General features: G+C 74.5%; 51 protein-coding genes, 1 tRNA gene and 1 pseudogene (1 of these 53 only partly in view). 29 read left to right on the top strand and 24 right to left on the bottom strand.

Features of this window, described 5'->3' with window-relative positions; translation table 11 throughout:
* Positions 1-1,107, top strand: partial view of a S8 family serine peptidase gene (locus tag IE321_RS14040; RefSeq protein ID WP_190223112.1) — the 3' portion only. The gene continues 693 nt to the left of window position 1, outside the view; 1,107 of the gene's 1,800 nt are visible here — the last part of the coding sequence; its start codon lies beyond the left edge, outside the window; it ends in the stop codon at positions 1,105-1,107.
* A 210-nt stretch (positions 1,108-1,317) separates the two neighbouring features.
* Positions 1,318-4,317 (top strand): helix-turn-helix domain-containing protein, encoded by a 3,000-nt coding sequence (locus tag IE321_RS14035; RefSeq protein WP_190223111.1) that lies wholly within the window; start codon positions 1,318-1,320, stop codon positions 4,315-4,317.
* 21 nt (positions 4,318-4,338) lie between these two features.
* Here IE321_RS14035 and IE321_RS14030 read toward each other — a convergent pair whose 3' ends face one another.
* Positions 4,339-4,995, bottom strand: coding sequence for a maltokinase N-terminal cap-like domain-containing protein (locus IE321_RS14030; protein WP_190223110.1), 657 nt, complete (start codon positions 4,993-4,995; stop codon positions 4,339-4,341).
* Positions 4,996-5,160: 165 nt separating this feature from the next.
* Here IE321_RS14030 and IE321_RS14025 point away from each other — a divergent pair, with 165 nt between their 5' ends.
* Together IE321_RS14025 and IE321_RS14020 are read left to right on the top strand one after the other, a co-directional pair.
* Positions 5,161-6,483, top strand: coding sequence for a hypothetical protein (locus IE321_RS14025; RefSeq protein ID WP_190223109.1), 1,323 nt, complete (start codon positions 5,161-5,163; stop codon positions 6,481-6,483).
* Between the two features lie 50 nt (positions 6,484-6,533).
* A complete protein-coding gene (locus IE321_RS14020) occupies positions 6,534-7,013 on the top strand; it encodes a hypothetical protein (RefSeq protein WP_190223108.1) in 480 nt (159 codons plus the stop codon).
* 86 nt (positions 7,014-7,099) lie between these two features.
* On the opposite strand, the gene IE321_RS14015 is transcribed toward IE321_RS14020, so the two are convergent.
* From IE321_RS14015 to IE321_RS13985, 7 genes are all read right to left on the bottom strand, one after another.
* Positions 7,100-8,134 (bottom strand): M48 family metalloprotease, encoded by a 1,035-nt coding sequence (locus IE321_RS14015; RefSeq protein WP_190223107.1) that lies wholly within the window; start codon positions 8,132-8,134, stop codon positions 7,100-7,102.
* Positions 8,135-8,757: 623 nt separating this feature from the next.
* Entirely contained in the window at positions 8,758-9,333 is a 576-nt protein-coding gene (locus IE321_RS14010; protein WP_190223106.1) for a Pycsar system effector family protein, read from the bottom strand.
* Positions 9,330-10,568 carry a PE-PGRS family protein gene (locus tag IE321_RS42830; RefSeq protein ID WP_190223105.1) on the bottom strand — a complete coding sequence of 413 codons (1,239 nt, stop codon included), beginning with the start codon at positions 10,566-10,568 and terminating at the stop codon, positions 9,330-9,332. Before IE321_RS42830 ends, IE321_RS14010 begins: the two co-directional genes overlap by 4 nt.
* 82 nt (positions 10,569-10,650) lie before the next feature.
* The gene (locus IE321_RS14000; protein WP_190223104.1) at positions 10,651-12,960 is read right to left on the bottom strand and encodes a hypothetical protein; all 2,310 of its coding nucleotides are present in this window, start codon (positions 12,958-12,960) and stop codon (positions 10,651-10,653) included.
* A complete protein-coding gene (locus IE321_RS13995; protein ID WP_190223103.1) occupies positions 12,957-13,802 on the bottom strand; it encodes a hypothetical protein in 846 nt (281 codons plus the stop codon). Before IE321_RS13995 ends, IE321_RS14000 begins: the two co-directional genes overlap by 4 nt.
* Before the next feature lie 162 nt (positions 13,803-13,964).
* Complete coding sequence (locus IE321_RS13990; RefSeq protein ID WP_200426623.1) at positions 13,965-14,651, bottom strand: Crp/Fnr family transcriptional regulator; 687 nt, start codon at positions 14,649-14,651, stop codon at positions 13,965-13,967.
* A gap of 57 nt (positions 14,652-14,708) precedes the next feature.
* Positions 14,709-16,067: a cytochrome P450 gene (locus IE321_RS13985; protein WP_190223101.1), complete on the bottom strand. Its 1,359-nt coding sequence runs from the start codon at positions 16,065-16,067 to the stop codon at positions 14,709-14,711.
* A gap of 272 nt (positions 16,068-16,339) precedes the next feature.
* Between IE321_RS13985 and IE321_RS13980 the strand changes: the two genes are divergently transcribed.
* Positions 16,340-17,818 (top strand): cellulose binding domain-containing protein, encoded by a 1,479-nt coding sequence (locus IE321_RS13980; RefSeq protein ID WP_190223100.1) that lies wholly within the window; start codon positions 16,340-16,342, stop codon positions 17,816-17,818.
* On the opposite strand, the gene IE321_RS13975 is transcribed toward IE321_RS13980, so the two are convergent.
* Complete coding sequence (locus tag IE321_RS13975) at positions 17,808-18,470, bottom strand: SMI1/KNR4 family protein (protein WP_190223099.1); 663 nt, start codon at positions 18,468-18,470, stop codon at positions 17,808-17,810. The two genes, IE321_RS13980 and IE321_RS13975, sit on opposite strands and share 11 nt — an antisense overlap.
* Before the next feature lie 462 nt (positions 18,471-18,932).
* Here IE321_RS13975 and IE321_RS13970 point away from each other — a divergent pair, with 462 nt between their 5' ends.
* Positions 18,933-20,180: a serine hydrolase domain-containing protein gene (locus tag IE321_RS13970; RefSeq protein ID WP_190223098.1), complete on the top strand. Its 1,248-nt coding sequence runs from the start codon at positions 18,933-18,935 to the stop codon at positions 20,178-20,180.
* 35 nt (positions 20,181-20,215) lie between these two features.
* On the opposite strand, the gene IE321_RS13965 is transcribed toward IE321_RS13970, so the two are convergent.
* Positions 20,216-20,599, bottom strand: a complete 384-nt coding sequence (locus IE321_RS13965) for a hypothetical protein (RefSeq protein ID WP_190223097.1) — start codon at positions 20,597-20,599, stop codon at positions 20,216-20,218.
* 194 nt (positions 20,600-20,793) lie between these two features.
* Between IE321_RS13965 and IE321_RS13960 the strand changes: the two genes are divergently transcribed.
* Together IE321_RS13960 and IE321_RS13955 are read left to right on the top strand one after the other, a co-directional pair.
* Positions 20,794-21,402 carry a TetR/AcrR family transcriptional regulator gene (locus IE321_RS13960; RefSeq protein ID WP_043227183.1) on the top strand — a complete coding sequence of 203 codons (609 nt, stop codon included), beginning with the start codon at positions 20,794-20,796 and terminating at the stop codon, positions 21,400-21,402.
* Positions 21,403-21,667: 265 nt separating this feature from the next.
* Positions 21,668-23,287, top strand: a complete 1,620-nt coding sequence (locus IE321_RS13955; RefSeq protein ID WP_190223131.1) for an acyl-CoA dehydrogenase family protein — start codon at positions 21,668-21,670, stop codon at positions 23,285-23,287.
* On the opposite strand, the gene IE321_RS13950 is transcribed toward IE321_RS13955, so the two are convergent.
* Positions 23,256-24,224: a LysR substrate-binding domain-containing protein gene (locus IE321_RS13950; RefSeq protein ID WP_043227184.1), complete on the bottom strand. Its 969-nt coding sequence runs from the start codon at positions 24,222-24,224 to the stop codon at positions 23,256-23,258. The two genes, IE321_RS13955 and IE321_RS13950, sit on opposite strands and share 32 nt — an antisense overlap.
* 265 nt (positions 24,225-24,489) lie before the next feature.
* Here IE321_RS13950 and IE321_RS13945 point away from each other — a divergent pair, with 265 nt between their 5' ends.
* The 15 genes from IE321_RS13945 (at position 24,490) to IE321_RS13875 (ending at position 41,245) form a co-directional block, all read left to right on the top strand.
* Complete coding sequence (locus IE321_RS13945) at positions 24,490-25,905, top strand: 2-hydroxymuconic semialdehyde dehydrogenase (protein ID WP_226652754.1); 1,416 nt, start codon at positions 24,490-24,492, stop codon at positions 25,903-25,905.
* Complete coding sequence (locus tag IE321_RS13940) at positions 25,902-26,783, top strand: 2-keto-4-pentenoate hydratase (protein ID WP_190223095.1); 882 nt, start codon at positions 25,902-25,904, stop codon at positions 26,781-26,783. The genes IE321_RS13945 and IE321_RS13940 overlap by 4 nt, the downstream gene beginning before the upstream one ends.
* Positions 26,780-27,568 carry a 2-keto-4-pentenoate hydratase gene (locus IE321_RS13935; protein WP_190223094.1) on the top strand — a complete coding sequence of 263 codons (789 nt, stop codon included), beginning with the start codon at positions 26,780-26,782 and terminating at the stop codon, positions 27,566-27,568. Before IE321_RS13940 ends, IE321_RS13935 begins: the two co-directional genes overlap by 4 nt.
* Complete coding sequence (locus IE321_RS13930) at positions 27,565-27,984, top strand: RidA family protein (RefSeq protein ID WP_043227187.1); 420 nt, start codon at positions 27,565-27,567, stop codon at positions 27,982-27,984. Before IE321_RS13935 ends, IE321_RS13930 begins: the two co-directional genes overlap by 4 nt.
* Positions 27,981-28,553 (top strand): 3-hydroxyanthranilate 3,4-dioxygenase, encoded by a 573-nt coding sequence (locus IE321_RS13925; RefSeq protein ID WP_043227189.1) that lies wholly within the window; start codon positions 27,981-27,983, stop codon positions 28,551-28,553. The genes IE321_RS13930 and IE321_RS13925 overlap by 4 nt, the downstream gene beginning before the upstream one ends.
* Complete coding sequence (locus IE321_RS13920) at positions 28,550-29,575, top strand: amidohydrolase family protein (protein ID WP_043227190.1); 1,026 nt, start codon at positions 28,550-28,552, stop codon at positions 29,573-29,575. The genes IE321_RS13925 and IE321_RS13920 overlap by 4 nt, the downstream gene beginning before the upstream one ends.
* On the top strand, positions 29,569-30,804 hold the full coding sequence (gene kynU, locus IE321_RS13915) for a kynureninase (protein ID WP_190223093.1): 1,236 nt from the start codon (positions 29,569-29,571) through the stop codon (positions 30,802-30,804). The genes IE321_RS13920 and kynU overlap by 7 nt, the downstream gene beginning before the upstream one ends.
* A gap of 58 nt (positions 30,805-30,862) precedes the next feature.
* The gene (locus tag IE321_RS13910) at positions 30,863-32,635 is read left to right on the top strand and encodes an LVIVD repeat-containing protein (protein WP_190223092.1); all 1,773 of its coding nucleotides are present in this window, start codon (positions 30,863-30,865) and stop codon (positions 32,633-32,635) included.
* Positions 32,636-32,706: 71 nt separating this feature from the next.
* Entirely contained in the window at positions 32,707-34,146 is a 1,440-nt protein-coding gene (locus tag IE321_RS13905) for an amino acid permease (protein ID WP_226652755.1), read from the top strand.
* Between the two features lie 226 nt (positions 34,147-34,372).
* Positions 34,373-34,990, top strand: coding sequence for an RNA polymerase sigma factor (locus tag IE321_RS13900; protein WP_226652756.1), 618 nt, complete (start codon positions 34,373-34,375; stop codon positions 34,988-34,990).
* Entirely contained in the window at positions 34,987-35,352 is a 366-nt protein-coding gene (locus tag IE321_RS13895) for a hypothetical protein (protein WP_190223091.1), read from the top strand. Before IE321_RS13900 ends, IE321_RS13895 begins: the two co-directional genes overlap by 4 nt.
* A gap of 312 nt (positions 35,353-35,664) precedes the next feature.
* Positions 35,665-37,299, top strand: a complete 1,635-nt coding sequence (locus IE321_RS13890; RefSeq protein WP_190223090.1) for an ABC-F family ATP-binding cassette domain-containing protein — start codon at positions 35,665-35,667, stop codon at positions 37,297-37,299.
* A gap of 315 nt (positions 37,300-37,614) precedes the next feature.
* Positions 37,615-38,955, top strand: a complete 1,341-nt coding sequence (locus IE321_RS13885; protein WP_190223089.1) for a discoidin domain-containing protein — start codon at positions 37,615-37,617, stop codon at positions 38,953-38,955.
* Complete coding sequence (locus IE321_RS13880; RefSeq protein WP_190223088.1) at positions 38,955-40,250, top strand: MFS transporter; 1,296 nt, start codon at positions 38,955-38,957, stop codon at positions 40,248-40,250. The genes IE321_RS13885 and IE321_RS13880 overlap by 1 nt, the downstream gene beginning before the upstream one ends.
* Before the next feature lie 2 nt (positions 40,251-40,252).
* A complete protein-coding gene (locus IE321_RS13875) occupies positions 40,253-41,245 on the top strand; it encodes a TolB-like translocation protein (RefSeq protein ID WP_190223087.1) in 993 nt (330 codons plus the stop codon).
* Between the two features lie 19 nt (positions 41,246-41,264).
* On the opposite strand, the gene IE321_RS13870 is transcribed toward IE321_RS13875, so the two are convergent.
* Complete coding sequence (locus IE321_RS13870; protein WP_043227198.1) at positions 41,265-41,888, bottom strand: LysE/ArgO family amino acid transporter; 624 nt, start codon at positions 41,886-41,888, stop codon at positions 41,265-41,267.
* A gap of 81 nt (positions 41,889-41,969) precedes the next feature.
* Here IE321_RS13870 and IE321_RS13865 point away from each other — a divergent pair, with 81 nt between their 5' ends.
* Positions 41,970-42,920: a LysR family transcriptional regulator ArgP gene (locus IE321_RS13865; protein ID WP_190223086.1), complete on the top strand. Its 951-nt coding sequence runs from the start codon at positions 41,970-41,972 to the stop codon at positions 42,918-42,920.
* A gap of 19 nt (positions 42,921-42,939) precedes the next feature.
* Here IE321_RS13865 and IE321_RS13860 read toward each other — a convergent pair whose 3' ends face one another.
* The 3 genes from IE321_RS13860 to IE321_RS13850 form a co-directional block, all read right to left on the bottom strand.
* Positions 42,940-44,205: an acyltransferase family protein gene (locus IE321_RS13860; protein ID WP_190223085.1), complete on the bottom strand. Its 1,266-nt coding sequence runs from the start codon at positions 44,203-44,205 to the stop codon at positions 42,940-42,942.
* Entirely contained in the window at positions 44,202-46,283 is a 2,082-nt protein-coding gene (locus tag IE321_RS13855) for a bifunctional polysaccharide deacetylase/glycosyltransferase family 2 protein (RefSeq protein WP_190223129.1), read from the bottom strand. The genes IE321_RS13860 and IE321_RS13855 overlap by 4 nt, the downstream gene beginning before the upstream one ends.
* Before the next feature lie 235 nt (positions 46,284-46,518).
* On the bottom strand, positions 46,519-46,755 hold the full coding sequence (locus IE321_RS13850; RefSeq protein WP_190223084.1) for a hypothetical protein: 237 nt from the start codon (positions 46,753-46,755) through the stop codon (positions 46,519-46,521).
* Between the two features lie 349 nt (positions 46,756-47,104).
* On the opposite strand from IE321_RS13850, the gene IE321_RS13845 reads away from it, so the two are divergent.
* A complete protein-coding gene (locus IE321_RS13845) occupies positions 47,105-48,064 on the top strand; it encodes a glycoside hydrolase family 16 protein (RefSeq protein WP_190223083.1) in 960 nt (319 codons plus the stop codon).
* A 96-nt stretch (positions 48,065-48,160) separates the two neighbouring features.
* Here IE321_RS13845 and IE321_RS13840 read toward each other — a convergent pair whose 3' ends face one another.
* On the bottom strand, positions 48,161-48,934 hold the full coding sequence (locus IE321_RS13840) for a glycosyltransferase family 2 protein (RefSeq protein ID WP_190223082.1): 774 nt from the start codon (positions 48,932-48,934) through the stop codon (positions 48,161-48,163).
* A 155-nt stretch (positions 48,935-49,089) separates the two neighbouring features.
* Entirely contained in the window at positions 49,090-49,719 is a 630-nt protein-coding gene (locus IE321_RS13835) for a flavodoxin family protein (RefSeq protein WP_190223081.1), read from the bottom strand.
* A gap of 809 nt (positions 49,720-50,528) precedes the next feature.
* Between IE321_RS13835 and IE321_RS13830 the strand changes: the two genes are divergently transcribed.
* The 3 genes from IE321_RS13830 to IE321_RS13820 all read left to right on the top strand — a co-directional run bounded on the left by IE321_RS13830 (position 50,529) and on the right by IE321_RS13820 (position 52,209).
* Positions 50,529-51,005, top strand: coding sequence for a hemerythrin domain-containing protein (locus IE321_RS13830; protein WP_190223080.1), 477 nt, complete (start codon positions 50,529-50,531; stop codon positions 51,003-51,005).
* The gene (locus tag IE321_RS13825; RefSeq protein ID WP_226652757.1) at positions 51,002-51,430 is read left to right on the top strand and encodes a hypothetical protein; all 429 of its coding nucleotides are present in this window, start codon (positions 51,002-51,004) and stop codon (positions 51,428-51,430) included. The genes IE321_RS13830 and IE321_RS13825 overlap by 4 nt, the downstream gene beginning before the upstream one ends.
* A gap of 83 nt (positions 51,431-51,513) precedes the next feature.
* Positions 51,514-52,209, top strand: a complete 696-nt coding sequence (locus tag IE321_RS13820; protein WP_190223079.1) for a DUF6766 family protein — start codon at positions 51,514-51,516, stop codon at positions 52,207-52,209.
* Here IE321_RS13820 and IE321_RS13815 read toward each other — a convergent pair.
* Together IE321_RS13815 and IE321_RS13810 are read right to left on the bottom strand one after the other, a co-directional pair.
* A complete protein-coding gene (locus IE321_RS13815) occupies positions 52,134-52,517 on the bottom strand; it encodes an FAD-dependent oxidoreductase (RefSeq protein WP_226652808.1) in 384 nt (127 codons plus the stop codon). The genes IE321_RS13820 and IE321_RS13815 overlap by 76 nt on opposite strands.
* Positions 52,518-52,640: 123 nt before the next feature.
* Positions 52,641-52,714: transfer RNA gene (locus IE321_RS13810), tRNA-Pro, on the bottom strand.
* Positions 52,715-53,088: 374 nt separating this feature from the next.
* Here IE321_RS13810 and IE321_RS13805 point away from each other — a divergent pair.
* Positions 53,089-54,297, top strand: a complete 1,209-nt coding sequence (locus tag IE321_RS13805; RefSeq protein WP_043227203.1) for an acyl-CoA dehydrogenase family protein — start codon at positions 53,089-53,091, stop codon at positions 54,295-54,297.
* Positions 54,298-54,356: 59 nt separating this feature from the next.
* Here the strand turns inward: IE321_RS13805 and IE321_RS13800 are convergent, their stop codons facing one another.
* The 5 genes and pseudogenes from IE321_RS13800 to IE321_RS41940 form a co-directional block, all read right to left on the bottom strand.
* The gene (locus tag IE321_RS13800) at positions 54,357-54,929 is read right to left on the bottom strand and encodes a GAF domain-containing protein (protein ID WP_043227204.1); all 573 of its coding nucleotides are present in this window, start codon (positions 54,927-54,929) and stop codon (positions 54,357-54,359) included.
* Positions 54,926-55,549, bottom strand: coding sequence for a GTP-binding protein (locus tag IE321_RS13795; RefSeq protein ID WP_043227205.1), 624 nt, complete (start codon positions 55,547-55,549; stop codon positions 54,926-54,928). Before IE321_RS13795 ends, IE321_RS13800 begins: the two co-directional genes overlap by 4 nt.
* Positions 55,527-55,904 (bottom strand): DUF742 domain-containing protein, encoded by a 378-nt coding sequence (locus IE321_RS13790; RefSeq protein WP_043227206.1) that lies wholly within the window; start codon positions 55,902-55,904, stop codon positions 55,527-55,529. The genes IE321_RS13795 and IE321_RS13790 overlap by 23 nt, the downstream gene beginning before the upstream one ends.
* The gene (locus IE321_RS13785) at positions 55,901-56,335 is read right to left on the bottom strand and encodes a roadblock/LC7 domain-containing protein (RefSeq protein WP_043227207.1); all 435 of its coding nucleotides are present in this window, start codon (positions 56,333-56,335) and stop codon (positions 55,901-55,903) included. Before IE321_RS13785 ends, IE321_RS13790 begins: the two co-directional genes overlap by 4 nt.
* 7 nt (positions 56,336-56,342) lie before the next feature.
* Positions 56,343-56,706, bottom strand: a pseudogene (locus tag IE321_RS41940) (ATP-binding protein); the annotation flags it as partial.

Genomic DNA, 56,706 nt, shown 5'->3' with positions numbered 1-56,706 from the left:
GGCACCCACGTGGCGGGCACCATCGCCGCGGTCACCCACAACTCCAAGGGCATCGCGGGCATCGCGTACAACGCGAAGATCCAGCCCGTGCGGGTGCTCGGCAAGTGCGGCGGCTCGTCCTCCGACATCGCCGACGCCATCACCTGGGCCTCCGGCGGCACCGTGTCGGGCGTCCCGGCCAACCCCACCCCGGCCAAGGTCATCAACCTGAGCCTGGGCGGCGCCAGCTCCACCTGCCCGAGCGTCTACCAGACCGCGATCAACGGCGCCGTCTCGCGCGGTACCACCGTCGTCGTCGCCGCGGGCAACAGCAACGCCAACACCTCCGGCTTCACGCCCGCGAACTGCTCGAACGTCATCACCGTGGCGTCGACCAACCGCGCCGGCGCCCGGTCGTACTACTCCAACTACGGCACCCTCGTGGACGTGTCCGCCCCCGGCGGCGAGACCCGCAACGCCACGGACACGCCCGGCACCGTCACCACGCCCGAGAACGCGATCTACTCCACGCTGAACTCGGGTGCGACGACCCAGTCGACCGAGAACTACAAGCCCTACCAGGGCACCTCCATGGCCGCGCCGCACATCGCCGGTCTCGCCGCCCTCATGAAGTCGGCCAAGAGCACCCTCACCCCGGCCGAGATCGAGTCGGCGATCAAGAGCAACGCCCGCCCGCTGCCCGGTGCCTGCACCGGCGGCTGCGGCTCCGGCATCGCCGACGCGGCCAAGACCGTGAACTCGGTCACCGGCACCACCCAGCCGGGCACCGTCTTCACCAACGCCAACGACGTCACGATCTCCGACAACACCACCGTGTCGTCCTCGATCGCCGTCACCGGCCGCACCGGCAACGCCCCCGCCGCCCTCAAGGTCGGCGTGGACATCAAGCACACCTGGCGCGGGGACCTGGTCGTCGACCTGGTCGCCCCCGACGGCACGGTGCGCAACCTGAAGGCGTCCTCCTCCTCGGACAGCGCCGACAACGTCCTCGCGACGTACACCGTCGACGCCTCCAGCGAGGTCGCCAACGGCACCTGGAAGCTCCAGGTGCGCGATGTGGCCACGGGTGACACCGGCTACATCGACTCGTGGAGCCTCACCTTCTGATCCACCGCTCAACCACCCCCCACATCAGCATCATTGCTGGTCAGCGACGCGCTCGTGGTCTACACCACGGGCGCGTCCTGGCGCGTGGGAGCGCGACCGCGCGGTGCGGCGTGTCCGCATGCCGGACAAGGGGCCTGGACGGAGCGCCCCGGCTCCGTATCCTCTGCGCAGGGCTCATGGGCGGGGCCCACGGGCGGAGGTGGCGACCAGGTGACGACGGTTCCGCACGGCCCCCTGCCCGCACGCGCTCCCGGAGCGGCCGGGCCGCCGGCCCCGGTGGGCCGCGAGGAGCTGCTCGCCCGACTCGAATCCGTTCTCCACGCCCGCGGCCGCGCCCTCCTCACGGGCCCCGCCGGCGTCGGCAAGACCGAGGTCGCCCTCGCCGCCGGCGCCCGCGCCGCGGCCCGCGGCGAGACCGTGCTGTGGCTCGCCGCCCTCCTCGCCGACCGCGCGATACCGGGCGCCGCAGCGGCCGCGCTGGTCGCCTCCGTGGCGACCACCGTCACCCGGCCCGGACCGCGCGCCGAACCGGCCCCCGCCGTCGAGGACGGCCCGGCCGGCATCCCCGCGACCGTCGCCCCCGGCGGCCCCGGCACGCTGCCGTCCGGGGTCTTCGCCTCCGGCGTCTTCGACGACCTGCCGGGACCGCAGCGCACCGCCGTCGCCATGCTCTGCCGCGAGGCGCCCATCCAGCAGGGCGGCTGGGACCCGATCGCCCTGCGCCTGGGCATCGCCCGCATCCTGCGCACGCTCACCTCCCGCGGACCGGTGCTCCTCGTCGTCGACGGCGCCGAGTTCCTCGACCACGACAGCACCGACCTGCTCCGCTTCGCCCTCCACCTCGCCCCGCCGTCGCTGCGGGTGATCGCGGTCGAGACGCCGGAGCCGTACGGGGACACCCACGGCACCGACGCCCCGGAACCCGGCGGCGGCGCGCCCGGGCACCCGGGCCGGGCGGGCGCCGGGCACACCGCCCACCTGTGGGTCCCGTCCGAGGCCGATCTGCTCCTGGTGCCACCGCTCCAGGCCGACGAGATCGCCGCGCTCCTCATCCACCACCGGCTGCCGTCCCGGATGGCCGGCCGCATCCACCGCGCCAGCGGCGGCAACCCCCGGCTCGCGCTCGCCGTCGGCCGCTCGCTCGCCGACGCCCGCACGCCCGTGCACCACGCGGAGGCCCTGACGCTCTCCGGCCGCGCCCGGGACCTGGCCCGCCAGCTCCTGGGGGCCGCTCCCCCACCGGTCCGGGCCACCGCGCTGCTCGCCGCGCTCGCGCTGCGCCCCTCGGCGACGCTGGTGCGGCGGGCCCGGCGGCCCAGGGTGGAGGCCGACCTCGCGGCCGCCGAGCGGGCCGGCCTGGTGTCGCTCGCCGAGGACGGGTCGCTCGCCTTCACCGCGGGCCTCCTGCCCTCCACGCTGGTGCACGACGCCTGCTGGGCGGAGCGCAGCGCCGGGCACGCGGCGCTGGCCGAGGTCGTGGACGATCCGGTGGAGGCGGTACGGCACCGGGCGCTGGCCTCCGACCGGCCGGACGAGGAGCTGGCCGCCGAGGTGACGGCCGCGACGGAGGTCGCCCGGCGACGCGGGAACAACGCGCTCGCCGCCGAACTCGCCCTGCTGGCCGCCGAGTCCACGCCGGGCCGGGACGGGGCGCGGCGCATCGCCCGACTGGTGGACGCGGCCGAGGAGGCCGCCCGGGCCGCCCGGGCCGACCTGGCGATGCGGGCCGCCACGGATCTGCTCGCCCGCGACGCCTCCCCCACCGACCGGGTGCGGGCCCGCCTCGCGGTCCTCGACACCGCGGGACAGGGCCTCACCGACCTGGACGACATGTACGTCCACGCCATGGAGGACTCGGAGGGCGCGACCGCGCTCCGGGCCGCCGTGCAGCTGCGGCTGGCCGTCAAGTACGTGCTGGCCGACGGCGATCCGGAGCGCTCCCGGACGGCGGCGATGGAGTCCGCCGCGCTCGCCGCTTCGGTGGGCGACGTCCGCACCGCCGCGCAGGCGCTGACCGTGCAGGCGCGGATGGAACGGGCCCTGGGCACCGCCGACTCGGAGCCGGTTCTGGCGCGCGCCCGCGAACTGGAGCTGACCGAACGGCCGTTGGGCATCCGCAACGCCGCCCAGATCCTGACGATCCGGCACGCCCTCTTCGACGACCGGCTCACGGACGCCCGGGACGAGCTGAACGCACTGCTGCCGCTGGTGCAGCGACGCGGCTCGGTCGAGGACGCCATCGAGCTGTTCCGGACGCTCGCCGAGATCGAGTCGCGGATCGGCGCGTGCGCGGCGGCGCTCGCGCACGCCGGCCAGTCGCTGGCGCTCACCCTGGAGGCCGGCCTCTCCCCCGGCCCCGCCTGGTACGCGCTGGCGCTCGCCGAGACCGCCGGCGGCAGCCTGGGCCGGGCGGCGAGCTACGCGCGGCGGAGCGTGCAGGCGTCCGAGGAGGAGGGCGACCGGGTCTTCCTCTCCCGCAGCCGGTACGCCCTGGGCCGCGTCCAGCTGGTCAACGGCGACGTGGCGGCGGCCCTGGAGACCCTGCGCCGGGTGCAGACCGACGAGCGGGCTCAGTCCACGGTCGACCCTTCGATGCTGCGCTGGCACGAGGAGCTGGCGGAGGCACTGCTCGCGCACGACGCCGTCGAGGACGCGCTGGCGCTGCTCGCGGAGGTCCGTCCGGTGGCCCGGCGGCTCGGCCGGTCCACGGTGCTGCTCGGCTGCGACCGGGCACAGGCGCTGTGCCTGGCGGCGGAGGGCCGGACGGACGAGGCGGCGGAGCTGCTGACCGGCACGGCCTCCCGGTTCGCGGAGGCGGGGCTGCCGCTGGAGCAGGGGCGGGCGCTGATGGCGCTGGCCCGGGTGGAGCGCAAGCGGCGGCGCCGGTCGGCCGCGCAGACGGCGCTGCACGCGGCGGCCACGATCTTCGAGCGGGCCGGGGCGGTGCCGTGGTTGGCGCTGGCCACCGAGGCCCCGGCCGGTGAGCTGCCGGGGACGGCGACGGGCGGCGACGAGGCCCCGACGGCGCTGGCGTCGCTGACCGAGGCGGAGCTGCGGCTGGCCCGGCTGGTGGGGCAGGGCGCCTCGAACCAGGAGGCGGCGGCGAAGCTGTTCCTGAGCGTGAAGACGGTGGAGGCGCGGCTGACCCGCATCTACCAGAAGCTGGACGTGCGCTCCCGCTCCCAGCTGGCGACGGCGCTCCGCCCCTGAGGACGGAGCGCGCCGCCCGCGTCAGGCCCGGTGGACGGAGACGTACGTACCGCGCGCGACGGCGCCCTCGGGTCCCGCCGGGGTGAACTCGGCCGTGACGCCGCCGAGTTCGCCGTCCGCCGCGTCGCCCGGCCGCAGGACCCGGTGCACGCGCAGGGTGAGGGCCCCGGTGTCGCCCTCGGTCCGGACGCGGATCTCGGTGTACTCGGTCCCGTCGACGGCCTCCGCCGGCTCGACGGCCCGCAGGCCGGGGACCGCGGCGACCAGGACGGTCTCGTCGACGGCGTCGCTGACGGACTGCCGCTGCGGCACGGCCCGCCCGTCGAGCAGCGCCGCCAGCTCCCGCACGAGCACCGGGTCGTGGGCGCCGTCGTAGATCCACCGGGTGCCGAGCACCCCGTGCTCGGAGGTGCCGATGAGCGCGTGCTCCGCGCCGTCGAGCGGCTTGCCCCGGTACGTCATCGGCACGAGGTGCGCGACCGCCTCCGGCCCCTCGCCGTCGGCGACGACCATGAACTCGACGCCCACCTCGCCCTCGGGGTCGTCGAGCCGGAACCCGCCGGCCCTCACCGGCCGCGGCCCGGCCGCCCCGCCGGTGTACCAGGCCCGCGTCGGCAGCCAGTCGGCGATGAGCTCCAGCTTGGTCGGCGTCATCGTGGTGTGGTGGATCTGGGCCATGAGCAGGCCTCTTCCTCTCCTCGGGACGGGAGCCGCCAACGTAACAGAGCGGTCCGCCGGGCCAAGTCCGGTGCTTCCGAACCCCGTTGCCGGGCGACCGGCCGCCGTCCCGTGTGATGATCACAACGAGGTGGATCCGGAGGTGATCCACGGGGGAGAGAGACCATGGGATTCACGGACGCCAACGGCGTCGACCTGTCCGGCGTCACCGGCAGGCTCGTCCAGACGGTCGACCTGGTGCAGAACCCCGCCCCGCAGGCGATCGCCACGGACACCGTCAACGGACACGTCTTCGTGCTCCAGTTGGAGTCCTCGGCCACCGCGCCGGGCGACTCGGGCAACATGTACCTGAACCGCGTCCACCGCACGACGGGCGCCGTCACCGGCTCCATGCGCCTCAAGGGCTTCGGCCACGGAATCTCGATGGGCTGTCAGCCGGTGGGCGGTGAGAGCCACTTGTGGACCGAGTGCGGTCCGCTCCACGTCACCGGCAGCGGATCCGCCTTCGGGAAGAGCGTCACGCGCTTCGCCTTCGTCGACGGCGGCGAGCTCGACGCCACCACGATCCCGCAGGCCCGGAGGTTCACCCCGCCCGGGTCCACGGCGGGCACCGGCCCGTCGTTCGACCCCACCACCGGGCTGCTCACCGTGGTGTACCACAAGGACGGCAAGCGGCACTTCACCCGTTACGACGCCGACCTCGCCGCCGCTGGCACCTGGACGCCCGTCGGCACGACCTTCGTCATGCCCGCCGGCGAGGACGTCACCCCGGCCGTGCCGTCGCCGTACCCGCTGGAGCCGACCCTCACCTCGCAGGGCCACCAGACCCTGGGGGACGTGCTGTACGCGTACCACTGGGCGCCGTACGACGCGGAGACCCACCCGGACACGGTGCCGAGCGCGTTCCCCGGCATCGCCTTCATGACCTCGTACGACTGGACGACCGGGCAGCGCCTCGACCGCCAGGTCGTCACCGGCGCGGACGGGCTGGAGCGGCGCGAGCCGGAGGGCGTCGCCGTCGAGGTCGACCCCGCCACCCAGGAGACGCGGCTGCTCTTCGGGTTCAGCAACACCGTGCCCGGCACGACCGGTTCGCGGGACGTCACCGTCTGCTGGTACCCGACCCGGCCCGCCGTCGACGGCGTCAAGGTGCTCCAGGACTGGGAGGACCTCGCCCTCGCCGCCGGGATCACCGCCGGGGCCGAGCGTCCGCGCGGCCGGCTCGTCGCCCTCGCCGGCACGACCTACCTCCAGCTGCGCGGCACCCTCACCTGCTCCCTCACCGTGGACGGCCCGATCGCGACCCTGCCGCACCGGCTCCGCCCCACCCGGCAGACCCGGCAGAACGTGCCCCGGAACAACGACACCGGGCGGTGCGTCTGCCGCGTCGAGGCCGGCGTCCGCGGCGAACTGTGGGCCTACGGCGCCTACGCCGACAACCCGATCACCTGGATCGACCTGGACGGCGTCTCCGTCGCCTGGCGCTGACCGGCCGCGCCCCCACCCCCTCGTCCCACCTCACTCCGGAGGATCCCCTCATGTCCGAGCAGTCGTCCTCGCCGTCGACCAGCCGCCGCTCCCTGCTCACCGCCGCGCTCGCCGCGCCCGCCGCGGCCGTCGGCGTCCCGCTCGTCACGGCCGCCCCGGCCGCCGCGGCCCCGGTCGACGGGTGCCAGACCGTCGTCGACTGGACCGCCGTCACCCCCGCGGCCGGGATCACGCCCGACGCCGCCGCCCCGCTCCAGGCCCGGGTCATCCGCCTCGCCGGCACCGAGTTCCTCCAGCTCCGGGGCACCCTGACCTGCAGCCTCACCGCCGACGCCACGCTCGGCACGCTGCCGTCCACGATCGTCCCGCCCAAGCTGACCCGCGGCGTCGTGCCCCGCAACAACAACCAGGGCGTCAACGCGATCCGGGTGGAGGCCAACACCGCCCGCGCCCTCAAGGTGTACGGCCCGCAGTCGTCCCAACCCGTCACCTGGATCCAGCTCGACTCCTTCTCCTCCGTCCTGCGCTGACCCGAGGGGGCCCGGAGGAACGGCCCGGCGGCCGTGCCCCCCCCCCCCCCCCCCCCCCCCCCCCGCGCACGGCCGCCGGACCGGGTTCAGCGACGCACCTGCCGGTCCATGACCAGCCGTACGTTCCGCAGTCGGGCCTCCACGTTCGCGTGGGCGGCCCGGGGAGCGAGGCTCCTGCCGGCCGGCGCGGGCGGGACGTACGATGCCGCCGGCGGGGCGTGGGCGAGGTGCGGTGCGGGCAGCGTGCCGGGCGGTACCGGGGGCATGCCCGGCGGTACCGCAGCCATGCCCGGCGGCAGCACCACCCCGCCGGAACCCTCCCGCACGAGGACGTCCTCCAGCGCCTCGCCGAAGCCGAGGCCGACGGCGTACGCGTCGGCCCGGAACTCGGCCAGCCGGTGCAGCCAGCCGACGAGCACCGGTGCGACCGTGAACGGGATCAGCAGCCACCACATGCCCTGGAGGTAGGCGAGGACGAAGACCGGCCAGGCGATCATCAGGATGAGGCAGCCGCCGCAGGCGAAGCCCGCCTTGTTCCGCGCCCGGAAGAGGGACACGATCAGGCCCAGGATCAGCCGGCCCGCCACCCGGGCCGGCGTCGCGTACCAGTCGGCCAGCATCGCCGCCCAGGAGTGACCGCCCACGTGGTGGCCCAGCTCGTGCGCGAGCACCGCCGCGAGCCGGGTGTCGGGCAGCCGGTCCAACGCGTGCCGGGTGACGGCCACGATGTGCCCGGCGGCCGCCGTCGCGTTGAGCTCGGCCCGCTCCTGGATCCACAGCTCGTAGGTCTCCCTGTCGACCCCCGCGCGCCGGGTGACCTGCTCCCACACCACGTCCAGCCGCCGGGCCTCCTCCTCCGTCGGCCGCCGCATCCCGAACAGCCGCCGGGCGAGCGTCGCCTCGACCCCCCGGTGGAAGACGAGCGGCCCCGAGAGCAGCCACGCGACCGGCACGATCACCGCGAGGGCGACGTTGACCATGCCCGACAGCACCGTGACCAGAGCGAGGCTGAGCAGCCCGATCGGCAGGGTGAGCACCAGGTGCCACAGCGCGGCCCCGTCGACCCCGCGCTGCCGCGCCTTCACCATCCGCCGCCCGGTGTCGAGCGCGAGATCGTCCATGCGGACCGCTCCGTCCCCGCCGCCGTATCCGCCGGGCGGGACGGCGGGCGCCGTGGGGGCGGGCACGGGGGCGGGGGCGGGTGGATCGGGGTACGCCGGCGCCGGCACAGACGGCTCGGGGAGCGGCGCTACCGACACACCGAGGTCGTGCTCCGGTACGGGTCCCGGGTAGGGCGGGGCCGCTTCCCTCGGGTCGACCGGCGGAGCGGGCTCCGGGTAGGCCGGGGCCGCTTCACCCGGGTACGCCGGAGCGGCGAACTCCGTTGAAGACAGAGCCACCTCGCCGGGGTACGCCGGTACGTCCGGTCCCGGGTGCACCGCAAGCACCTCATCCGGGTACGACGGCGGAGCGGGCTCCGGGTAGGCCGGGGCCGCTTCACCCGGGTACGCCGGAGCAGCGAACTCCGGTGAAGAAAGCTCCGCTTCACCGGGGTACGTCGGTGCGGCGGACCCGGGGTAGGTCGGGGCCGCGACCCTCGGGTCGGCCTGCGGCGGCGGGCCCGGGTACGGCGGAGGGGTCTCGCCCGGGTACGGCGGTGGAGGCGTCTCCCCCGGGTACGGCGGGGGCAGGGGGGCGGGGTCGGACATGGCGGTGTCTCCAGGGGGCGGGCGGGGTGGGGTGGTCAGCCGACGAGGAGGGCGCCGGGGAGCAGGACCAGCGCCAGGGTGAAGCCGGCCATCCCGGCCCGCAGCCAGGCGTACTTGATCGACACGATCCGGCTGTTCTCGACGAGGGAGGAGAGGACCGCGGTGCCCGGTGACCGGTCGGTCTCCCGCAGGGCCTCCTCCAGGGCGGCCCGGCCGTGGCGCGCGGCGCCCCGGATGTCGGCGAAGTGGGTGAGCGGGGCGCCGGGGCGCCAGTCGACGGCCCGGTAGCGCGGGACGACGGCCATGAGCAGCGCGATCAGGGAGACGAGGAAGCAGGCGGCGCCGGCCCACCACATCACCTGGCCGAGGACCGCGAGCTGCGAGGGGTGCCAGCCGCGGACGGCGAGCACGCCCACGAGCGCGGCGGCGGCCATGCCCTGGGCGGCCACGAGCACCGAGCCCTTGGTGTCGGCGCGCGCGGCCTCCAGGCGCAGTTCGGCGAGGAGCCGTTCGGTCGTGCGCCCGCCCGGGACGGGTACCGGCGCGGCGGGCGGCGCCGTGCCCGGCTCCGGCGTGGGGGCGGGCACGGGGGCGGGGGCGGGGGTGCTCATCGGGGCGGCCGCTCGGGCGACGGGTACCCGAAGACGGGGGCGTCCACGGGCGGCGGCGGGACGGAGCCGGGCTCGCCGGGCGGCGGTGCCTGGGGCGGGATCGGGCCCGGGGCGGGCGGCGCGGGCGATCCGGGTTCCGGGGACGGGCCGAGGGCCTCCGGCGCCGTCCGGGGGCCGCCGGGCGGCAGCTGCTGCCCGCCGCCCTGGTACAGCTTGGCGCTGAGGACCTCCTTCATGACGTTGGCCGCGAGCCGCCGCGGCTCGTCCATCTGGTGCTCCTCCAGCCCGCCGGGTCCGCCGCCCAGCGCCTGGAGGGCGACCTTGAGCTGGTTGTCCATGAGGCGGAGCTGGTCCTCGCGCAGGTTCTCCATGATGAGGCGGGTGTCCTCGGGGTGCCGGGCGAGCTGGAAGGCCATGGCGGCGGGGCCGCCGCGCTCCAGGTAGTAGGTGTAGAAGTCGATCTTCTGCGCCTCGATCGCCTGGAGTTCGAGCTCCTGGTGGCCGCGGGCGAGCCGGCGCTCGTGGTCGAGGGCCTGGCGTTCGCGCTCGACCTCGTGCTGCTGCCGGCCCTGGGCGAGGGCGCGCTGCGCGGCGAGCTCGTCCTCGCGCATGAGCAGCGCGTGCTGGGGTTCGAGCTGCTGCCGGGCGAACTCGATCTCGCGCAGCCGGTGGGCCTGTTCGAGGGTGGCCTCGTCGCGCCGGATCTGGAGTCCGCAGTGGACGGCGAGCCCGGCCCCGGCGCCGATCGGGCCGGCGGCTTCGAGGGCCTTGCGGGCGTGGAGCTCGGCGGCGGCGCTGTCCTCCATGGCGTAGCCGCGCAGGACGGGGCGGACGATCTGCTCGACGGCGCGCCGGACGAGCGCCGGGACGTCGCGCTCGCCGCTGGCGACGAAGGCGGCGGGGTCGGTGACCTGCCAGGTGCAGTCGAGCGAGACCTCGAAGGTGAAGGCGTCGTTCTGGCTGACGAGCGCGAGGACGGCGGTGGCCTCGTGCCGGCCGGTGTCGACCTCGTACACGCTGGTCCAGCGGCGGGTGGCGAGTTCGGTGCGGCTCGGCCGGCTCGGCGGCGGGAAGGCTTCGAGGGCTCCCTGCGCGGTGGTGAAGACGAGCGCGTGGTCGATCCGGGTGGCCCGCAGCGGCTTGAAGCGGGAGAGCTCCTGGATCGTGATCACGGGGTCGACGAGGACGGTGTGGCGGTGGGCGTCCTGCTGCCACTGGGGCGGCTGGCTCATCATCGTGACGCTGCTCCTTGGAACGGTTCGTACGGCGGCGCCGGCCTCGGTGGAGGCCGGTCGCCCGGGTGGTCGCCCCGGTGCGTCACCGGGAGGGCGCGGGCCCCGGGGGGTCCGCGGGTCCGGAGGGGCCGGGTGCGCGTGCTCCGGCCAGCCGGTCGCGCAGCCGGAGGGCGACGGCCGGCGGTACGGGGCCGGTGGCGGGGTCCACCGGTTCGGCCCGCAGGTTCTCCAGGAGGTAGGCGAGCCGGCGGTGGTCCTCGACGGAGACGGCGAGGAGCGGCAGCAGTCCGGTGAGGGCGGCCTCGGCGCCCGGATCGGTGTCCGCGGCCCGCACCCAGCCGCGCAGGGCGTGCAGGCCGGAGGCCGAGGCGACGGGGTCGCCCAGGACGCTGCGCCAGAGCGCGGCGAGGGCCTGGCGCAGTGCGGCGCCGTCGGTGCCGGGGGTGGCCTCGGCCCGGCCGAAGAGGTCGAGCAGCAGCGGGCGGCCGGTGCCGTCGGGGCCGTCGGTGGGGCCGCAGGCGTGCACCGTGGCCCGCAGCACGAAGTCGCGGGTGGCCCCGCGGGCGAGTGCCGGCAGGTCGACCCACAGGTCGGCGGCGGCGCTCCAGTCGCCCCGTCCGGCGGCGTCCTGCCCGCCGGCGAGGAGGAGGGCGGCGGCGGACTGGGCGAGGTCCTCGCGTTCCTCCGTCCAGCCGCGCACCGGTCCGCCGCGCGCCTCCATGCCGCGGACGGCCTCGGTGAGGGCGCGCAGGGCCTCGTGGGGGAAGGCGTCGCCGACGAGGGCGTAGGCGCGGACGGCGGTCCAGCGCAGCCGGTGGTCGGGCGAGGTGCACCACTCGGCGAGGATGCGGGAGATGTGCGGGGCGCCCAGGTGGTGGGCGAGGGCGAGGGCGTTGGCGGCGGCGAGCCGGGCCCGCAGGCGGCGGTCGGCGGCCCAGCCCCGGACGAGGAGGGCCATCGCGGACGGCAGGTCCGCCTCGGTCATGACGGCGGCGGTGGCGGCGGCCCGGGTGCGGACGACGGGCCGCGGGTCGTCGGCGAGCCGGCGCAGCCAGGCGATCAGGGCGGGCCGGGCCGAGGGGTGGCCGGTCCAGACCTCGCGGAGCAGGGTGAGCGCGGTGAGCTTGTCCCGGAACTGGACCTTGGTCTGGAGCACGGGGCCCCACTCGGTCTGCTCCGGCTCCTGGTACCGCTCGGCGAGGGCCTTCTCGACGCGCTGGGCGCTGGAGGTGCCGAAGACGGGGATGCGGGCGGGTTCGCCGGGGTGCTCGATGCGCTGGAGGAGCTGGTAGAGCACGTCGCCGAGTTCGGCGGTGAGCGGATAGGGGGCCTCGTCGAAGGTGGCGAGGGCGATCAGGAACGCCTTGTCGTGGAGGGTGTGGTCGGCGCTGTCGAACCAGGCGCGGACCTGTCGTTCGGCGGCGACGTGGCCGAAGGCGCCGAGCGCGGCGAGGGTCACCGTCCCCCGGGCGTAGCCGGCGACGTGCTCGGCGAAGCGGGCGGTCTCGGCGACGGGCCGGTGGTGGGTGAGGACGGACCGGACCTCGGGGAGGCCGAGGAGTTCGGCCGCGTCCCGGCCGCCCAGGTCCGCGGTGCGCAGGTGTCCGGCGAGGAGGGCGTCGGGGGCGGGCGGCCGCCAGGGCACGTGGCCGGTGCCCGTCGGCACGGCCGGGTGGGGGCCGGTGACGAGGACGAGGTGGCCGTCGGTGGCGTGGAGCCGTTCGCTGAGGGCGCGGAGGTGGTGTTCGCGCAGGGGGCGTTCGGCGGTGGCGGTGAAGTCGGCGACGAGGTGGCCGCAGCCGTCGCGGAGTTCGCCCACGAGCCGGCCGGCGCCGAGGCCCGGGTCGAGGGCGCGGTAGGACCGGGAGCCGGCCTCGCGCAGCAGCATCAGGGCGGCGGCGCGGCGGCCGGTGGTGGCGGGTCCGGAGAGGACGGCGACGCGGTCCTTCCTGAGCGCGTCGAGGGCGCGGGCGAACGGTCCGTCCGGCTCGCCGTCGGCTTCGTCGGCGAGCGGCTGGACGAAGCGCAGGGCCAGCGCCTCGACCTCGGTGACGGGGATCGCTCCGGAGCGTTCCTCGGTGTCGCCGCCGAGGTGGTACTCGACCTTGCCGCCGAGGATGACGTCGCCGGTGACGTGGCCGCCGCTCACGCCGTGCTGGTCCCCCGCGACGAGGGAGCCGCCGACGCGCGCGGAGTGCCCGAGCATGAAGCCGGGGCTGTGCCGGTAGAGGTCGCGCCGGGAGTCCCAGGCGTGTTCGGTCTCGGTGTCGGCGTCGTCGTGCCCCTCGCCCGCGCCGGCGGGGGCGTTCTCGGCCGCCGGCGGGACGGGCGCGCCCGCGTACGCCGGGGCGGGCTCGTCGGGGGCGGGGGGCCGCTCCTGCGGGGTGCTCACGCCGGGCTCCCTTCCGCGCCGTCGGCGACGCGCCGGTCCGGCCGACCGCCGCCGCCGAGGATGACGTCGCCGGTGACGTGGCCGCCGCTCACGCCGTGCTGGTCCCCCGCGACGAGGGAGCCGTGGACGACCGGGGAGCCGTGGAAGTGGAAGACGGACGCGGGCGCCGGTGCGGGGGCGGGTGCCGGTGCGGGCGCGGGGGTGGGCGCCGGGGCCGCCTCGGGCGCGGGGGCCGGGGTGGCGTCCGCCGGGCCCGTGCCGGCTCCCCGGTGGATCCAGGCGGGCAGCACGCCGTCCTTGACGGTGACGTCGGCGCGCGCGAACAGCTCCGGCCGGACGCCCCGGTGGCCGTGCCGGACGATCCCCTCGTAGACGGGCGCGCTGACGGCGAGGACGGCGTGCTCGTCGGGGCGGGCGGCGAGCGCGGCGCGCAGCACGTCGGCGTCGAGCAGCCGGCACGCCTGGTTGAGGTCGTGGCCGACGATGCCCCCGGTGGTCCCGGCGTGCGGGTCGTGGGCGACCTCTCCGGCGGCGAGCACGGTCCGCAGCCGCATCTGGGCGCTCTGAGAGGCCAGCAGGTTGTGCTCGTGCAGCAGGTCGGGGGCGGTGGTGAGGAGGGAGCGCAGGAGGGCGGTCTTGGCGACGTCGCCGCTGAGGAGCACGATGAGGCCGTCGCCGCGGTCCTCGCGGTACTGCTGGCTGGGCTCGACGCCGGCGGCCTCCAGGGTCTGGTCCACGATCGCGTTCAGGCGGCGCCGCAGCACGGCCTGCACCACGTCGTCGCGGCGGCTGAACTTCTCGATGTCGAGGAGCAGGATGGTCCGGTTGACTGGCTCGCGCATGGCGCCTTCCACGGGTGACGGGGCCCTTCGGGGGCCGTGGGGACACCGCGACGATGTCAGTCGCGGGGAGGGGGGTGCGACGGCGCCGGGCACACGGCGCGTGTGACCGTGTGCACAGAACGGCGCCCCCGGAAGAGGGGCGCGGGGCGTCCGCCGGCTGGTTCAGGTGGTGCCGGAGCGCGCTATCTGCCGCAGGACGTCGGGGCGCACGACGACGAGGCCGCGCCGTCCGGTCCGTACGATGCCGCGTTCGCGCAGCTGCTTCAGCAGGCGGGCGACGGCCTCGCGGGAGGCGCCGACGGAGCCGGCGAGTTCGCTCTGGGAGAGTCCGGCCGTGAGCTGGACGCCGTCGGGGGACTCCTCGCCGTGGGTGCGGATGAGTTCGAGGAGCAGCAGCGCGAGGCGTTCCTGCACGTTGAGGGAGGCGTACTGCACGCGGCGCCGGTCGCTGTCGCGCGTGCGGTCGGCGGTGAGGGCGAGCAACTTGCGGGCGATGCCCGGGCGTCGGTCGAGCAGCTCGCCGAAGACGACGGCGTCGAAGGCGAGGGCCTCGACCCGTTCGAGGGCGGTGACGGTGGCGCCGCGGGGCCGTCCGCTGAGGAGGGCCTGTTCGCCCACGATGTCGCCGGGGCCGCGGAGGGCGAGGAGCGCCTCGTAGCCGTTGGGGGCGGCGGACGTCACCTTGGCCCAGCCGGAGAGGAGGACGAGGACGTGCGTGGAGGGTTCGTGCTCGCGTAACAGGACGTGGCGCGCGGGGAAGGCGAGGGGGCTGCCGCTGCGTAAGAGCGTCTGCCGGTCGTCGGACTCCAGCCGGGCCACGAAGGGCACCTGGTCCTCGAACTGCGTCACCTGTTCCTCCCCGCCCGCCACTTCGGGCGGCGCCCGCGCCCGCGATCAGCCGGGAGGTTAGCGCATCGGGGCGGTGGGCCACTCCGCGGAGCCGTCGAGGACGGCCGGGGTCGGTCCGTCGGGGCGGACGGTGAGGCCGTACGCGGTGCGCTCCGGACGGGACCGGAAGCGGGGTACGGGGCCCGGCAGCAGCTGTTCGAGGAGGGCGGTGGTCTCGCGGAGGGCGAACTGGAGGCCCAGGCAGGCGCGGGGCCCGATCCCGAAGGGCAGGTAGGCGCCGGGGTGGCCGGGCCGGCGGCCGGGGGTGGTGAAGCGGGCGGGGTCGAAGTGCGCGGGTTCGGGCCAGAGTCCGGGGTCGCGGTGGGTGAGGTAGGGGCAGACGAGGAGATCGGTCCCGGCGGGGATCGGGTGGCCTGCGAGGGTGTCGGCCGCGGCGGCGTGGCGGGGCAGGATCCAGGCCGAGGGGTAGAGGCGGAGCGTCTCGTGGACGAGCGCCTGGACGGCCTGCTGTCGCTCGGCCGAGCCCTCGGGCCCGGCGGCGAGGGCGTGTTCACGGGCCTCGGGGTGACGGTCGAGCAGCAGGTACAGCCAGGTGAGGGTGGTGGCGGTGGTCTCGTGACCGGCCACGAGGAGGGTGACGAGTTCGTCGCGGATGAGCCGGTCGGTGTAGGCGGGGCGGGAGGCGGAGGCCTCGACGAGCACGTGCAGCAGGCCGGGGCCGTCGGGTCCGGCGCCGCCGTCCCGGGCGGTGCGGACGGCCCGTTCGGCCACGGCGTCGATCCGCGCGATGTCGGCGGCGACGGCCTCCTGCGCGGCGACCTGGTCGGCGGGCAGGCTCGGGAGGGCGGCCACGACCCCGGCGACGGAGGCGAGTTCGCGTTCGGTGCCGGGGTCGAGCGGGTGTCCGGTGAGGGCGCGCCAGATGGTGTCGAGGGCGAAGCGGCGCATCTCCTCGCCGAGGTCGAAGACCTCACCGGTGCGGGCGTACGCCTGCCAGCGGGCGCCCGTCACCCGTGCGGCGGCGGCGATCCGCCCCTCGTACCGGCGCATGCCGCGTCCGGTGAACTGGGACTGGAGCAGGCGGCGTTGGTTCTGCCAGGCCTCGCCGGTGGCGGAGAGGACGCCGTCGCCGACGAGGACGCGGGCGCGGTGGGAGCGCTTGACGTACCGGTCGGGGTGGTGGGCGAGGACGTGCCGGACGGCGTCGGGTTCGGTGACGAGCACGGTGGGCGCGGCGCTGGGGGCGGGGCGGAACGCGCCGATGCCGCCGAGCCGTTCGCGTACGAGGGTGAGGAGGGCCACCAGTTCGCCGCCGTCCTGGTGCCATCGTCCGACGAGGGCGGCGTCGAGTTCGGGGACCGGCCGGCCTGCCGGTCCGGTGGCCTCGCGGGCGCCGGGGGGTGCGGGGATGGCCACGGTGCGGCTCCTGTTCGGCGTCCGCACGCCCTCGCGTGCGGGGTGGCGCGGTCCCTCGCACTGTAGGGGCGCGGGCGGGGGCGAGGACAGCGCGCCACCGGCCGGGGGTACGGCTCGTGGCGTGAAGTCGCCACTGTTCGGGCCGTGTTCGGGAGGCGGCGGACGGCGAGTGGATCGGTCGCTTCCATTGACGCCGCTGCAACGGTAAGGAAGGTTTCCTGTCAACCATCGCCGACCGGCCGGCCGCCCCCGGCAGGAGGAGACGATCCATCATGCGCAGAGCGATACCGGCCGCGGTCGCGACGGCCGTCGCCGGCCTGCTCGCCGCGGGGTTCCTGAGCCCGTCGGCCCGGGCCGCCGCCGCCCCCGCCCTCACCGCCTCGGTCGTCCAGGCAAGTGTCTGGAGCACCGGTTACGGCGCCGACGTGACCGTACGGAACGACGGGGACGCCCCCGCGAGCGGCTGGACGGTCGAGTTCGACCTGCCGGAGGGCACCTCGGTCAGCAGCCACTGGTCGGCGACGAAGACCCAGAGCGGCCGCCACTACACCTTCACGAACGTCACCTGGAACGGCTCGGTCGCGCCGGGCGGGACGCAGGGCTTCGGCTTCAACGCGAGCGGTCTCGGCCTCCCCCTCAACTGCACGGTCAACGGCGCCCCGTGCGCCGGCGGCACCCCCACACCGACCCCGACGCCGACACCCACGCCGACCCCGACACCCACCCCCACGCCCACACCCACGCCCTCCGCCCCTTCCCCGACGACCCCGCCCGCCGGCCCCGTCGTCGACGTCGCCACCGCGGCGCAGCTCCGGGCCGCGCTGGACGCGGCGGCGCCCGGGCAGACGATCCGGCTGGCCCCCGGCGAGTACCGGGGCTCGTTCGTCGCGCAGCGCGCCGGCGCGGCCGACCGGCCGATCACGCTGACCGGCCCCCGCACGGCGGTGCTCGTCAACGACGGGCCGTCCGGCAGCGGCCCGTCCTGCCCCGTCCCCACGGCGGGCTGGGACCCGGGCTACGGCCTGTGGCTGTACCGGGCGCCGTACTGGAACCTGGAGGGCTTCACCGTCCGGGACTCCAAGAAGGGCGTGGTCGTCGACGCCTCCCCGCACGTGACGGCGGACGGACTGTACGTGCACCACGTCGAGGAGGAGGGCGTGCACTTCCGCCGCTCCTCGGCGGACGGGGTGCTCCGGAACGCGATCGTCGAGGAGACGGGTCTCGTCCAGCCCGGCTACGGCGAGGGCGTGTACATCGGCTCGGCGGGCTCCAACTGGGGCTGCCACGGCAACGAGGGCGGCGCCGACCGCTCCGACCGGGTGCTCGTGGAGAACAACCGGATCGGTCCGAACGTCGCCGCCGAGGCGATCGACGTCAAGGAGGGCACCTTCGGCGGGATCATCCGCGGCAACACCTTCGACGGACGCGGGATCACCGGGCAGAACTCGGCGGACTCCTGGATCGACGTCAAGGGCGTGGACTACCTGATCGAGGGCAACACCGGCACCTTCGCCGCGCCGGGCACCTTCGCCAACGGGTACGAGACGCACAACCCCGCCACCACCCCGGCGTTCCCGAACGGCTGCGGCAACGTGTGGCGCGCCAACTCCTCCGACCTCGGCGGGGTGGGCGCGTACGCCGTCCGGATCACGTCGACGTCGAAGTGCCCGGGGCGGCTCAACGTGGTGCACGCCTCCAACACGGTGAAGGGCGCCACGAGCGGTCTGACCAACATCGCGGTCACCCCGTGAGGTCGTCCTCCCCGTAGGGCGTGAACCAGTGGCCGTCGAAGTATCGGGCCAGGGAGTAGGGGTGGTGCCGGTCGGTCAGGACCTGGTGGAGGAACTCGGTGACGGTCCCGTCGAACCGGGCCCAGGAGTCGAAGTCGTCCGAGCAGGCGATGACCGGCCACCGCTCGGGGTCGTCGCCCTCGGTGAGCCAGTAGAAGGTGTCGGCCTGCTCCGTGTCGCCCCACTGCAGGAGGCCGCCGGGCGCCGGGTACACGCCGTACGGCTCCCACAGCCGGGAGCCGCTCGTCCGCGCCCACTCGGCCGACCGGAGCGCGTTCCCGACGAGGTCGGAGCCGCGCGCGTCCGAACCGGGGACGTACAGCCTGAGGTGGTCGTCGAAGGCGCCCTCGCCGAAGACCTCGGCGAGCTGCCTGTAGTCGACGGGGAGCGCCGTGCCGAGCCGCGCCTCGACGTCCGCCCAGTCCACCGGGTGACGGGGCGCGGAGAGGTCCCGTCCGGTGGCCGCGACGACGCCGCCCAGCCAGGTGGTCCCCTCGGGGAGTCCGTCCGCCGGGCCGCGGCCCTCCGCGACCAGGAGCACGGGCAGCGGGCCGTACGGGCGGCGGATCGCGCCGAGGCCGATCCACCGGCCGCCGTGGAACCAGCCGCGCATCGCGACCAGCCGGTCCCCGAAGGGGGTGAGCAGCGGCAGACCGGTGTCGACGGTCGCGGTCGGGTCGGCGTCTCCGTCCCGGGCCAGGCTCCGCGCCCGCCCGTACCGCTCGACGAGGGCCCTCCGGAATTCGTCGAGCGCGACCTCCCCGATCGGCGCCGGCAGGCAGACGTGGCCGTCGGGATGGCCCGGCTCGCCGCAGCGGAGCTCGCCGGTGTCGGCCTAGGCCAGGCGGTGTACGAAGGCGAGGAGTTCGGCCGGTTCCTCGTCGTGCGCGTTCGGTCGGTCCATGCCGGGCATGGAACCAGACGGCACCGACAGCACCGCCGCCCGGGCGTCCGGCGCCGGACGCCCGCCGCCCGCCCCCGGGGAGGCCGTACGTCGCGGACAGACGGGTGACGCGCGTGCGCGTCGGGTCTCCGGCGGGCCGCCGGGGCGGGGGCTCCGGCCGATACTCCGGGCATGAGACCAGCCCGTCCGGTGTCGCGGTCACGGCTCGCCGCCCTCACCGCGTTCCTCGCCCTCGCCTCCCTCGTCTCCCCCGCGACCGGCCGGGCCGCCGCCCCCGCCACGCCCCCGGGCGGGGACGGCGGCCGGCACCGGCCCTGCGCGGCCTCCGAGGCGCCCGGCCGCGGCCCGGCCCGGGAGGTGCTGCGGATCGCCGAGCGGACCCGGGCGGAGCTGGGCCTCAAGTCGGTGATCGTGCGGGTGACCCGCGGGGACCGCGAGGTCGTCACCGCCGCGCTCGGCACGTCGATGACCGGCGTCCCGGCGGACCCCGCGATGCACTTCCGGAACGGCAACATCGCGATCAGCTACCTGGGCACCGCCCTGCTGCGCCTGGTCGACCAGGGCCGGGTCGGGCTCGACGACCCGGTCGGGCGCTGGCTGCCGGACCTGCCGCAGGGCGACCGGATCACCCTGCGGATGCTCGCCGCCTCCACCACCGGGCTCGTCGACTACGTCAGGTTGCCCGCCTTCCAGCAGGCGGTCGTGGCGAACCCGTTCCGTCAGTGGACCGCCGGCGAACTGGTCGCCCTGTCGACGGGCCGGGACCGGTGGTACCGGCCGGGCACCAACTGGAGCTATTCGCACGCCAACTTCCTCCTCCTCGGCGCCGCCCTGGAGAAGATCACCGGGACCCGGCTCGACGTGCTGCTCCGCCGCCAGGTCCTCGGGCCGCTGGGGCTGGACGAGACCCGGAACTCCTCCACGCCCGAGATCCCGGAACCGATCCTGCACGCCTTCACCTCCGACCGCGGCACCTACGAGGAGTCCACCTTCTGGAACCCCTCGTGGACCACCGCGCCCGGCGCCGTGCAGACCACCGACATCTGCGACCTGGCCCGCTCGGCGGCCGGCATCGGCTCCGGCGCGCTCCTCTCCCCCGCGTCGTACCACGAGCTGCTGGACCCGGGAACGGTCGGCCTGGGCCACGCGACCCGGAAGTGCCCGGCGACGGTCTGCCTCGCCCAGACCGAGCGGACCCACTACGGCCTCGGCGTGCTCGTCCTCGGCGACTGGGTCGCCCAGCACCCGCTCTTCTTCGGGTACTCGGCGTCCCAGGCGTACCTCCCCTCCGAGCGGCTGGCCGTCGCCGTCTCCACCACCCAGGACCCGGACGCCGCCGCCGGCCACACCGCCCACACCCTCGCGCAGCGGATCGCCGCCGCCCTGACCCCCGACCACCCCATCCCCGACTTCGGCTGACCGGCCGGTCGGGCCGGGCCGCGCGCGGGCCGGGCTCAGCCGCGCAGGGCCGACAGGAGGATGCCCGGGAGCCGCGCCGCCCGCCCGGCGGTAGCCCCCAGGGAGGGCGTACGCGGCAGCGTCGGGAGGTGCGCGGGCTCGCCGTCGCCGGCCCAAGCGGCGACGGCGTCCATGGTGAGGGCGCCCCTGCCGCGCTCGGCGACCAGGTCGACGCCGGCGTCGAGCCGTCCCGGTGACGTGCCCTTGCCGGGGCCGCCCCGGCCCCTTCGTACCCGCCCGTGTTCTCGGCCGGGGCACCGACCCGGCCGCGTCCGGCCGTCCGGCCCGACGCGAAACCGGGCGCCCGCGGTGAGTTCCGCCCGCGGGACGTGCTCGGTGGCCCTGCCCGAGGGCGGGCGCGGGAGCGCGTCGCGGAGCACGACCTCGCGCGGGATCTCGTAGCGGGCCGTGCGCGACTCCGGGCCCGTTCGCCGTCGCGAGGGCTTCCTCGGTGCCGGCCGCGCGAACGACGCCGTCCCCGCGGGGCGCGGAGGTGCGTCACGTTCTCCTGACGTGCCCGGGCCGGGGGGAGCCGACCGTGGCGGGAAACTCTGAATGATGGTTCACTTCTTCCATGGCCTACCGCAAGACCCCAGCCGAGATCCGCCGGCTCGAAGTCGCCCGGGAGCATCTGGTCGCCTGCGCCACCTCGGTCGTCGCCGAGGTGGGCTGGTCCCAGGCGTCCGTGACCGCGGTCGCCGACGCCGCCGGGATCGCGGCCGGCTCCGTCTACCAGCACTTCCCGTCCAAGGCGGCGCTCGCCGTGGAGGTCTTCCGGCGCGCCGCCGGGCGCGAGGTGGAGGTGCTCGGCGAGGTGCTGACCGCGCCCGGCGACCCGGTCGAGCGACTGAGCCGCGGCATCCACGTCTTCGCCCGCCGAGCCCTGGAGAACCGCGGGCTCGCCTACGCCCTGCTCGCCGCCCCGGCCGAGCCCGCCGTCGGCGCCGAGCGGCTGGACTTCCGGCGCCGCTACCGCGCGCTCTTCGCCGCCGTGGTGCGCGAGGGGATCGCGGACGGGGTGCTTCCGGAGCAGAACGGCGAGATCACCGCCGCCGCGCTCACCGGCGCGATCGGCGAGGTCCTGGTCGACCCGCTCGGCACCCCCGACGGCACCACCACCGAGGCCCTCCTCGCCGAACTCACCGCGATGGCCCTGCGCTGCGCGGGCGCGCCCGCGCCGTAAGCCGTGACGGGCCCGCGACCCCTGCCCCGTGCCCGAGTCCACCCGACCGCTCGACCGTCCGCCCCACCGCCCCACCGCCTCCGCCGGCCCACGCGACCGGCGCCAGGCGACCCGCACCGTGCCCCGTACCGACCCGCCTTCCGGAGGAGCAGCCACCGTGACCACGACCCCCGGCTCCGACACCGCCACCGCCGCCGCTCTCGCGACCGCCCCGCGCGAGGCCGACGCCGGCCCCGGCGCCACGCCCCGGAGCCGTCCCACCGCCGTGACGCACGCCGTCACCAACCAGACCCCGCCGCTGACCGGTCACGACGCGGCGGCCGACCCGGTGCTGCTCGAAGGCGTCGAGCGGGAGGGCGCCGGATGGCACCTGGAGGACCTGCACCGCTTCGGCCGCGTCGTCGCGGGCGAGGAGGCCCAGCACTGGGCGGACCAGGCCAACCGCCACGAGCCCGAGCTGCGCACCCACGACCGGTACGGCAACCGGATCGACGAGGTCGAGTTCCACCCGGCCTACCACCGGCTGATGGACCTCTCCGTGGGCGAGGGCCTCGCCGGCGCCGCCTGGGCCGACGACCGGCCCGGCGCGCACGTGGCGCGCGCGGGCGGTTTCATGCTCGCCACCACGCTGGAGCCGGGCCACCTGTGCCCGGTCTCCATGACGTACGCCGTCGTCCCGGCGCTGCGCCACTCCCCCGAACTCGCCGAGACGTACGTGCCGCTGCTCACCAGCCGCTCGTACGACCCCGGGCTGCGCGCCCCGGCGGGCAAGCGCGGGCTGCTCGCCGGGATGGGCATGACCGAGAAGCAGGGCGGCAGCGACGTGCGCGCCAACACCACGACCGCCACCGAACTCCCGGACGGCACCTGGCGCCTGCGCGGCCACAAGTGGTTCACCAGCGCGCCGATGAACGACGTCTTCCTGGTCCTCGCGCAGGCGCCCGGCGGCCTCTCCTGCTTCCTGGTGCCGCGCGTCCTGCCCGACGGCAGCCGCAACACCTTCCGCATCCAGCGGCTCAAGGACAAGCTCGGCAACCGCTCCAACGCCAGCAGCGAGCCGGAGTTCGACGACACGGTCGCGTGGCTGGTCGGCGTCGAGGGCAAGGGCGTGCGGACCATCATCGACATGGTGACCATGACCCGCCTGGACTGCGTGCTCGGCTCCGCCGCCGGCATCCGGGGCGCGCTCGCCCAGGCGGCCCATCACGCCCGCCACCGCTCGGTGTTCGGCGCCACGCTGATCGACCAGCCGCTGATGCGGAACGTCCTCGCCGACCTGGCCCTGGAGTCGGAGGCCGCCACCACCCTCGGCCTGCGGCTGGCCGGCGCCGCGGACCGCGCCCGGCTCGGCGACGAGGGCGAGCGGGCCTTCCTCCGCCTGGCCACCGCCGTCGGCAAGTACTGGGTCTGCAAGCGGCAGCCCGCCGCCGTCGCCGAGGCCCTGGAATGCCTCGGCGGCAACGGCTACGACGAGGCGTCGGGCATGCCCAGGATGTACCGCGAGGCCCCGCTCAACAGCATCTGGGAGGGCTCCGGCAACGTCAGCGCCCTCGACCTGCTGCGCGCCCTGGCCCGCGAGCCGGAGGCCCTGGCGGCCTTCCGCGCGGAGGTCGAGGCGGCGTCCGGCGCCGACCGGCGGCTCGACGCGGCCTGGACCGGCCTCCAGGGCGAACTGCGCCTCACCGAGGACGCCCCGCTGCGCGCCCGCCGGGTCGCCGAGCGGGCGGCGCTGGTGCTCCAGGGCTCGCTCCTGGTCCGGCACGCCCCGGCGGCGGTCGCCGACGCGTTCTGCGCCTCGCGCCTCTCCGGCGACCAGGGCCTCGCCTTCGGCACCCTCCCGCCGGCGACGGACTTCACGGGGCTGCTGGCCCGCCTCCCGGTCTGAGCGGGCCCCCGCCGAGGCTCTCGCGCAGCACGGCCGCCTCCTCGTCGAGGTGGTGGAGGAGCGCGGCGAGCGCCGGGGTGCGGGTGCGGTGGGCGGCCTCGGTGACGCCCACCGTGCGTCCCACGGAGGGGAGTTCGACGGGCAGCGCCACCAGGTGTTCGTCGTCGCGCAGGACCAGCTCCGGCAGCAGGGCCACCATGTCGGTCTGGAGCAGCAGCGCCCGCATGGTCAGGATGGACGTGCACTCGACCCGGTCGGCCGGCAGCGAGAGCCCCCGGTCGACGAAGAGCGCGCCCAGCTCGTGGCGGAGGGCGGTCTGCTCGACCGGCAGGATCCACGGGAAGCCGAGCGCGTCGGTGAGCGCGACCGTCCGCTCCGCGAGCAGCGGATGCCCGGAGCGGACGGCGAGCCGGATGGGCTCGCGGTAGAGCATCCGCTGCCGCACCTTCTCGCCCTCGCCGGTCGCGGCGCCCACCCGGCCGACGATGACGTCGAGTTCGCCGCCGAGCAGCGCCGGGTGGAGCACGTCCGGGGTGCCCTCCCGGACGACGACGGTGAGCCGGGGCCGCTCCTTCTTGAGCCGGGCGACGGCCCGGGGCAGCAGCACGTTGGCCCCGGCGAGCAGGGTGCCCACGGTGACCGTGCCGTCCTGCCCCTGCCGCAGTCCGGTGAGGTGCTCCTCGGCGCGCCGCACCTCGGCGACGACCGCGCGGGCGTGCGCGACGAGGGCCTCGCCGTAGACGGTGGGCCGCATCCCGCGCGGCACTCGGGTGAAGAGCGGCAGTTCGGCGATGGCCTCCAGCTCCCGCAGCGTCCGGGTCGCGGCGGGCTGCGTCAGGTGCAGGGTCTCGGCCGCCCGCACCACGCTCCCGTGCTCGAAGACCGCGAGGAGCAGGGTCAGGTGCCGGAACTTCAGCCGGCCGTCCAGAAGGTCCATCGGAGCCGTCTCCTTCCGAGGAGTGCCGGGCGGCCCGGTCACCGGTCGCCCGGGCCGCGGGGAGTCGTCCCGGGATGCCCGGGGCCGGTCACCGACGGCGCGCCGCGCGCACCAACCTCCCCCGCATACCAGGATCGCTATACCTCTCGCACCGATCGGCATTGGATCGGCATAGCTGGGTGGGCGCACTATACCGGCACGCCCCGGGGTCGAGTTTCGGACAGTCCCGGGCCCAGCAACGGAGGTCTGCAAGGTGAGTTCACCCGTGCGGCATTACGTAGGAGGCGGGTTCGACGCGTCCGGCGTGCCGTTCCCGCTCGTCGACCCGGTCACCGGCCGCACCGTCGGAGAGGTGCCCGCGGCCTCGCGGGAACTGGTCGACCGGGCGGTCGGCGCGGCCCGCGAGGCGCTGCGCGGGCCCTGGGCCGGGTGGAGCCCGGCGGAGCGGTCGCGGGCGCTGCACCGGATCGCCGACGGCATCGAGGGGCGCTTCGAGGAGTTCGTCGCCGCCGAGTGCGCGGACACCGGCAAGCCCCGCGCGCTCGCCGCGACGGTCGACATCCCGAGGGCCGTCGCCAACTTCCGTTCGTACGCGGACCTCCTGGCCGGCCGGAGCGAGCGCTCCTGGCACACCGGGACCCCGGACGGGCGCGGCGCGCTGAACTACACGGTGCGCAAGCCGCTCGGCGTGGTCGCGGTGGTCTCGCCGTGGAACCTGCCGCTGCTGCTGCTCACCTGGAAGGTCGCCCCGGCCCTCGCCATGGGCAACACCGTGGTCGCCAAGCCGTCGGAGCTCACGCCGTCCACCGCCTGCCTGCTCGCGGAGGTGATCGCCGGGGCGGAGCTGCCGGCGGACGTCTTCCAGCTGGTCCACGGCCAGGGGGCGGACGCGGCCGGACAGTGGCTGACCGAGCACCCCGGGGTGGACGCCGTCGCCTTCACCGGCGAGTCCCGCACCGGCTCGTCGATCATGCGGGCCGCGGCGGACCGGCTGGCCCCGGTCTCCTTCGAACTCGGCGGCAAGAACGCCGGGCTCGTCTTCGCCGACGCGGACCTGGAGCGGGCCGTGGAGGGGACCCTCCGCTCGGCCTTCACGCACAGCGGGCAGGTCTGCCTGTGCACCGAGCGGGTGTACGTGGAGCGGCCGGTGTTCGAGGAGTTCGCCGGGGCGCTCGCGGCCGGGGCGAAGGACCTGGCCGGATACGGCCCGATGATCTCCGCCGCCCACCGCGACAAGGTCCTCGGCCATCTGGACCGGGCCGCCGCGGACGGCGAGGTCCTGGCGGGCGGCGGGGTGCCGTCGTTCGGCGACGCGCGGGACGGCGGCTTCTGGGTGGAGCCCACGGTGCTGACCGGACTGCCGGAGGACCACCCAGCGGTCCGGGAGGAGATCTTCGGCCCCGTCGTGCACCTGGCCCCCTTCGACACCGAGGAGGAGGCACTGGCGCTGGCCAACGCCGGTCCGTACGGCCTCGCCGCCACGGTGTGGACCGGCGACGTGAGCCGCGCGCACCGGGTCGCCCCCGCCCTCGACGTCGGCATCGCCTGGGTCAACACCTGGAACCTGCGCGACCTCCGCACCCCCTTCGGCGGGGTGAAGGCGTCCGGGATCGGGCGCGAGGGCGGCGACCACTCCCTCGACTTCTTCTCCGAGCCGATGAACGTGTGCGTGAAGCTGTGACGACGACGGACGACACCCCCTCCCGGGAGACCGCGCCCCGCCCGGACGCGGCCCGCCCGACGACGCCGCTCCCCTCCGACGCGGTGGCGGCCGCCGCCGCCCGCGTCGAGGAGGCGTACCGCACCGGCGTCCCCTGCGCGCCGGTCCGGGACCTGCTGCCGCCCGGCGACCTGGACGCGGCCCACGCCGTCCAGTCCCTCGTGACCGGGCGCCGGATCGCCGCCGGCCGCCGGGTCACCGGCTGGAGGACCGGCCCGGCCTCCCCTCCGGCGCCGCACCGGCCCGGCGCCGACGGCCCGGCCTCCGGCGTCCTGCTCGACGACACGGCCGTGCCGGACGGGGCCGAACTCCCCTGGGGCGCGGTGCTCCAGCCGCGTGCCGGGGCCGGGGTGGCCCTGGTCCTGGAGCGGGACCTCGGCCACGAGCGGCACACGGTGGCCGACGTGATCCGGGCGGTCGCCTTCGCGCTGCCGGCCGTCGACGTGTACGGCAGCCGGATCCGCGACTGGGACGTCACGGCCGTCGACACCCTCGCCGACAACGCCTCCGGGGGCGCGTACGTCCTGGGCACCCGCCCGGTGCTCCTGCGCGACCTGGACCTGCGGACGGCGGGAGCCGTGCTGGAGCGGCGGGGCGAGCCCGTCTCCACCGGCGCGGGCGTCGCCCGTCTCGGCCATCCGCTGCACGCGGCCGTGCTGCTGGCCGACGCGCTCGTCCGGCGGGGCACGCCGCTGCGGGCCGGGGACACGGTGCTGACCGGCCCGCTCGGCCCGCTGACGGCCGCGGCGCCCGGAGACGTGCTGGAGGCCCGGATCGACGGACTCGGCTCGGTGCGCGCGGCCTTCGGGCCCGCCGGGCCGGAAGGGGAGACACGATGAGCACGACGACGGCACCGGCCGGGAACCCGGCCGAGCGGCTGGCCCGGGCCCTGGACGCGGCGGCCCTGGAGGCCCGTCCGCTGCCCGGCGGCGGCAGCGGCCTCACCGACGTCGCCGAGGCGTACGCGGTGCAGGAGGCCCTGGTCGTCCGGCGGCTGGCCCGCGGCGAGCGGCCCACCGGCGTGAAGCTGGGGTTCACCAGCCTCGCCAAGATGCGGCAGATGGGCGTGGCCGATCTGATCCACGGACGGCTGACGGACCGCATGGAGGTCGCGGACGGCGGCCGGTGCGAGGTCGCCGGGCTGATCCACCCGCGGGTCGAGCCGGAGGTCGCCTTCCTCCTCGGCGCGTCCCTGGCCCCGGGCGGCGACCCGGCGGCGGCGGTCGCCGCCGTGGCGCCCGCCCTGGAGGTCATCGACTCCCGCTACGACGGCTTCCGCTTCTCGCTCCCCGAGGTGATCGCCGACAACACCTCCGCCGCGGCCTACGCGGTCGGACCGTGGACCGCGCCGCGCGACCTGGGCGGCCTCGGCGCGCTCGGCAACCTCGGGGTGGTCCTGGAGCTGGACGGGCACCCCGCCGAGACCGGCTCCACCGCCGCGATCCTCGGGCACCCGCTGCGCGCGCTGGCCGCCGCGGCCCGGCTCGCCGGTCCGCTCGCCGCCGGCACGGTGATCCTCGCGGGCGCGGCCACCGCCGCCGTACCCCTGCCGCCCGGCACCCACGTCCGGGCCACGGTCGCCCGCCTCGGCGCCGTCTCCCTCACCACCGGGGAGGCGGCGTGATCGTCCCCGGCGCCGCCCCGCCCCGCGGGCGCTTCCCGCACCTGAGGCGCGCGGGCGACCTGGTCTTCGTGTCCGGTACGAGCTCCCGCCGGCCGGACGGCGGCTTCGCGGGCGCGAGCGCCGACCCGATGGGCGTGACGGACCTCGACATCCGCGTCCAGACCCGGGCCGTGCTCGACAACATCGCGAGCCTCCTGGGGGCGGTGGGCGGCGGTCTCGACGACCTCGTGTCGGTGACCGCGTACCTGGTGAACATGAACGACTTCGGCGGCTACAACGAGGTGTACGCCGCGTACTTCGACGAGACCGGCCCGACCCGCACCACCGTCGCCGTCCACCAACTCCCCCACCCCCACCTGCTGATCGAGATCAGCGCGGTGGCCCACCTTCCGCAGAGCGAGGAACAGCGCCGATGACGATGAGACCGTTCAACCTCCACGCCTGGATCGACGAGCACCGGCACCTGCTGAGGCCGCCGGTCGGCAACGTCCAGATCTGGCGGGACGCCGACCTGATGGTGACGGTCGTCGGCGGCCCCAACCGCCGCACCGACTTCCACGACGACCCGATCGAGGAGTTCTTCTACCAGCTCAAGGGCGACATGGTGCTGCGCGTCATGGAGGAGGAGGGCCGGCCGCCGCGCGACCTCCACATCCGCGAGGGCGACGTCTTCCTCGCCCCGGCCCATCTGCGGCACTCCCCGCAGCGGCCGGAGGAGGACAGCATCGGCCTGGTCGTCGAGTTCGCCCGCCCCCGTGGCAGCCTCGACGCCTTCGAGTGGTACTGCGTGGAGTGCCACCACCTGGTGCACCGCAGCGAGCTCCAGCTCACCTCCATCGTCGACGACCTCCCGCCGGTCTTCGGCGCCTTCTACGCCGACGAGACGGCCCGCACCTGCGGCCGCTGCGGCGCGCTGCACCCGGGCCGCGACTGGCCGGAGGACCTGCGCCCGCGCACCCGCCGCGACGAGGCGGGCGGCGCATGACCGTCGTCGACGTCCACGCGCACGTCTTCCCCGCGCTCGGCCGCGCCGAGTCCCGGCGGCTCACCGGCTCCGACGACGGCCCCTGGCTGCGCACCACGGACGGTCCGGACGCCGGGATGATGATGGCCGGCGCCACCGAGTACCGGCCGGTGCGCCGCACCCTGTGGGACCCGGCCGCCCGCGTCGCCGACCTCGACCGGCTCGGCGTCGACGTCCAGGTCCTCTCCAGCACCCCGCTGCTCTTCGGCTACGGCCTGGAGCCCGGGCGCGCCGCCGACTGGTGCCGCACCGTCAACGCCCATCTGCTGGAGTACGCCGCGTACGCCCCCGACCGGCTGGCCCCGCTCTGCCAGGTGCCGCTCCAGTCCACCGAGGCCGCCTGCGAGACGGTGAGCGAGGCGATGCGCCAGGGCTTCCACGGCGTGCACATCGGCAACCACCTGGGCGACCGCGACCTCGACGACGGGGCGCTCACCGAGTTCCTGGCGCACTGCGCGCACGAGGGCGCGGCCGTCCTCGTGCACCCGTGGGACCTGCCGTCCGGGCCGCGCCACGCGCGCTACATGCTGGCCTGGCTGGCGGGCATGGCCGGCGAGACCCATCTGACGATCCTGTCGCTGATCCTCTCCGGGGCCTTCGAGCGCCTCCCGGCCTCGCTGCGGCTCCTGTTCGCGCACGGCGGCGGCAGCTTCCCGTACCTGCTGGGCCGGGCCGACAACGCCTGGCACCGCCGGGACCTCGTCCGGGCCGACAGCCCGCACCCGCCGTCGCACTACACCGACCGGTTCTCCGTCGACTCGGCCGTCTTCGACCCGGGGGCGCTGCGCCTCCTGGTGGACGTGATGGGCGCGGAGCGGGTGCTGCTCGGCTCCGACCACCCCTTCCCGCTCGGCGAGGAGGAGATCGGCCGGCTGGTGCGCGACAGCGCCCTCACCGACCGCGAGAAGGCCGCCGTCCTCGGCGGCAACGCCGTCCGCTTCTTCGGACTGAACCGGCTGCCGGAAGGAGCCCCCGCATGCTGACCGAGCGCGCCGCCGCGCTGGACGCGGCCGACCCCCTCGCCCACGTCCGCTCCCGCTTCCTGCTCCCGGAGGGGGTGGTGTACCTGGACGGCAACTCGCTGGGGGCGCTGCCCGCCGCCGTCCCCGCGGTCGTCGAGGACGCCGTGCACCGGCAGTGGGGCACCGACCTGATCCGCTCCTGGAACGCCAACGGCTGGTGGGAGGCACCGGCCAGGACCGGGGACGCCGTCGGCCGGCTGATCGGCGCCGCCCCGGGGCAGGTCGTCGCCGGGGACTCCACGAGCGTCCAGCTGTTCAACACCCTGCTGGCGGCGGCCCGGCTGCGGCCCGGGCGCCGGCTGCTGCTGACCGACCCCGACCACTTCCCCACCGACCAGTACATCGCCGACTCGGTGGGACGCCTCCTCGGCCTCGACGTCCGCCGGGTGCCGGCCCGGGAGGCCGCCGCCGTGCTGGCCGCCGAGGGCGCGGACGTGGCCGTCGCCGCCTACGCGCCGGTGGACTACCGCACCGGCGAGCTGTACGACATGGCCGCGCTCACGGCCGCCGCGCACGCCGCCGGCGCCCTGGCGCACTGGGACCTCTGCCACGCGGCGGGCGCGCTGCCGGTCGAACTCGACGCGATCGGGGCGGACTTCGCGGTCGGCTGCGGCTACAAGTACCTGTCCGGCGGGCCCGGCGCACCGGCCTTCGCCTATGTCGCCGCCCGCCACCAGGACGGCTTCGACCAGCCGCTGACCGGCTGGCACGGCCATGCCGCGCCCTTCGCGATGTCCGGCACGTACGCCCCCGGGCCGGGCGTCGCCCGGGCCAGGATCGGCACGCCCGCGCTGCTGTCGCTGCTCGCCCTGGAGGCCGCGCTGACCGCCTTCGACGGGGTGGACATGGCCGAGGTGCGCCGGAAGAGCCTGTCGCTGACCGGCTTCTTCCAGGAGTGCGCCGACTCCCTCCTCGACAGCCTCGGCTTCACCCCCGCGACCCCGCGCGACCCCGCGCGCCGGGGCAGCCAGGCCGCGCTGCGGCACCCGGAGGCGTACCCCCTGGTCGCCGCGCTCACCGCCCGGGGCGTGATCGGCGACATGCGCGCCCCGGACCTGCTCCGCTTCGGCTTCAACGCGCTGTACGTCACGCACGCCGATGTGCTGCGCGCCGTCGAGGAGTTGAGGGACATCGCGGTCTCCGGCGCCCATCGGGCCCCCGAGTTCCGCGAGCGCCCGACCGTCACCTGAGCCCTCGCCCCCGCAGCACCGCTCCCTCCCCCGCGTACGTCTCCGAAAGGACCGTCCCATGCGCTCCACCCGCAGAAACGCGGCGCTCGCCGCCGCCGTCGCCGCCGCCGCGACGGCCACGCTGCTCGTCCCCGGGGTCTCCGGCGCCACCTCCGGGGCCGCCGCCCCGGCCGCCGGCGACCCGGACGTCCGCGCCGTCTGCGCCGACCGACGGCCGGAACAGGCCGACCCCGGCGCGTACGGCATGCAGCTGGACGGCACCTTCCGGCACCCCGCGCTCACCCCGGTCGACGAGGAGTCCGAGCACCCCTTCCCAGGCCGCCGGGCGGAGTACGACACCAGGTCGTACATCAAGAACATGAAGGTCGAAGCGGCTTACGAGGGAGCCGACTTCACCCCGGACTACTTCCACACCTGGCAGAACGTCGTCGACTTCGACGGGCGCCGCTACCTCTTCCAGTACGACCGGTCGGAGGGCCGCGTCTACGACATCACCGACGTCAAGAAGGTGAAGGTCGTCGAGAAGCTGAGCCGGGAGGACGTCGGCGGCGACGAGACCCGCGCCAACGGCGACTGGGCGGCGCACGACTACTGGGGCGCCTCCACCATCCAGTGGAGCGAGAAGCTCGACGCCTACGTCATGGTGCAGAGCTTCGAGAGCAAGCGGCAGATCTCCGAACTCTCCGACCACCCGCCCCTCGACAAGTACAACAACCCCGACGGCGTGCGGAAGCTGAGGGAGAAGCCGGGGCTCAAGGGCTTCAAGGTCTACCGCCTGGACGGGCCGCGCAAGAAGGACTGGAAGCTGCTCGCGACGGTCTCCACCGACTCCACGCAGGCCGACCCGCTCCGCTCCGACCCGGCGACCGCGCAGCAGGGCTCGGGCTCCATCGACGTGCCCCACTGGGCGGGCGGGCGGTACATGTTCATCGCCACGGCACCGGACGACACCTACTCCGGCACCGAGTACCCGACCAACCTGCACTCGGCCGGCTACCAGTCCTGGGACATGTCCGACCCGGCCCACCCCCGGCTCCTCGACACCTGGCACCTGCCCGGCCAGCGCACCGGCGAGGACGCCGCCTACCGGAAGAACCCGCGCTGCGGCAACCGGACCAGCTGGATGGGCGCCCGGATGCCGCTCTTCCTCCCCAAGCCCGTGGAGAAGGGCGGGCGCTACGCCTTCGCCGCGATGGGCGGCTACGGCCTGACGGTCCTGGACGTGTCCGACCCCTCCGACCTGAGGACCGTCGCCCACCTGGACCTGCCGGCGTCGGTGGCGGGCACCGAGGGGGACAACATCGACGTCTCCCAGTACGAGAAGACCGGGATGATCTACTACTCCGGCTACCCGCTCACCGAGGACTGCTACGAGCCCTACAAGGACGTCTACCAGATCGACGTCCGCGACCCGGCCCGCCCCCGCGTGGTCGGCGCCCTCCCCCGCCCCGTCCCGCCGCGGACGGCCGGCTTCGCCGACTACTGCCAGCGCCGCGGCAGCTTCGGCCCCAAGCGGACCGGCTACTACACCAACCCGGGCCGCCACGACGCCGGCCTCCTCGGCTACGGCTTCTACAACGCGGGCGTCCAGTTCTTCGACGTCTCCGACCCGGCCGCGCCCGAGATCGCCGCGTACTTCGTCCCCAAGGCGTACGGCCGCGACACGGCGGACTACGCGTACGGCAACCAGACCCACGGGGTCTACGTGGAGTGGGACCGCAACATCGCCTGGGCGCTGACCAACCACGGCATCTACGCCCTGTCGTCGAAGGTCCTGGGCAAGCCCGACCTCGACCGCCCGGCGAAGCCGTTCCGCACCAGCGAGTTCTGAGCCCCTCCTCCTCGCCCCCGCTCCCCCTCCCCTCCCCGCTGTTCCCCGTCCCCCGGAAGGGTCCCTCCGTCATGCCCGCATCCAGCGACTCCGCAGGACTGGTCCGCTCGCTCACCCACCGCCAGACCACCATGATCGGGCTGGGCTCCGCGCTCGGCACCGGTCTCTTCCTCGGCTCCGGGACGGCGATATCCGTCGCCGGGCCCGCCGTGATCGTCTCGTACGTGATCGGGGCGGTGCTGGTGGCCGTCATCGCCGTGCTCCTCGGCGAGATGTCCGCCGCCCATCCCGTGCCGGGCTCGTTCGGCACCGTCGCGCACCGCTACCTCGGGCCGTGGGCCGGCTTCCTCAGCCGGTGGCTGTACTGGTTCAGCGCGGTCGTGGTCATCGGCACGGAGGTCGTCGCCTCCGCGCTCTACATCCGGTGGTGGTGGCCCGGCGTGCCGATGTCGCTGGCCATCGTGGCGATCGCCGCGATCGTCCTCGCGGTCAACGTCATCAGCGTGAAGTCCTTCGGCACCACGGAGTTCTGGCTCTCCACCGTCAAGGTGGTGGCGCTGTGCGCCTTCGTGCTCTGCGCCGCGCTGCTGGTCTTCTTCGGCCTGCCCGACACGGAGGCCACCGGCCTCGCCCACCTCACCGACGACGGCGGCTTCCTCCCGCACGGCGCCAAGGCCGTCTGGATCGGCATGTCCGTGGTGATGTTCGCCTACGCCGGCTTCGAGGTCGTCGCCATCGCCTCCGCCGAGGCCGCCGACCCGCAGCGCACCATCCGGACCGCGATGCGCCAGCTGGCCTGGCGGCTCGCCTTCTTCTACCTCCTCTCCATCACCCTGGTCCTGGCGCTGATCCCGTGGCGCAGACTCGCCGCCGGCGACGGCAGCGTCGAGGCCAGCCCCTTCGTGCGGGTCTTCACGGAGATCGGCGTGCCCGCCGCGGCGACCGTCACCAACGCGGTCGTCCTCATCGCCGCCATGTCCGCCGCCAACGCCCACCTGTACGGCGCGTCCCGGCTGCTGCACTCGCTCGGCGGCGACGGCCTCGCCCCGGCGCCGATGGCCCGGCTCAGCCGGCGCGGGGTCCCCGCGGTCGCCCTGGCCGCGTCCACCCTGGGCATCGCGGTGGCCGCCCTGCTCGCCTTCTACGACGTCAGCGGGCTCTTCGGGATCCTGATGTCGATCGCCCTCTTCGCCGTCCTGATGGTGTGGCTGCTGATCCTCGCCTCGTACGTGGCCTTCCGCCGGCACCGGAACGCGCACCCGGAGGAGTTCACCGGCTTCAGCATCCCGGGCGGCGACAAGCTCGCCGTCGTCGCCGGGGTCGGCGTCCTCGCCGTCGCCGCGACCGCCGTGGAGGTCCCCGACATGCGGCAGGCGGCCGGCATCGGGCTCGCCTTCACCGCCGTCCTCCTGGTCTGTCACGCCCTGACCGGCGCCCGCAGGGCGGCCCGCGACGGACGGTCCGACGCCTCCCCGGCCACCCCGGCGGCCCCGGCCGGGGAGCGGCCCTAGAAGAATTCCGCGCCGGGGCGAATCCTTCGCGGGGCCGGCCGTCTCTTATCCGCGTACCGGCCGCACGGGCCGGTACCGCCGGAAGGAGACATCATGCTGATCACCGCCCTCGTCGTCGTCGGGGTCCTGCTCGTCGGGGCGTGCGGCCGGCACCTGACCCGGCGGTACCGGAGCCGGGCCTGATCCGCACCGCCCACGGGAGCCCGCAGAGCACGAGGAAGAGCACATGAACCGACCCTTCTCCTGGCCGGACGAACGTCTGGTCAGGGCCGCCCAGGACGGCGACGTCGCCTCGCTGACCACCGTCGTCATGGAATCGCAGCCGCACGTGCGGAAGTTCGCCCGGTCGCTGTGCGCCTCCCCGCAGGACGCGGAGGACGCGGCGCAGGAGGCGCTGATCATCCTCTACCGGAAGATCGGCACCCTGCGGGCGTCGGGGGCGCTCGCCTCGTGGATGTTCCGCATCGTGCGCAACGAGTGCCTCCGGCAGGTCCGGCTGCTCGTGGCGCGGCCCGAGGAACCGGCGGCGGCCGGAGCCGAGGGCCCGGCGGAGCCGTCCGCCGAGGAGGCCGTCCTGCACCGGCTGGAAGCCGAGCGGATCGCCGCCGCCGTCGGGGCCCTGCCCCGGGAGCAGCGGCAGGTGCTGATCATGCGGGACGTGCAGGGCCTGCCCGGAAGGACCGTCGCCCACGCGCTCGGCCTGAGCAACGCGGCGATGAAGTCCCGGCTGCACCGGGCGCGCGCCGCCCTCCGCCACTCCCTGGCGGTGACCGATCCGCCGTCCGCCCGGGCGACCGGGCGGACGACCGTTCCTCGCCCCGACGAAGGAGACCCGCGACCATGAACCCCCTCCCGACCGTCGACGCCGTCAAGCCCGTCGACGTCCCGCTCGTCGACCTCACGAGGCGGGGCGCCACGGCGCCGGGCCGACCGGACTTCGCCAGCAGCTCGGTGCCGCGCCATCTGGCCCGCGGCGCCCTCGGCTTCGGACTGATCATCGGCTCCGTCGCCCTGGTGCCGGTCGCCGGACCGGCCACCCTGCTGGCGGCCCCGCTGGCCCTGATCGCCTTCCGCGGCTGCCCCACCTGCTGGATGGTGGGCCTGGCCCAGACGATCTCCCGGGGCCGTCTGGAGCGCCGGTGCGAGGACGGCGTGTGCACCCTCGCCAAGGCGCACCCGCACCCGGCGGGAACACCCAGGCCCTAGCGGGTCCGGGAGGGCCGCCCCCGTCTCGTCCCCGAGGCGGGGGCGGCCCGCGTGGCGCGCGCGGGCGAAATTCCCGGGGGTTCACGAGGGCCGACTGTTACGCTGGTGAGGACGTTGATCGCGAAACGAGGAGAGCAGCAGACGTGGCGGGTGACGACGACATCTCCGGGTGAGATCCGGATCTGACGGCCGCCGGACGCGCCGAGGAGCGCAGCCGGGGTGGCCCGTTCGTCGTACCCCTTTTCCCCTTGTCTGCCCGGGGCGGAGCTGTATCCGCCGCCCGCCCCCTTCCTCCCCCGCGAGGTCGTTTCCATGTCTCACGCCACCGTCGTCTGCTCGGACCTGTCGTTCTCCTGGCCCGACGACACCCCCGTCTTCCACGAGCTGTCCTTCAGCCTGGGCGGCGGCAGCACGGGCCTCGTCGCGCCCAACGGCTCCGGGAAGAGCACCCTGCTCAAGCTGATCGCCGGCGAGCTGCGCCCCACGGCCGGCTCGGTCACCGTCGGCGGCGGCCTCGGCTACCTCCCGCAGTCGCTGCCGCTCACCGGCGACCTCACCGTCGGCGACGTCCTCGGTGTCGCCGACGTGATCCGCGCGCTGGACGCCGTCGAGTCCGGTGACGTCTCCGAGGAGCACTTCACCACCATCGGCGACGACTGGGACATCGAGGAGCGCACCCGCGCCCAGCTCGACCGGCTCGGTCTCGGCGGGCTCGCCCTCGACCGCACCCTGAGCACCCTCAGCGGCGGCCAGGTCGTCTCCCTCGGCCTCGCCGCGCAGCTGCTCAAGCGGCCCGACGTGCTGCTGCTCGACGAACCGACCAACAACCTCGACCAGGAGGCCCGGCACCAGCTGTACGACGCGCTGTCGGACTTCGACGGCCTGCTCCTCGTCGTCGCCCACGACCGGGCGCTGCTCGACCGCATGGACGGCATCGCCGAGCTCGGCGCCTCCCGACTGCGCCTGTACGGCGGCAACTTCAGCGCCTACGAGGAGGCCGTGCGTGGCGAGCAGGAGGTCGCGGAGAAGAACGTGCGCAACGCGGAGCAGGAGCTGAAGCGGGAGAAGCGCGAGCTCCAGCAGGCCCGCGAGCGCGCCGACCGGCGGGCGAGCAACGCCGCCCGCAACCTCAAGAGCGCCGGGCTGCCGCGCATCTTCGCCGGGAACATGAAGCGGGGCGCCCAGGAGTCCGCCGGCCGGGCCGGCCAGACCCACGCGAACCGGGTGGGCGAGGCCCAGGCCCGGCTCGACGAGGCGGGGCGGGCGCTCCGCGACGAGCAGCGGCTCGTCCTGGACCTGCCCGACACCCAGGTGCCCGCCGGGCGCAACCTCTTCCTGGGCGAGGGCATGCAGGTCCGGCACGACGGCCGGGAGGTGTTCGCCGAGGGCGGCGTCGACCTGTCCGTGCGCGGCCCCGAGCGCATCGCGCTGACCGGTCCCAACGGCTCCGGCAAGACCACCCTGATGCGGCTCGTCACCGGCGAACTCGTCCCGGACGCGGGGGAGGTCAAGCGCGGCGACGGTCGCGTCGCCTACCTCTCGCAGCGTCTGGACCTGCTGGACCTGGACCGCACGGTGGCGGAGAACTTCGCCGCGTTCGCGCCCGAGCGGCCCGAGGCGGAGCGGATGAACCTGCTCGCCCGCTTCCTCTTCCGGGGCGCCCGCGCGCACCTGCCCGTCGGCGTCCTGTCCGGCGGCGAGCGGCTGCGGGCCACGCTCGCCTGCGTGCTGTGCGCCGAGCCGGCCCCGCAGCTGCTGCTGCTCGACGAGCCGACGAACAACCTCGACCTGGTCAGCGCGGGCCAGTTGGAGAGCGCCCTCAACTCCTACCGGGGCGCGTTCGTCGTCGTCAGCCACGACGAGCGGTTCCTCGCCGAGATCGGGGTGAACCGCCTGCTGCGGCTGGAGGACGGGACGCTGCGGGACGCCGGGGCCCCCGCGGTCTGACCCTCGGGCACCCGCGGGCCCGCGCTCGAAGGGCGCGGCCGTGCGGGTGCCCGGTCCGGCCCGCGCCAGAGTCTGGTAGGAAACCTTACTATCCGCTAACATCCCTGGCAGCGGCTCGGCGCGGCGACCCCTCCGGGGGCGTGACGCGCTCAGTGAGAGCTCTGACCCGGCCGCCGAGCACCACCCCGACGTGTGGCGCCCCGAACGCCACGCGGTCGGCCGTCCGCGCCCATGTCCCGGGCGCGGGCGGCCCACACCGTGGTGCCTCGTCACGGTGTCCAGCTCTCATCCCCCCTCAGGCCAGGGAGCCCAGGTATGCGCCTGTACGCCTCCGCCCCACCTCGCCGCACCACGACCCCCCTCTCCCTCGTGCTCGCCGCCGTGCTGCTGCTCGTCGGCGGGCTCCTCCTCGCCCTCCCGGACCGGGCGGGCGCCGCCGCCGACACCCTCATCTCGCAGGGACGCCCGGCCACTTCGTCCTCCGTCGAGGACGGCACCTTCGGACCGGAGAAGGCCTTCGACGGCGTCTCCACCACCCGCTGGGCCAGCGCCGAGGGCGTCGACCCGCAGTGGCTGCGGGTCGACCTCGGCCCGTCCGCCACCGTCTCCCGCGTCAAGCTGGTCTGGGAGGTCGCCCACGCCAAGGCGTACCGCGTCGAGATCTCCGCCGACGGCACCACCTGGACCCGCCTCGCCACCGAGACCGCCGGGAACGGCGGCACGGACGACTGGACCGGACTCACCGGCCAGGGCCGCTTCCTGCGCGTGTACGGCACCGCCCGCGGCACCTCGTACGGCTACTCGCTCTGGTCGGTGGAGGTGTACGGCACGGCCGGCGACACTCCCCCGCCCACCGGCGCCTTCACGGTCGTCGCGGCCGGTGACATCGCCGCGCAGTGCACGGCCTCCAGCAGCTCCTGCGCCCACCCGAAGACGGCGGCGCTCGCCCAGCGGATCGCCCCGTCCTTCTACCTGACGATGGGTGACAACCAGTACGACGACGCCCTGATCTCCGACTTCCGGAACTACTACGACAAGAGCTGGGGCGCCTTCAAGGCGAAGACCCGGCCCGTCCCCGGCAACCACGAGACGTACGACCCGGCGGGGTCGCTCGCGGGCTACAAGGCGTACTTCGGCGCGATCGCCTACCCGCAGGGCAAGTCCTACTACAGCTACGACCAGGGCAACTGGCACTTCGTCGCCCTCGACTCCAACTCCTTCGACGACGCCGCGCAGATCCAGTGGCTCAAGGACGACCTGGCGCGGAACACCAAGGGCTGTGTCGCCGCCTACTTCCACCACCCGCTGTACTCCTCCGGCGGCCACGGCAACGACCCGGTCTCCAAGCCCGTCTGGAAGATCCTGTACGCGGCCAAGGCCGACCTGGTCCTCAACGGGCACGACCACCACTACGAGCGCTTCGCCCCGCAGGACCCCGACGGGCGGGCCACCGCCGACGGCATGGTCGAGATCGTCGGCGGCATGGGCGGCGCCGAGCCGTACGACATCGAGACCGTCCAGCCGAACAGCCAGAAGCGGATCAGCGGCACCTACGGCGTGCTGAAGCTGGACCTCACCGACACCACCTACACCTGGCAGTACGTCGGCACCGACGACCAGGTCAAGGACTCCGCCCCGACCTACACCTGCCACTGATGTACCTCGCGACCACCGGTCGCCCCGACGCGCCGCCCGCCCCCTCGGGGGTCCGGCGGCGCGTCCCGGGCACCGTCCTCGCCCTCGGCGCGGTCAGCCTGGTCACCGACGTCTCCTCGGAGATGGTGACCGCCGTCCTGCCGCTCTACCTGGTCCTCGGACTCGGGCTCTCCCCCCTCCAGTTCGGGCTGCTCGACGGCCTGACGACCGGCGCCACCGCCCTCGTACGGCTCCTCGGCGGCGCCACCGCCGACCGGGGCGGACGCCACAAGACGGTCGGCGGGCTCGGCTACGCCCTCTCGGCCGCCTCCCGGCTGGGCCTCCTCGTGGCCGGCGGCGCGACCGGCTGGATCGCCGGCTCGCTCGCTGCCGACCGGCTCGGCAAGGGCGTCCGCACCGCGCCGCGCGACGCCCTGATCACCCTGCACAGCCCGCCCGAGGACCTGGGCCGCGCCTTCGGCGTCCACCGCGCGATGGACACCACCGGCGCCCTCCTCGGCCCGCTGGCCGCCTTCGCGTTGCTGTGGGCCACGGCCGACGCGTACGACGCCGTCTTCGCCGTCAGCTTCTGCGTCGGGTCCTTCGGCGTGCTGCTCTGGCTGCTGCTCGTCCCCGGCCGCACCCGCCACGCGCGCGTGGCCCGGCCGGTCGTCCCGCGCCCGCCGCGCGCGCGGGGCGGGTTCCTCGGCGCGCCGAAGTCGCCCGGCTACCGCCGGATCGTCCTGTGCGCCGGGCTCCTCGGGGCCGCCACCGTCGGCGACGCCTTCCTCTACCTGCTGCTCCAGCGCAGGACCGGACTCGACCCGACCTGGTTCCCCTTCCTGCCGCTCGGCGCCGCCGCCGTCTTCCTGCTGCTCGCCGTCCCGGCCGGCCGGCTCGCGGACCGCCTCGGCAGGCGCGGCCCCCTGCTGTACGGCCACGGCGCCCTCCTCCTTGCCTACGGCCTGCTCCTGACCCCGCTGCCCGACGCCGCCGTCCTGCCCGGCGTCCTCGTGCTGCTCGGCACGTTCTACGCCGCGACCGACGGCGTCCTCATGGCGCTGACCGGCCCCTTCCTCACCGAGGGCCGGCAGGCCGGCGGCCTCGCCCTCGTCCAGACCGTCCAGGCCCTCGCCCGCGTGGGGGCCGCCGTCGCGTTCGGCGCCCTGTGGACGGCGAGCGGCCCGGACACGGCCCTCGCCGCCGCGCTCCTGGCGCTCGCGGTCGCCGTCTGCTGCTCCGCGCGCCTGCTCCCCCGGGGCCTCTCGGTCCCCGCCGGGCACGCCGCCCCCGAGCCCTCCGAGAGGACCGACTGACCATGCCCGTCCCGACCGGCTTCTCCCCCCGCGCCCGCGTCTGGATCATCGTCCTCGCGCTCCTGCTGCTCGGCGGCGGAGCCACCGCCTACACCCTGCGGGCCGCCTCGGGCCACCGGGCCGCCGACCGCGCCGCCGATCCCGGCTTCACCCTGGACGGCGCCGGCCCCGGCGTGCTCTACGTCCGGGACACCGCGACCGGGCGCGTCGCGCGCGTGGACCCGTCCGCGCCCGGCGGCCGGGTGACCGGCGGTCCGGCCTGCGACCGCTTCCACGCGGCCGGGAACACCGCCCTGTGCCTCCAGCGGCGGCCGGGCGTCCCGGCCCGCTCGTACGCGATCGTGCTCGACCGCCGGCTCCGCGAGGTCCGCCGCATCGGCCTGCCGGGCATCCCCAGCCGGGCCCGGGTCTCCGCCTCCGGGAACGTGCTCGCCTGGACGATGTTCGCCACCGGGGACTCGTACGCCCGCTCGTCCTTCTCCACCCGCACCTCCGTGCTCGACCTGCGCACCGGCTATCTGGTGAAGAACATCGAGCAGATCCCGCTGACCCTCGGCGGGCGGCGCCACCACGCCCCGGACGTCAACTACTGGGGCGTCGGCTTCGCCGCCGACGACAACCGCTTCTACGCCACCGTCTCGACCGGCGGCCGCACCCACCTCGTCGAGGGCGACCTGGCGAACTGGTCGGCCCGCGCCCTGCGCGAGAACGTCGAGTGCCCCTCCCTCTCCCCCGACGGCACCCGGGTCGCGTTCAAGAAGCGGGTCTCCGAAGGGCCGCGCGAGCCCTGGCGGCTGTACGTCCTCGACCTGGCCACCGGCCGCGAACACCCCGTCGCGGAAGGGCGCGGCATCGACGACCAGGCCCTCTGGACGGACACCGCCACCCTCGCCTACGGCCGGGGCGGGGACGTCTGGTCGGTCCCCGCCGACGGCTCCGGCTCCCCCCGCGCGCTGGCCCGCGGCGCCTCCTCCCCGACCCTCGCGGCGCGGTAGCCGCCGAGCCCGGGGCGGATCAGACCGTGCGGGCCAGCAGCATGACGCCCATGGCGAGCATGGTCGCGGCCACGAGCGTGTCCAGGACGCGCCAGGCGGCGGGACGGGAGAGGACGCCGCCGAGGAGGCGGGCGCCGTAGCCGAGGCCGGCGAACCACGTGAGGCTCGCCAGCATCGCGCCGAGGCCGAAGACCCAGCGCAGCGAGCCCCGGTCGGCGGCGACGGAGCCGAGCAGCAGCACGGTGTCCAGGTAGACGTGCGGATTGAGCCAGGTCATGGCCAGACAGGTGAGCACGGCGGTGCGTACGGAGCCGGCCGCGGCGCCCTTCGTCGCGAGCGCCTCCCCGGCGGGGCGCAGGGCGCGGCGGGCGGCCAGGAGTCCGTAGCAGATCAGGAAGGCGCCGCCGGCCAGGCCGACCACGGTCAGTCCGGCGGGCCAGGCGGTGACGACGGCCCCGAGTCCGGCCACTCCGAGGGCGATGAGGAGCGCGTCGGACACCGCGCAGATGCCGACCACCGCGAGGACGGCCTGCCGGCGCGCCCCCTGTCGCAGGACGAAGGCGTTCTGGGCGCCGATGGCGACGATGAGGGACAGGCCCGTGCCGAATCCGGCGACGGCCGCCGGGATGATGCCGCTGTTCATGGCGTCGACGCTACGAGCCGCCCCGCCCATCAGTACAGCTGAAGATTCTTAGCCACATGTAGCCGTGCTTAAGCTGTGCCCATGGATCAGCTGCCCCTCGACCAGGTCCGCACGCTGCTCGCCGTCATCGACGCGGGCACGTTCGACGCCGCCGCCGAGGCCCTGCACGTGACGCCCTCCGCCGTCAGCCAGCGCGTCAAGACGCTGGAGCGGCGCACCGGACGGGTCCTCCTCACCCGCACCAAGCCGGTCCGGCCGACGGAGTCCGGCGAGGTGGTCGTGCGGTACGCGCGGCGGCTGGCCGCGCTGGAGCGGGACGCCCTGACGGAGCTGGGCATCGCGGGAGGACCGGACCCCGCCCGGCTGCCCGTCGCGGTGAACGCGGACTCCCTGGCCACCTGGTTCCTCCCTGCCCTGACCCGGGTGCCGCGGGACCCGCCGGTCTGCTTCGAGCTGCACCGCGAGGACGAGGCGCACACCGCGGCCCTGCTGCGCGACGGACAGGTGATGGCGGCGGTGACGTCCTCGGCGGAACCGGTCGCCGGCTGCACCGTCCGTCCCCTGGGCCTGGCGCGCTACCTCCCGTTGGCGAGCCCGCCGTTCGCGGCCCGGCACCTGTCGGGCGGTCCGCTGGAGGAGCTGCTGCCGGACGCCCCGGTGATCGTCTTCGACCGGCGCGACGAGCTCCAGGACCGCTTCGTCCGCGCCCTGGTGCCCGGCGCCCCGGGCGCGAGCCCGGTCCGGCACCTCGTGCCCACCTCGGAGGGCTTCCGCGACGCCGTCACCGCAGGCCTCGGCTGGGGCCTGGTCCCCGAACCCCAGGCCCTGCCCCTGCTCCGGTCCGGCGCCCTCACCGACCTCGCACCGGGCCGGCACGTCGACGTCCCCCTCTACTGGCAGCAGTGGAAGCTCGACGTACCGGCCCTGGCCCTCGTGGCCCGGACCGTCGCCGCCGCGGCGGCGGAGTCCCTCCACCCGGCGGACCTCCCCGGCTCCGGCCCCCGGCCCGATGGGGCGACGAGGACGCGGTAGCGCCGCCGGACGGCCCGCGTCAGACGCCGGCCCGGCGCCTGCCCCGCACCCGGCGCGGGTAGGGGAAGAGCCGCGGGGAGCGCTTCGCGGCCACGTCCTCGACCCAGCCGAAGGTCAGCACCAGCAGTCCGATCAGGGGGATCGCCACCAGCAGCGGGAACCACTGGCTGGCCAGCAGCCACCGGAAGTACTCGTAGAAGAAGCCGACGGACCAGAGGGGGTCGATCAGGGGGATGGCGGCCACCAGCGCGACCTGGTGCCAGAGGTAGACGCTGACGGCGCGGGAGTTGAGCAGGCTGATCAGTCCGTTCCAGCGTTCCAGCGGTCGGGGCCACTGCTGCCAGGAGGGGCTGACGTGGAGCAGGAGGGCGACGAAGCCGAAGGACCACAGCGCCTGGGCCACCGGCCAGCTCTCGATGTCGGTGTGCACGGTCGGATCGACCGGCCGGGTCTGGAGGTACCACCAGCCGGCCACCATGATCAGCGGCGCGACGGACGGCACGACGTACCGCGGGATCTTCTTGAGCAGGCCCTCCTGGTGGGCCATGCCGAGGATCCAGCAGGAGCCGAAGGTGGCGAAGTCGCTGGTGTTCTCCCAGACCCGGCCGTAGAGGAACTCCTGGTCGATGAAGAAGGTGTTCAGGACGATCGCCAGCGCGAGCGGCGCGCACAGCGTCACCACCGGCATCCGGCGCAGCGCCCACAGCATCAGCGGCGACAGCAGGACGAACCAGAGGTACGCGCGGAGGTACCAGAGCGGGACGATGACCTGCACCGCCCAGCCCGGCCCCACGAGGTGGTCGAGACCGTTCAGCGCCTCGGCGTACGGCGGGGTGCTCAGCGGCAGGATCCAGAACAGCAGCTTGCCCCACCACCACTCGGGGTGCCCCTCGGCGTCGGGCGAGTCGCCGTCCAGGATCTGGGCGGTGACCACGATCGCGCCGAACAGCCACATCGGCGGCAGCAGCCGGCGCAGTCGCCCCCGGATGACGCCGAGGGCGGGCCGACTGAGGGAACGGGCCATCAGCAGACCGGCCAGCGCGAACATCACGCCCATCGACGGGAAGACGACGGGCAGCCAGAACCAGCCGAAGTTGTGGTAGATCACCACGCGGACCAGCGCCAGGGCGCGCAGCAGGTCGAAGTAGCGGTCCCGGCCGCCCTTGGCCCTGGACGGCGCCGTGGGGTCCGGCACCGGCTCGCGCGCCGGTTCCCGTCGCAGCACGGCGGGGACGCGCAGCTGGAGGGTCTCCTGTCCGCTCACGGACTCGAAGGACGCGGTCATGCTCGGACCTCCACCGGTGCGGCGACCTCGCCGGTGCGCCGGAGCTTCTGCCAGCGCAGCCGGCCACCGGTCAGCGCCGTGATCACGGACTGCAGCAGGACGATGTACATCAGCTGGCGGTAGACCACCTGCTGGACCGGCAGGCTGATCAGGTGCAGGGGCTTCTCGCCGTCGAGCCGGAAGGCGTACCACGACAGCGCGGCCTGGAGCAGGATGAAGCCGCCCCAGCTGGCGAGGGTGATCGGGGCGTCCGCGAAGAGCACCCCGTACAGCAGGAACATGTCGACCAGCGGCGCGAGCAGCGGGGCGACCACGCCGAACATCACGACGAGCGGCAGCCCGAGCCGGCCGAAGCGTCCGGCCGGACCGCGGGAGGTCACGGCACGGCGGTGCTTCCACATCGCCTGCATGCTGCCGTAGCTCCAGCGGTACCGCTGGGACCAGAGCTGCTGGAGGCTGGCGGGGGCCTCGGTCCAGGCGCGGGCGCGTTCGGCGTAGACGATCCGCCAGCCGTCGCAGAGCACCGCCATGGTGATGTCGGTGTCCTCGGCGAGGGTGTCGTCGCTCATCCCGCCGACCCGCCGCAGGGCCTCCTTGCGGAAGGCGCCGACCGCGCCGGGGATGGTCGGGATGACGTTGAGCATGTCGTACATCCGGCGGTCCAGGTTGTGGCCGAGGACGTACTCGATGTGCTGCCAGGCGCCGATCAGGCTCTCGCGGTTGCCGACCTTGGCGTTGCCCGCGACCGCGCCGATCGTCCGGTCGCCGAACGGCTGGACCAGCTCGCGCACGGTGGACGGCTCGAAGACGGTGTCGCCGTCCATCATCACGATGATGTCGTACGACGCGGCCGCGATGCCGGTGTTGAGCGCGCTGGACTTGCCGCCGTTGGCCTGGCGGATCAGCCGGACGAACGGCAGCGCCATCGCCTCGACGATGTCCGCCGTGCCGTCCGTGGAGCCGTCGTCGACGACGATGACCTCGATCGGGTAGTCACTGGAGGCCAGCGAGTTCAGGGTGTTCGCGATGCACTCGCGTTCGTTGTAGGCCGGGACGAGGACGGTGACCGGCTCGGTGACGGGCGCCCCCCACGCGTCCCGCCGCCGGGAGCGCCGGGCGTGGAGCGGGGCCAGGACGAGCATCAGCGCGAACCGGCCGAAGTTGAGGAAGCCGACGACGGCCAGCAGCCCGACCAGGACCGGCAGGGTGAGCACGGCCGCCCGGCTGGCCCAGATGAACCCCTTGCCCGCCCACAGCTGGTAGCCCTCCACCCGCACGTTGGCGTCGGTGGCGCCGAGCGCCTCCGAGATGGTGCCGAAGCGGTAGCCCTCGCCCTGCAGCTTGTCGATGATCCGCTCCAGCGCGGCGAGGGTCTCGGTACGGTCGCCGCCCGCGTCGTGCAGCAGGATCAGCTCGCCCGCGCCGGGCTTGCGGGGCATCGCCGCCTCGACGATCGCGTCGACGCCGGGACGCTTCCAGTCGTCGGTGTCACGGTCGATGAACGCGGTGAGGTAGCCGTGGGAGCCCACGTACTTGATCACCGGGTAGTTCCAGTCGTCGAGCGCCGAGGCGTCGGAGGAGTACGGCGGGCGGAACAGCGCGCTGTGGATGCCCGCGACACCGGCCAGCGCCAGCTGCGTCTGCCCCAGCTCCCAGCTGATCCGGGCTTCGGACTGGTACGCCAGGTCGGGGTGGGTGAAGGTGTGCACGCCGATCTCGTGGCCGCCCGCGACGATCTGCCGGATCAGCTCCGGGTGGCGCGTGGTCATCGCGCCGGTCACGAAGAAGACCGCGTGGATGTCGTGGGCCGCGAGCACGTCCAGGATCTTCGGGGTCCACTCCGGCGAGGGGCCGTCGTCGAAGCTCAGGACCGCGGTGCGGTCGGGGATCCGATAGCTCACCGGGCGCTCGTTCCGCTCGCCGCGCGCGTCGATGACCGGGCCGCCCTTGAGCAGGGTCTCCGGCACGGTGGTCTTGTCGACCGAGGTCGCGATCCGGGTGTCGTGGAACGCCTCGTTGGTGGCGAGGCCGCGGAGCACGAGGAGCACGAGCAGACAGGCCAGCAGGGACAGCGGCATGAAGAAGCGCAGCGGTGGCGCGGCCAGTCGGCGCGGTCTCAGCAGGGACTGCCGACGACGCTGGTGGCGGGACAAGGGCGCTCCTGGGGAGGGGTGGTGCGGACGATCAGGCGCGCTCGGCGGGCCCGCGGGCTTGCGCTCCGCGCGGCACGACGGTCGCGGTGGGGCCGTGGGACGTCACGGCGTTCGGCGTGGGGGCCGGACTCCTCGGTCGGGGTGTCGCGGACCGCGCCGGTCAGGGCCAGAAGGGAGGCAGGGGTCCGCTGGTGGGCAGGTAGGCGGGCCCCGGCGGTATCTCCATCGCCGGAGCGTCCGACTGCATGCCGATCAGGCTGCCGCCCATGACGGCCGCCAGGATCGCGCCGACCACGGAGACCGGCCAGCCGAGGCGCCGGAAGAGCCGGCTGCGCAGTCCCGACTGGTCGACGAACACCGGTGCCGGAACCGGCTCCTGGGGGCTGGTTTCGGCCACGCCGAGGTGTTCCGGGTATGCCGGTCCACTCTCGAAGAATGGGGAGGCTTGGCGCATCTGGTGTGGCCTTTTTGTGCAGGAGCGTAGACCGCTGAAACGTAGAGCGCACCGTAGCGGATGCCTTCGGGCGATTGGTTCGCTATATCCGCTTTGGGTGTGCTCCGCTCGCATGTCGTAACCGGATCGGTATGCCGACGGCCGTGACCCGGCTCGGGGAACGACGGGCTCTGGCATGCGCGATGGGGTGGCCGAAACCCTTCGCTAGGATGACGCCTCCATTCATGCGATCAGCGTTCGACCCCCTGTCAGGGGCGTGCCCGGCCATCGCACGACGCCCCAAGGAGCCCGCGTGAGCCAGCCCCGCCGCCCCTCTCGACGCCGCGCGTGGACGGCGCTCGCCCTGCCCGCCCTCCTGTGCGCGCTCGCCGCGTGCTCCGCCGGCCCCGCGGCTAGCGGGGGCGACGCCGGAGGCGACGCCGCCGGGCCCACGCGGAGCGCCTCACCGACGCCCACCGGACCGCCGGGCACCCTGTTCGACGACTTCGACTACACCGGCGTCGGCGACGCTTCGTTCGCCGAGCACGGCTGGCGGATCCGCGACGGCGGGGGCGGCCCGGGGATCAAGGACACCTGGAGCGCCGAGGGCGCCTCCTTCCCCGCCGATCCGGCCGCCGAGGGGGGCAAGGTGCTGCGCCTGCGCTCCTCCACCGACGGCACCGCGCCGGGCACCACGCAGGTCGAGGTGCAGACCACCGGCCGGAAGTTCTTCACGGGGACGTTCGCCGCCCGGGTCCACCTCGGCGACGAGCCCACGAGCGGACGGAACGGCGACCACGTCGTCCAGACCTTCTTCCCGATCTCCCCGGCGGACTCCTCGGAGAACTACAGCGAACTCGACTTCGAGTACCTGCCGAACGGCGGCTGGGGTTCGGTGGGGCCGCAGCTCGACAACGTCAGCTGGTACAAGGCCGACCCGCCGGACCGGGTGCACCACACGCTGGAGCGGCGTCTCGGGGGCTGGCACACCATGGTGATCACCGCCATGGACGGAAAGGTCACCTACTCCCTGGACGGCGAGAAGCTGTTCACCAGCTCCGGCAAGTACGTGCCGCGCGAGCGGATGGACATCCACTTCAGCAACTGGTTCATCGACCTCCCGTTCACCGGCGGCCCGCGCACCTGGGACATGAAGGTCGACTGGGTCTACTACAAGGCCGACGAGGCCGTCTCCCCGGCGGAGGTCCGCACGGCGGTGGACGGTTTCCAGAGCACCGGCACCGCCCACGTCGACACCGTCCCGACGCCCTGACACCACCCGCCGGACGGGCGCGCCCCGACCCGGTCGGGGCGAAGCGGTACGCGCTCGGCCGGGAGCCGGGGGCCCGCCCCGCCCCGGGGCCCGGGTCTAGATCCGGGAGTTGCGCAGCGACTGCCACGCCGCGCCGGCCAGGGCCCGCGCCGACCGGGGGACCGACAGGTGCTCGTGCTCGCGGTAGAGCTCCCAGTTGTACTTGATCAAGGACGCCTTGTTGGAGGACAGGGAGTTCGCCTGGTGGGCCCGGTACACCGCGAGCGGCTCGGCCAGGCCCCGGGCGTCCGCGCCGTCCCGCATGATCGACAGCCACAGGGCGTAGTCCTGGCGCTTGCGCATCTCCGGCATCAGCCGGGTGCCCAGGATCCTGCGGTCGTACATGGCGGTGAGGGCGCCGATGTAGTCCCGGACCAGCATCGCGCGGTAGTCCACGTGCTCGCGCGCGCGGATCACCCGCCCGTTCGGCACCCAGTCGGTGCTCTCGCCGGCGTGCTCGGCGTCCATCTTGAAGTACGAGGTGAACGTCAGGGGCGCGGTGCCCTCGGCGGCGAAGGCGAGCTGCTTCTCGGTCTTCTCCGGGAGCCACATGTCGTCGCTGTCGAGGAAGGCGACGTAGTCGCCGCGGGCCCGCTCGATCGCGAGGTTGCGGGCCCGGCCCGCGCCGCCCCGCTCGGGCGCCGACCGCGGCAGGACGCGCTCGTCCTGCTCGGCGAACGCGCGCAGCAGCTCCATGGAGCCGTCCGAGGACTGGTCGTCGGTGACGAGCAGCTCCAGGTCGGCGTGGGTCTGGGTGAGCACCGACCGGACGGCCGCGCCGAGGGTGGCCGCCGAGTTGTAGACGGGCATCACGACCGACACCAGGACCACAGCACTTCTCCCCACAGAACAAGAAACGACAGTCCACCCATTCAAGCACCCCGCGACCGGGCAGGAGTCGCCGCACCGTCCGGGATGATCGGCCGCCCCCGCCGAGCCTCGTACGGCTCCACGGCGGCCGGGGAGGGAGCGGGGCGGGGCGGGGTTCAGGAAGAGGGCGGGTAGGGGGCGGCCTTGAGGCGGCGGGCGAGGTGCGCGGTGTTCGCGGCGAGGGTCCTGGTCGTGGCCGCCGTCTTCTCGGGGGTCTTGTCGAGGTCCTGGTAGTCGGTTCCCTGCATGGCCTCGCCGACCCAGTACGTGACCGCGTTCGGTGCGAGGCTGAAGCCGACGTCGTTCAGGCCCTGGAACAGTTCGGCACTGACGTGGTGGGCGCCGTCCTCGTTGCCGACCACGCACACCGCGGCGGCCTTGCCGTAGGTGAGCATGCGGCCCTCGTCGTCGCTCTCGCCCAGTTCGGCGTCCAGGCGTTCCAGGACGCGCTGGGCGACGCTGGAGGGGTGGCCGAGCCAGATGGGGGTGGACAGGACGAGGATGTCGCAGCCCAGGATCGTGTCCCGGATCTCCGGCCACGCGTCACCGTCGCCCATGTCGACCTCGACGCCCGGCTTGACGTCGTGGTCGGCGATGCGGACGACCTTCCCGGTGACGCCGTGATCGGCGAGCGCGGCCATGGTCTGTTCGGCCAGGAGCTGGGAGCTGGACGGCTTCGGTGACGGCGAGAGCGTGCAGACGAGAGCGACGGCGCGCAGGGGCGTGGTTTCGGTGGTGGTGTCCATGCGGTCCGGCTACCCCGATGGTCCGCGAGCATCCCGTCCCGGGTGCGGGGTCCCGCCGATCGAGGGCCGGGGGTGCGGCAAAGGGCGGCTGCCGGTCGGCGGATCCGGGTTCCGCCATCCGGCGGTGCCCTTCCGCTGTGAGGCCGCCGGGCAGGATCTTGTTCGCGACCCCCTGTGCTCTGGTCTTGAGGGATCCGGCGATGACCTTGTCCCCCTGCCCAGCCGTCCGCGGCGGGGCGGCTCGGGGCGGGCCGCCGGGACAGGGGCGGCCGGGCGCATCCGTGGCGAGCGGGTCAGGCTGCCGGGGCCGGGCCGATGCCCGGGTGCCCCGGGTGGAGCGGTCCCCGCGTGCGGCCGGGTCCCGCGCGCGGGTGGCCGGCCACCGCCGGGTGTGAGCCGCGGTCGCCCGGGCAGGGGTGGTGGGTGACGGGAGGCGGAGCCGACAGCCGAGGGAGCGGGCGCCGGTCCACGCGGCGAAGCCGGCTCGCTCCGGGCCTCCAGAGGGGTGACGGCCCCCGTCGGGGCGGCGTGTGCCGGGCCGACGGCGCACAGCGCCGTGCGAGGGTGCTTGGACCTCCGCCCCCGCTTGTCAGGAGTCGTCCCCGGTGCGCGCACGCGAACAGGCCAAGGGGCCCCGCAGGTCGCCTTCGTCCTGCCCGCCGACGGCCCGGACGGGCCGGTCGGCGTCGGGGGCGACTTCCACCACCGGGATCCGGCCGCCCACCCGCCGGAGGCACGCGGCGACGGCACGCGTGCGGCCACGACGGCGCCGACAGCCGTCTCACCCCTGACGAGAAAGGAGCGCCGACATGGACGCGATCGTGCTGCTGCGCGAGGACCACAAGACCGTCGAGAAGCTGTTCAAACGGTTCGAGAAGACCGGTGACGAGGACACGGCGGAGCGGCGTCGGATCGCCGACGAGGTGATCGAGGAGCTCACCGTCCACGCCTGGATCGAGGAGGAGTTCTTCTACCCGGCCGCCCGGGAGGCCGCACCGGACACGAAGGACCACATCCTGGAGAGCGTCGAGGAACACCACGCGGTGGTGTGGATGCTGTCGGAGATCAAGGACATGGACGCGGACGACGAGCGGTTCAAGGCGAAGATGTCCGTGCTCATGGAGCAGGTCCGCCATCACGTCGAGGAAGAGGAACAGGACTGGTTCCCCGAGGTCCGCAAGGCCATGGGCCGCAACCGGCTCACGGAACTGGGCGGTGAGCTGGAGACCGCGAGGAAACGGGCCCCCCGCGAGCCCCTGGCCGTTCCCAGCGCCGGCTCGAAGTGACCCCGCCACCGCGCCGGCGGGCCGGCCGGCCCGCCGGACGGCTCTGGGTGGCCGCCGTGGTGCTCGCGGCGGCCGGCTGCGGGGGCCCCGGGCCCCGGCAGGACGCCGCCGCCGCGGCGGGGACCGCCTTCGAAGCGGCCGTCGCGGCGGGCGACCACGTCCGCGCCTGCGGCCTGCTGGCTCCGGAGACCCGCCTCCAGCTCGAACAGGGCGAACAGGAGACCTGTCCCGCCGCGCTCGCCGCGCAGGAGCTGCCCACGGCGGACGGGGTCGACGGCGTGGAGGCGTACGGGCGGCAGGCGATGGTCCGCACGGGAGGCGACACCCTGTTCCTGTCCCTGTTCACCGCCGGGTGGAAGGTGGTGGCCGCCGGCTGCACCCCGCGGCCCGACCAGCCCTACGACTGTCTGATCAAGGGGGCCTGAGACGTGCGGACCCTCTTCGTCACCACGCTGGTGGTCGTCCTGGGCGGGCTCGGCTACTTCACCACCATCGGGGTGCTGCAACGATGACCGACCACCACGCCCGGCGCACGGGGTTCTGGCGGGAGAACAGCCTCACCCTCGTCTTCGGCATCGCCTTCCTGGTCGTCCTCGGCCTCCAGGCCGTCTCGGGGCACGCCGAGTTCAACGAGGAGATGACGGTCGAGGGACTGCAGCCGCTCACCTTCGGCGAGTACCTGACGTCCTCGGACTTCGCCGTGGACGTCACCGAGAACTGGCAGTCGGAATTCCTGCAGTTCTCCCTGTACATCTTCGGCACCGTCTACCTCGTCCAGCGCGGCTCCCCCGAATCCAAGAAGGTCCACCAGGCCGGTGTCGAAAGCGAGCGGGAGCAGCGCATGGGCGACCACGCCCGCTCCGACTCGCCGCGCTGGGCGGGGACCAAGGACTGGCGTCAGAGCCTGTACGCCCGCTCCCTCGGCCTGGCCATGGGCACCCTGTTCGTCCTGTCCTGGCTGGCCCAGTCCATCACCGGCACGGCCGCCTACAACGACCAGCGGCTCCGGCAGCTGGAGGAACCCGTGAGCTGGGCCGGCTACGTCGCCACCCCCGACTTCTGGAACCGGACCCTGCAGAACTGGCAGTCCGAACTCCTCGCCGTCGCGGCCATGGTCGTCCTGTCCATCTACCTGCGCCAGCGCGGTTCCCCGGAATCCAAGCCGGTCGGCGCCGCCCACACCACCACCGGCATCGAAGGCTGACCGGCGCGGACCACACCGCCGGGGCCGGCGGCCACCGCGTCGCGGTGCCGGGTCGGTCCCGTGGCGAGCAGCGCGTGGGCGAACACGGGGTGGTGGGCGGCCACCACGACGTGCCGGGCGGAGACGACGGCCCGGGTGCCGGTCGTGAGCCGGTGGGGGGTCCCCCGGTCGAGTTCCACGACGCGAGTTCCCTCGTGCGTCCGGCCGCCGCCCGCCACGATGCCGTCGACGAGACCCCGCAGGTACGCGAGCGGATGGAACCGGGCCTGGTCCTCGACCCTGACGGCCCCTGCGACGGGGAAGGGCAGGCCGGTCTCCGTGAGGAACGAGGCGGTCAGGCCCGCCGCCCGTCCCCGAGCGGTTCCCGGAAACGATCGAGGGGCCGTTTCAGATTGCTCTGAAACGGCCCCTCGATGTACGACTCTTTCGAGTCGGGACGACAGGATTTGAACCTGCGACCCCTTGACCCCCAGTCAAGTGCGCTACCAAGCTGCGCCACGTCCCGTTGCCCGTCTGACCTGGGGTTTCCCCCGGCCTGGCGTGCAAGAGAACCATACCGCACTTCCCCTGGTGGTCACGAACCGCTTTGCGGGGGTCACTGCGGGCGGTGGCTCCGCGATGGGCATATGCCCGGGGCATGTGGCGGAAAGACGACCCCCGTCGAGGGCCCTTCGGCGGACGATGTGGCTCCGGATCACACAAAACACAGCAGGAAGCGATCGTCAACAGCACCTGTTTCAGACAAAGACCGGGGCAATATTGATCCATCCTGGAAAGATCAACACCATGAACAGGTCGGCCTGTTCGGGACGGGACCACCGCCGATGCACCACCTGCCCGGATCACGCCGGGCAGGCGTTTCGCAGGGGAGGTACTCGTATGGACAGCTATTTCAGCAGCCGGCTCCATCATCGCCTACGGGAGACGGTCCGGGGCTTCGCGGAACGGGAGGTGAGGCCCCGCATCGACGAGATGGAGGCCTCCCGGACGGTGCACCACGAGCTGTCCCGCCGCATCGCCGAGCAGGGCTGGCTGGGCGCGACGATCAGCCCCGAGTACGGCGGCATGGGCGCGGGGCACCTGGCCAAGACGATCATCATCGAGGAGCTGTCCCGGGTCAGCGGCGCCATGGGCGCCATGGTCCAGGCGTCCCAGCTGGGCACCGCCAAGATCGTGCACTTCGGCTCCGACGCCCAGCGCAAGACCTGGCTGCCGAAGGTCGCCTCGGGCGCGTGCCTGCCGACGATCGCGGTGACCGAGCCGGAGTCCGGCGGCCACGTCCTGGGCATGGAGGCGAGCGCCGTCCGGGACGGCGACGACTACGTCCTCAACGGCAGCAAGGTCTACGTCGGCAACAGCCACGTCGGCGACCTGCACGGCGTGGTGGTCAGGACCGGCCCCGGTTCGAAGGGGCTCACCGCCTTCCTCGTCGAGGCCGACCGCCCGGGCTTCCGGCTCGGCCCGCAGCAGCCCGCCATGGGACTGCACGGCTTCAGCTTCGGCGAGCTGATCTTCGAGGACTGCCGGGTGCCGGCCGCCAACCGGCTGGGCGACGAGGGCGACGGCCTGGCCGTCGCGTACTCCTCCAGCGTCCTGTACGGGCGGGCCAACCTCACCGCCGTCTCGCTCGGCATCCACACGGCGATCCTGGAGGAGACCACCCGCTTCGCCACCGAGCGGATCCGCTACGGCAAGCCGCTCTCCGAACTGCCGACGGTGAAGCTCAAGCTGGGCCAGATGCAGTCCCGGCTGATGACCGCCCGGCTCGCCGCCTACCACGCGGTCCACCTGCTCGACCAGGGCCTCTCCTGCGACACCGAGCTGATGAACGCCAAGCTGGTGAACGTCGAGTCGGCCATCGACTCGGGCCGCAACGCCATGGAGATCCACGCCGCCGCCGGCCTCTTCACCGACCGCTCCATCGAGCGGTACCTCCGCGACGCGCACCACATCTTCGCGCCGGCCGGCACCTCCGACATCCAGCTCCTCCGGCTGGGCGAGGTCGCCCTGGGCCAGGACAAGGGCAGCTGGTCGGAGCGGCTCTCCGACCTGGTCCGCACCCCCGAGCTGGAGCCCTCCCCCGCGTGACGGAACGGACGGGGCCCGCACGGCGTACCGTACGGGCCCCGCCACCGCGCGGACGCGGGTCAGAACATGCCGTCCTCGCGGCGGTGGATCTGCTCGACCAGCTCCGCCGCCATCGCCTTGATGGTCTCCAGGCCGGACCGGCCCCACGGGTGGACGTCGGTGTCGACCACGCAGATCGTGCCGAGCGCCACGCCCGTGCGGTCGATCAGCGGCGCGCCCATGTAGGAGCGGATGCCGATCTCGTCGACGACCGGGTTGCCGGCGAAGCGCGGGTAGTCGCAGACGTCCTCCAGGACGAGCGCCTTCCGCCGGACGACGACGTGCGGGCAGTAGCCGTGGTCGCGCGCCATGAACCGGCCGACGCCGCCCGAGCCCGCCGCCGCCGCGCCGAGGTCGCTGCCCGAGTGGGAGCCGCCGGGGGTGTGCAGGCCCGCGAAGAACTGCCGGTTCTCGTCGATGAAGTTGACCATCGAGAACGGGGCTCCGGTGATCTCGGCGAGCCGCTGCGCGAACTCGTCGAAGGCCGGCTCCGGGCGCTCCCCGAGGCCGAGTTCGCGCAGCCGCCGGACCCGGTCCGGGGCCTCCTTGTCGATGGGGGTCAGGAGGAGGTGACCCGTCGGGTCGTAGGTCATGGCGTGACTCCGAAGCTCGGCTCGCTGGCCGGGGTCGAGTTGAGGAGGTGCTGGACGAGGGTCAGCAGCGTGCTGATGGCGGAGCTGGAGATCCGCGCGTCGCAGAGGACGATCGGTACCGCCGGGTCGAGGTCGAGCGCCTGCCGGATCTCCGCGTGGTCGTAGCGGAACGCGCCGTCGAACTCGTTGATCGCCACCACGAAGGCGATGCCGCGCCGCTCGAAGAAGTCGATCGCGGAGAAGCACTCCTGGAGGCGGCGGGTGTCGGCGAGCACGACGGCGCCGAGCGCGCCCTCGGACAGCTCGTCCCACATGAACCAGAACCGCTCCTGGCCCGGGGTGCCGAAGAGGTAGAGGACGTTGCGGTCGTCGAGGGTGATCCGGCCGAAGTCCATGGCCACGGTGGTCGTGGTCTTGGACTCCACGCCCTCCAGGCTGTCGGTGGCGGCGCTGACCGAGGTCAGCAGCTCCTCCGTGCTGAGCGGTTCGATCTCGCTGACCGCCCCGACGAAGGTCGTCTTTCCCACGCCGAAGCCGCCCGCCACGAGGATCTTCAGCGCGGTGGGGAAGGGGTCGGCCGCGAAACCGTCATGGCGTTCAGAGCCGCTGTCGTAGGCCATCGAGCACTGCCTCCAGCAAGGAACGGTCGGATGGGTTGGCGTGGAAGCGCGGGGCGCGCGCGGTGAGGGCACCGCAGTCCACGAGGTCGGAGAGGAGGACCTTGGTGACCACGGCCGGCAGCCTTAAGTGCGCCGCGATCTCGGCCACCGAGGTGGGACCGTCGCACAGCCTGAGGGCCAGGCCGTGCTCGGGTCCCATGTGGGGCTGCGGGGCGGAGCCGGTCGCCATCACCAGGGAGAGCAGGTCGAGCGAGGTGGTGGGCTTGGTCCGTCCGCCGCTCACGGTGTAGGGGCGGATCAGCCGGCCGGCCGCGTCGTCGAGCCAGGGCCCTTCCTGCGGAGGAGGCGCGCTCACTGCCCGGCGCCACCCGCCGCTGCGGCCGCCTGCCGGGCGGGCGTCATCAGGTACGGACGGACGCTCTTGACCAGCATCGCCATCTCGTAGCCGAGGACGGCGGCGTCGGCCTCGCGGCCGGCGAGGACGGCCAGACAGGTGCCGGATCCGGCGGTGGAGACGAAGAGCAGGGTGGAGTCGAGCTCCACGACGACCTGCCGGACCTCGCCGCCGTCGCCGAACCGGACGCCGGCGCTGCGGCCGAGCGAGTAGAGCCCGGAGGCGAGGGCCGCCATGTGGTCGGCCGCGTCGGGGTCGAGCCCGTGGACGGATTTCACCAGCCCGTCGGAGGAGAGCAAAACCGCGCTGCGGGTGTACGGGACCCGCTGGACCAGACCGCTGAGCAGCCAGTCCAGATCCGAGGAATGGCCGGTCGGCACATTGCTCGCCATCGTGTATCTACTCCTTGTGCGCGTCGCCGTGACGCAGCGACTCCTGGGGGGTGGGCTGGGATTCGGCCAGGCCGATCCCACGCTGGAACGCGGCCATCAGGCCGGGGTCGTGCAGGGCGTGCTCCTCGGCGGGACGGGCCTGCGGCTCGTCGCGCAGCTGGGGGACGAGGTGTTCCTGGGCGCGCCGCTTGGGCAGGTCGGGCCGGCCGGGCGCCTCCGCGCGGGGCGCGGGCGGCACGGCGGCGCCGTAGCCGGTCGCGGCGGTGCCGTGCTCCGGGTACCCGTTCCCCGCTCCGGTACGGGAGGGGATGTAGGGGTTCGGGGCGGTGGCGGGCTCCTCCGGCCGGGCGGCGGGCGCCGGGGGCGCGGCA

This window comes from Streptomyces hydrogenans (assembly GCF_014656075.1).
Lineage (GTDB): Bacteria > Actinomycetota > Actinomycetes > Streptomycetales > Streptomycetaceae > Streptomyces > Streptomyces hydrogenans.
This window is presented reverse-complemented; position numbering and strand designations above follow the sequence as displayed.

Coding starts and splice junctions, on each gene's coding strand:
- IE321_RS13800 (WP_043227204.1), bottom strand. CDS start 54,929: ATGACCTACGACCCGACGGGTCACCTCCTCCTGACCCCCATCGACAAG.
- IE321_RS13950 (WP_043227184.1), bottom strand. CDS start 24,224: ATGGACCTTCTGGACGGCCGGCTGAAGTTCCGGCACCTGACCCTGCTC.
- IE321_RS13830 (WP_190223080.1), top strand. CDS start 50,529: ATGGACGCGATCGTGCTGCTGCGCGAGGACCACAAGACCGTCGAGAAG.
- IE321_RS42830 (WP_190223105.1), bottom strand. CDS start 10,568: ATGATGAGCCAGCCGCCCCAGTGGCAGCAGGACGCCCACCGCCACACC.
- IE321_RS13795 (WP_043227205.1), bottom strand. CDS start 55,549: ATGGCCTACGACAGCGGCTCTGAACGCCATGACGGTTTCGCGGCCGAC.
- IE321_RS13860 (WP_190223085.1), bottom strand. CDS start 44,205: ATGACCGCGTCCTTCGAGTCCGTGAGCGGACAGGAGACCCTCCAGCTG.
- IE321_RS13805 (WP_043227203.1), top strand. CDS start 53,089: ATGGACAGCTATTTCAGCAGCCGGCTCCATCATCGCCTACGGGAGACG.
- IE321_RS13785 (WP_043227207.1), bottom strand. CDS start 56,335: ATGGCGAGCAATGTGCCGACCGGCCATTCCTCGGATCTGGACTGGCTG.
- IE321_RS14020 (WP_190223108.1), top strand. CDS start 6,534: ATGTCCGAGCAGTCGTCCTCGCCGTCGACCAGCCGCCGCTCCCTGCTC.
- IE321_RS13895 (WP_190223091.1), top strand. CDS start 34,987: ATGAACCCCCTCCCGACCGTCGACGCCGTCAAGCCCGTCGACGTCCCG.
- IE321_RS13995 (WP_190223103.1), bottom strand. CDS start 13,802: ATGCGCGAGCCAGTCAACCGGACCATCCTGCTCCTCGACATCGAGAAG.
- IE321_RS13910 (WP_190223092.1), top strand. CDS start 30,863: ATGCGCTCCACCCGCAGAAACGCGGCGCTCGCCGCCGCCGTCGCCGCC.
- IE321_RS13925 (WP_043227189.1), top strand. CDS start 27,981: ATGACGATGAGACCGTTCAACCTCCACGCCTGGATCGACGAGCACCGG.
- IE321_RS13900 (WP_226652756.1), top strand. CDS start 34,373: ATGAACCGACCCTTCTCCTGGCCGGACGAACGTCTGGTCAGGGCCGCC.
- IE321_RS13975 (WP_190223099.1), bottom strand. CDS start 18,470: ATGCGCGGCTGGTTCCACGGCGGCCGGTGGATCGGCCTCGGCGCGATC.
- IE321_RS13960 (WP_043227183.1), top strand. CDS start 20,794: ATGGCCTACCGCAAGACCCCAGCCGAGATCCGCCGGCTCGAAGTCGCC.
- IE321_RS13820 (WP_190223079.1), top strand. CDS start 51,514: ATGACCGACCACCACGCCCGGCGCACGGGGTTCTGGCGGGAGAACAGC.
- IE321_RS13920 (WP_043227190.1), top strand. CDS start 28,550: ATGACCGTCGTCGACGTCCACGCGCACGTCTTCCCCGCGCTCGGCCGC.
- IE321_RS14015 (WP_190223107.1), bottom strand. CDS start 8,134: ATGGACGATCTCGCGCTCGACACCGGGCGGCGGATGGTGAAGGCGCGG.
- IE321_RS14025 (WP_190223109.1), top strand. CDS start 5,161: ATGGGATTCACGGACGCCAACGGCGTCGACCTGTCCGGCGTCACCGGC.
- IE321_RS14010 (WP_190223106.1), bottom strand. CDS start 9,333: ATGAGCACCCCCGCCCCCGCCCCCGTGCCCGCCCCCACGCCGGAGCCG.
- IE321_RS13865 (WP_190223086.1), top strand. CDS start 41,970: ATGGATCAGCTGCCCCTCGACCAGGTCCGCACGCTGCTCGCCGTCATC.
- IE321_RS13870 (WP_043227198.1), bottom strand. CDS start 41,888: ATGAACAGCGGCATCATCCCGGCGGCCGTCGCCGGATTCGGCACGGGC.
- IE321_RS13885 (WP_190223089.1), top strand. CDS start 37,615: ATGCGCCTGTACGCCTCCGCCCCACCTCGCCGCACCACGACCCCCCTC.
- IE321_RS13905 (WP_226652755.1), top strand. CDS start 32,707: ATGCCCGCATCCAGCGACTCCGCAGGACTGGTCCGCTCGCTCACCCAC.
- IE321_RS14030 (WP_190223110.1), bottom strand. CDS start 4,995: ATGGCCCAGATCCACCACACCACGATGACGCCGACCAAGCTGGAGCTC.
- IE321_RS13970 (WP_190223098.1), top strand. CDS start 18,933: ATGAGACCAGCCCGTCCGGTGTCGCGGTCACGGCTCGCCGCCCTCACC.
- IE321_RS13855 (WP_190223129.1), bottom strand. CDS start 46,283: ATGCCGCTGTCCCTGCTGGCCTGTCTGCTCGTGCTCCTCGTGCTCCGC.
- IE321_RS13880 (WP_190223088.1), top strand. CDS start 38,955: ATGTACCTCGCGACCACCGGTCGCCCCGACGCGCCGCCCGCCCCCTCG.
- IE321_RS13835 (WP_190223081.1), bottom strand. CDS start 49,719: ATGGACACCACCACCGAAACCACGCCCCTGCGCGCCGTCGCTCTCGTC.
- IE321_RS13890 (WP_190223090.1), top strand. CDS start 35,665: ATGTCTCACGCCACCGTCGTCTGCTCGGACCTGTCGTTCTCCTGGCCC.
- IE321_RS13935 (WP_190223094.1), top strand. CDS start 26,780: ATGAGCACGACGACGGCACCGGCCGGGAACCCGGCCGAGCGGCTGGCC.
- kynU (WP_190223093.1), top strand. CDS start 29,569: ATGCTGACCGAGCGCGCCGCCGCGCTGGACGCGGCCGACCCCCTCGCC.
- IE321_RS13875 (WP_190223087.1), top strand. CDS start 40,253: ATGCCCGTCCCGACCGGCTTCTCCCCCCGCGCCCGCGTCTGGATCATC.
- IE321_RS13980 (WP_190223100.1), top strand. CDS start 16,340: ATGCGCAGAGCGATACCGGCCGCGGTCGCGACGGCCGTCGCCGGCCTG.